Source organism: Streptomyces zaehneri, assembly GCF_032248645.1.
Classification (GTDB): domain Bacteria; phylum Actinomycetota; class Actinomycetes; order Streptomycetales; family Streptomycetaceae; genus Streptomyces; species Streptomyces coriariae.
In genome coordinates this window covers 1-56,174 of record NZ_JASTTJ010000006.1, presented here as the reverse complement: position 1 = coordinate 56,174, position 56,174 = coordinate 1, and the positions used below count along the sequence as shown (strand labels likewise).

Genomic DNA, 56,174 nt, shown 5'->3' with positions numbered 1-56,174 from the left:
CGCCGTGACCCGCGCACCGGAGAACGTCTCGGCGAACAGACAGGAGACGACCCCGGGGCCACTGCCCACGTCCACGATCAGCCCCGGTTCGGTCACCTCCCTCCCGAGCCAGGACAGGGCCCGCTCGTAAAGGGGCGCGAACAGTTCGGCCTGGGCTTCGAGATGCGGGGCCATCTCGGCCCAGTCGATGCCGGTGTCATGGCCGGTGCCATGGCCGTGACCGGAACCGGAACCGGAACCGGAACCGTGGCCGTGCGTAGGGCCGGGGGCCTGGCCGCGGCCCGGGGTGTGCCGGTCGCCCTGGGGCTCGTGTGGGTGGTGCGCCATGGTGTCAGCCTCTCGTCCGGTGTGCCGTCAGCGTGCGCCGACGCACCGGTCCGGGGCCACCTTTGTTGCCGGTGCGGCAACAAGGAAGATGCCGACAGCAAACCGGATCGCATCTGTCCGGCCGCTCCCGACGAGCTGGAGCGACCGGACAGGAACTGCTCACCGGTGGAGTTCGCGACCGACGGGGCCGGTCGGCACGGGCGGGCTGCCCACCGACCCCGACGGATCACCGTCGTCTCACTTCACCGTCGTCTCACCGCGCCGTCGTCTCACCTCGCTGACGTGCGGAGCGACTCGCGTATCGGCCACCGGCCTACAGCGGCGGGTACGCGTTCTGCATCAGCTGCTGGAACTGGGCCGAGAACCAGTGTCCGGACAGCGGCGCGTTCGGCAGCGCGCCCGACATGTTGTTGTTGTTGCGGGGGTTGCCCGTGTACGTCGGGTCGCACATCCGGTCGAAGCCCTTGCCCTCGTCGTTCGCGATGGCGGAGCTGGCACCGTCGGACTCCCCCGGCGGCTTAATCCACACGTACGCGTCGATCCCGGCGGCCGGAGCCGCCTTGGGACGCTCACCGAGGCCGGCGCCGGACTGGTTGCACCAGTTGCCGGTGTTGAAGCGGCGGTCGTAGCGGCCGCCGTCGACGTAGGTGTCCACGCTGGTCGTGGCACCCGGGCCGGTGGGCCGGGCGGTGCCGCCCCAGCCGTTGCGGGAGGTGTCGATCAGCATGCCGATGTCCGACTTGAAGCCGGTGGTCACCAGCTGGTTGCGGAAGGCCTGGGCGTACGACTGCTCGTCGACGTACCGGTTCCAGTCCACCCACTTGGACTCGCGGACCGACTTGCCGGCCACGGAGTCGTTGATGGTGAAGTTGTTCTCCTTCAGGGCGCTGTAGTTCGCCGTGTTGGTGATGAAGCCGTGTACGTCGTCGACGGTCGCGCCCTCGGCGGTGGCCGCCTGGTAGAAGAGCTGGGCGGAAGGGGCGAAGTTGTCGTCCCAGCCGAGCCAGCCGTGGTGACCGGCGTCGATGTAGTTGTAGACGTTGGGTATCGCGCCGAGCTTGTTCAGCGCGTAGCCGACGCCCTTCACGTAGTTGCCGTTGGCCTTCATGGTGTCGCAGGCCGCGGTGGCGGTGGGCCGGCTGCCGGTGTTGGTGACCAGGTTGGGCAGCGAGTCGATCTCGATGGTGGTGACGATCCGCAGGCCGGCGTACTTGCTGTCGGCGAGGATCGTCGCGATCGGGTCGATGAACTGCGTCTTGTACTTGTCGATCTCCGTCGGGCCGAGTTCGCCGTTGGAGGCGAGGGCGGCGCAGTCACGTCCGGGAAGGTCGTAGACGACCAGCTGGACGACTTCCTCACCGCTGCCCTTCTGGGCGAGGGCCGCGTCGAGGTGGGCGCGCAGACCCATGCCGCCGTTCACTCCGTTGATGGCGGCGATACGGTCGAGCCAGACGCCGGTCGGCTGGTTGGAGATGCGGCTGCCGCCCGTCTCCGCGGCGGCCTTCGCCGACCATTCGGGGTTCACGTACACCTTGGCGCCGACGTAGGGGTTGTCGACCTTGGTGGACGGGGTGCCGGGGTCCGTCGGGGTGCCGGGGTCGGTCGGGGTCCCGGGGTCGGTCGGGGTCCCGGTACCGTTGTCGACGTTGCAGGTCACGCCGTCGAGGGTGAACGTGGTCGGGATCGCGTTGGTGCCGCTGTATGTGCCCTGGAATCCGAAGCTGACCGAACCGCCGGTCGCCAGCGTCCCGTTGTAGGTCTCGTTGTTGGCGGTGACCGCCGTACCGGCTTGGGTGATCTTCGCGTTCCACCCGTTGGTGACCTTCTGGGTGCCGGCGTACGCCCACTTCACCGACCAACTCGACTTCGCGGCAGAGTTGTTGGTGACGGTGACGGCGGCGGTGAAGCCGCTGCCCCAGTCGTTCTGCACTTTGTAGTCGACGCTGCACGGGATGGCGGCGATGCCCGGATCGCCGGGGACGACGGCGAGCGCCGTCCCGGATGCGCCGGCGACCAGCGCCAGCGCGGCGAGTACCGCTGTTCTGCTACGGCTCATGAGTGCGGGTTCCTTCTCGGTTGCGGGTGGTGTCCGTTTCTTCGGTGGTTCCGATCGGCCGTCGATCGTTTTCGAACAGACCGGTTTCGGCCCGGCTTGATCGACCCGGACGACCGGCCAGAGCCGATCGGTCCGGCTGATCGGTCTGCCGATCGGTTTGGTGGCGCCTATCCGTCGAGTGCGCGCAGATGGTCGCGCAGGCCGGCCCCGTACGCCGTGGGCGTCCCGTCGTAGCCGGAGATCAGGGACGGACCGGTGGAGCAGTCCCAGGTGTTCCAGGTCCAGCCCAGGTACGACAGGCCACGGTCGTCGAACCACTTCATGACCTGATCGACGAAACCGTGCGAGCAGGTGTTCTCCCCGATCTCACCTGCCACGAGCGGCACTTGGGCCGAGACGGGGGCGAGGGTGGAGTTCCAGCAGCTCTCGTTCGCGCAGGTGTTGAAGTTGTAGACGTGGTATGCGGCGGCGAGATTGCCGGTCGGGTCGGTGGGCTTGTACGTCAGCCACTGACTCAGGTCGTTGGAGTACGCGAGCCCGCCGGCCAGGATCACGTTCCTGGCTCCGGTCGCCCGTATGGAGTCGACGAGATCCTGCATACCGGCGACCTCGTACCCGATGCCGGGACAGGTGCCGCCGTCCCGCCAGCACTGCCACGCCTGGGCGGTCGTGGAGGTGGCACGGTCCGGGTAGGGCTCGTTGAACAGGTCGAACACGACGGCCTGGTCGTTCTTGAAGGTGTTGGCCACCGAGGTCCAGAACGACGGGGTGTACTGCATGTCGGGCATCGGCTTCTGGCAGCTGGCGTGCACATCCGAGCAGCCGGCCGAATTACCCGTGTACTGACCGTAGTTCCAGTGCAGTTCGACGATCGGCGTCATGCCGTGCGCCTCGACGCGGGTCACCAGCTCCTTGACGGCGTTGACGTAGTTGGTGCCGCCGTACGCGGAGTTGATGTTCGAAAGGCCCAGCCAGCACTCCTCGTTGAGCGGGATGCGCACCGTGTCGACGTTCCAGTCGGCGATCGCCTCGACAGAGGTGTCGTCGACCGGTCCGTCCCAGATGCCGCGCCCCTGTACGCACATGAACTCGCCGCCGGAACGGTTCACGCCGAGCAGACGGCGGGTGTTTCCGCCGGCGTCCACGAGCTTGTTTCCAGAAACGTGCAGTGCGGGGGGCTCGTCACCGGCGTCCGGCGGATCCGTCGTGGGTGGTGTGGTGGGGGTGGGCGTGGGGGTCGGGTCGGAGTCGGCATTGCAGGTCGTGCCGTTGAGCTTGAACGTCGTCGGTGCCGCGTTCGTCTTCGAGGTGGAGGCGATGAAGCCCGCGCTGACGCTTGCGCCGGTGCCCAGGGAGCCGTTCCAGCTCTCGTTCGCGGCGGTGACGGTGGTGCCGGACTGGGACCACCTGGCGCTCCAGCCCTCGGTGACCTTCTGGCCGTCCGCGTAGTCGAAGGTGAGGTTCCAACCGCTCAGGGCTGCCGCATTGTTGGTGATCCTCACGGCGCCCTGGAAGCCGGTGTCCCACTGGCCGGTGACCGAGTATTCGACCGTGCACGCGGGCACGGCTCCCTGCGCCGTGACGACCGGCAACAGGGCGCCCGCAACGAGGGCGACCGCGCCGGCCACGGCTAAAAGTACTGAACGCGGGGGGTGTCGCATGAGCGACTCCTTGCAGCTCAGGCGCGTCGTGAACAGACGCGTCGACTGATGGAACCGCTCCCACTGGTGTCTCGAAGCTAGCGCCAAGTGTCGGCAAAGAACAGAGGCGTCACTGACTTTCCCTCAACGTCCCTCGTCGAATCTTTTCGACTCTTCAAGCATCTTGACCGCTCCCACCCCCATCCCCACTATGGGAGCGCTCCCACTGGTTCAAGGCTTGTTGCTCCTCCCCCACTTCTCCGAGCCGCAAGGAGGAACCAGCACCATGGATCCCTCACGCAGACGCCGCGGGGCGCGGCGCCTGTGGACCGCCGCGCTGGCGGCCCTCGCGCTTCCCCTCGCCATGCTGAGCACGAGCACGACTCCCGCCCAGGCGGCGGCACTTCAGTGCAGCGTGGACTACAAGACCAACGACTGGGGTTCCGGCTTCACCGCGGACCTCACCCTCACCAACCGGGGCACCGACCCGATCAGCGGCTGGGCCCTGACGTACTCCTACGCGGGCAACCAGAAGCTGACGAACGGATGGAACGGCAGCTGGTCGCAGTCCGGTCAGCAGATCACGGTGAACAACGCCTCCTACAACGGGACGATCGCCGCCGGAGCCGCCGTCAGCACGGGTGGGCAGTTCACCTACAGCGGGACGAACGCCGCTCCCGCGAGCTTCGCGGTCAACGGCACCACGTGCGCCGGCGCGCACCAGCCGCCGGTCACCGTGCTGACCAGCCCGACCGCCGGCGCGGTCTACACGCAGGGGGACGCGGTGCCGCTCGCGGCGACCGCCGCGGCCGCCGACAGTGCGACCATCAGCAAGATCGAGTTCTACGACGACACGACCCTGCTGGGCACGGACACCAGCTCGCCGTACACCCTGTCCGCCTCCGGGTTGTCCGTGGGCAGCCATTCCCTGGTCGCCAAGGCGTACGACAGCCTGGGCGCTTCGGCGTCGTCGACGCCGGTCGGCATCACGGTCGCCTCGGGGCCGGCCGTGGTCGCCTCGACCAATCAACTCGCCGTACAACAGGGCAAGACGGGCACCTACTCGCTGAAGCTGTCGACCCAGCCGTCGGCCAACGTGACCGTCACGACCGCTCGCACCACCGGCAACACGGGCCTGACGGTGACGGGCGGCGCGAGCCTGACCTTCACGCCGTCCAACTGGAACGCCGCCCAGAACGTGACCATCACGGCCAACGCCTCGGGCACGGGCGCCGCGACCTTCGAGTCGACGGCCACCGGGCACGCGAAGGCCTCGGTCACGGCCACCGAGATCGCCGGCACCAAGGCGTACGACGCCCGGTTCCTCGACCTCTACGGCAAGATCACCAACCCGGCAAACGGTTACTTCTCCCCCGAGGGCATCCCGTACCACTCGGTCGAGACACTGATCGTCGAGGCCCCGGACCAGGGGCACGAGACCACCTCCGAGGCCTACAGCTACCTTCTCTGGCTGCAGGCGATGTACGGGAAGATCACCGGCGACTGGACCAAGTTCAACGGCGCCTGGGACATCATGGAGAAGTACATGATCCCCACCCACGCCGACCAGCCGACCAACTCGTTCTACAACGCCTCCAAGCCGGCGACGTACGCGCCCGAGCTGGACACTCCGAACGAGTATCCGGCGAAGCTGGACACCGGTGTGTCCGTGGGATCGGATCCCATAGCCGGCGAGCTGAAGACCGCATACGGTACGGACGACGTCTACGGTATGCACTGGCTTCAGGACGTCGACAACACCTACGGCTACGGCAACGCGCCCGGTAAGTGCGAGGCCGGCCCGACCGACACCGGACCGTCGTACATCAACACCTTCCAGCGCGGCTCGCAGGAGTCGGTGTGGGAGACGGTGCCGCAGCCGACCTGTGACGCCTTCAAGTACGGCGGCACGAACGGGTATCTGGACCTGTTCACCGGCGACGCCTCGTACGCCAAGCAGTGGAAGTTCACCAACGCCCCCGACGCCGACGCGCGGGCCGTGCAGGCCGCGTACTGGGCGGACGTCTGGGCCGGGGCGCAGGGCAAGGGCAGTGACGTCTCCGCGACCGTCGGCAAGGCCGCGAAGATGGGCGACTACCTGCGCTACTCGATGTACGACAAGTACTTCAAGAAGATCGGCAACTGCGTCGGACCGACCGCCTGCGCGGCCGGCACCGGCAAGGACGCCTCGCACTACCTGATGTCCTGGTACTACGCCTGGGGCGGCGCCACGGACACCAGCGCCGGCTGGGCCTGGCGCATCGGGTCCAGTCACACCCACGGCGGCTACCAGAACCCGCTGGCCGCCTACGCGCTGAGCAGTTACGCCGACCTGAAGCCCAAGTCGGCCACGGGCCAGGCGGACTGGGCGAAGTCGTTGTCCCGGCAGCTGGAGTTCTACCGCTGGCTGCAGTCCAGCGAAGGCGCCATCGCGGGCGGGGCGACGAACAGCTGGGCGGGCCGCTACGCGGCTCCCCCGACCGGCACGTCGACCTTCTACGGCATGTACTACGACCAGCAGCCCGTGTACCACGACCCGCCGTCCAACCAGTGGTTCGGCTTCCAGGCGTGGTCCATGGAGCGGGTCGCCGAGTACTACCAGCAGACGGGGAACGCGAGCGCCAAGGCGGTCCTCGACAAGTGGGTCGACTGGGCGCTGTCCAAGACCACGATCAACCCGGACGGCAGCTTCCTGATCCCCTCCACGCTCCAGTGGTCGGGCCAGCCCGACACCTGGAACGCGTCAAGTCCCGGCGCCAACACGGGACTTCACGTCACCGTCGCCGACTACACCAACGACGTCGGCGTGGCCGCCGCGTACGCCAAGACCCTGACGTACTACGCCGCCAAGTCCGGTGACACGGAGGCGAAGACGACCGCGAAGGCCCTCCTGGACGGTATGTGGGCCAACAACCAGGACGCCCTCGGCGTCGCGGTGCCGGAGACCCGCGCCGACTACAACCGCTTCGACGACGGCGTGTACGTCCCGAGCACCTTCAGCGGCAAGATGCCCAACGGCGACGCGATCAACTCCTCCTCGACCTTCGCCTCGCTGCGGTCCTTCTACAAGAACGACCCTGCCTGGTCGAAGATCGAGAGCTATCTCGCGGGCGGAGCCGCGCCCGTGTTCACGTACCACCGCTTCTGGGCCCAGGCGGACATCGCCCTGGCCATGGGCTCGTACGCGGAGCTTCTCGAATAGTCCCCCGCTGAGCGCGCCGCGGGTCGGACGGTGTTCGTCCGCGGGCCGGATGTGGCCGGTCACGCGGCTCTCCGCGCCCCCTGGTCGCCCCTTCGGGGCCAAGGGGCGCGGGGTGGCACCGCCCGTCGGCGCGGTCGCTCGAGGTTTCGCGTACGTGGCCCCGCCACCTGACGGCGGGGCCCAGGCCGGGCGGCCTCCCACCGCACAGGGGGCCGCCCGGCAGTCGCACGTCCCCCATCCCCCGCACACATGGCTTCGCGAGGAAGGACCCCACCGTGCGAAGAACCGGCATCCTGATGGCCGTGTCGGCGCTCGCCGCCGGCCTGATCGCGGGCAGTCCGCCCGTACTGGCCGCGGACGGCAGCCCGCAGACGACACTGGCCGCAGAGTCGTACACGTGGAAGAACGCCCCGATCGACGGCGGCGGCTTCGTGCCCGGCATCGTCTTCAACCGCAAGGAGAAGAACCTCGCCTACGCCCGCACCGACATCGGCGGCGCGTACCGCTGGCAGGAGTCGGGCAAGACCTGGACGCCGCTGCTGGACTCGGTCGGCTGGGCGGACTGGGGACACACGGGCGTGGTGAGCCTGGCCTCCGACTCCGTCGACCCCGACAAGGTGTACGCGGCGGTCGGCACCTACACCAACAGCTGGGATCCGGGCAACGGGGCCGTGCTGCGCTCCGCCGACCGGGGCGCGAGCTGGCAGAAGACGGACCTGCCCTACAAGCTGGGCGGCAACATGCCCGGCCGCGGCATGGGCGAGCGCCTGGCGGTCGACCCGAACAAGAACAGCGTGCTGTATCTGGGCGCGCCGAGCGGTAAGGGCCTGTGGCGGTCGACGGACTCGGGAGTCACCTGGTCGCAGGTGACGAACTTCCCCAATGTCGGCAACTACCAGCAGGATCCGACCGACACCAGCGGGTACGCCTCCGACAACCAGGGCATCGTCTGGGTCACCTTCGACGAGTCCACGGGGACGTCCGGCACCGCGACGAAGACGATCTACGTCGGCGTGGCGGACAAGGACAACGCCGTGTACCGGTCGACGGACGCGGGCGCGACCTGGACACGACTGGCCGGACAGCCGACGGGATACCTGGCACACAAGGGTGTACTGGATACCGTCAACGGCTATCTGTATATCGCATACAGCGACAAGGGCGGGCCGTACGACGGCGGCAAGGGCCGGCTGTGGAGATACGCGACGGCGACCGGGACCTGGACGGACATCAGTCCGGTGGCCGAGGCCGACACGTACTACGGCTTCAGCGGGCTGACGATCGACCGGCAGAAGCCCGGCACCGTCATGGCCACCGCCTACAGTTCCTGGTGGCCGGACACCCAGATCTTCCGCTCTACGGACAGCGGTGGCACCTGGACGAAGGCGTGGGACTACACGTCGTATCCCAACCGTGCGAACCGGTACACGATGGATGTCTCGTCGTCGCCGTGGCTGACCTGGGGCGCCAACCCGTCGCCGCCGGAGCAGACGCCCAAACTAGGCTGGATGACCGAGGCGCTGGAGATCGACCCGTTCAACTCCAACCGCATGATGTACGGCACGGGGGCGACGGTCTACGGCACGGAGAACCTGGCCAACTGGGACAGCGGGGGCCAGTTCACCATCAGGCCGATGGTGCAGGGGCTGGAGGAGACGGCGGTCCTGGACATCGCCTCGCCGCCGTCCGGCGCTCCGCTGCTCAGCGCGCTGGGCGACATCGGCGGCTTCCGCCACACGGACCTGACGAAGGTGCCGTCGATGATGTTCACCTCCCCGAACTTCACGTCCACGACGAGCCTGGACTACGCCGAGACGAACCCGAACACCGTGGTGCGCGTCGGTAACCTGGACTCGGGTCCGCACGTGGCGTTCTCGACGGACAACGGCGCCAACTGGTTCGCGGGGACGGACCCTTCGGGGGTCAGCGGTGGCGGAACGGTCGCCGCGGCGGCGGACGGCAGCCGCTTCGTCTGGAGTCCGGCGGGCGCAGGTGTGCAGTACACCGCCGGTTTCGGCACTTCGTGGCAGGCGTCGAGCGGGATCCCGGCCGACGCGATCGTGGAGTCCGACCGGGTCGACCCCAAGACCTTCTACGGATTCAAATCGGGCAAGTTCTACGTGAGTTCGGACGGCGGAGCGACCTTCACCGGGTCCGCGGCGACCGGTCTGCCCAGTGGGGACAGCGTGCGGTTCAAGGCGCTGCCGGGTACGAAGGGCGATGTCTGGCTGGCGGGCGGGGCGAGCGACGGAGCGTACGGGCTGTGGCACTCCACGGACTCCGGCGCGACCTTCACCAAGCTGCCGGGTGTCGAGCAGGCCGACACGATCGGGTTCGGCAAGGCGGCGACGGGCGCGTCGTACCAGACCCTCTACACCAGCGCGAAGATCGCCGGAGTGCGTGGCATCTTCCGCTCGACGGACAAGGGCGTGACCTGGACCCGCGTCAACGACGACGCCCACCAGTGGGGCTGGACGGGCGGGGCGATCACGGGTGACCCGAGGGTGTACGGGCGGGTCTACGTCTCGACCAACGGCCGGGGTGTCGTCTACGGCGACACCTCCGACACCGGCGGGGGTACGGATCCCACGGACCCGACAGATCCCACCGACCCCCCACCGACCGGCGCCTGCGCGGTGACGTACACCATCACCAACCAGTGGTCGGGGGGCTTCCAGGCGGATGTCAAGCTCGCCAACACGGGCACGAGCGCCTGGTCCGGCTGGAGCCTCGACTGGGCTTTCCCCAACGGCCAGACCGTCTCACAACTGTGGAACGCCGACTACACGCAGTCGGGTTCGACGGTGACGGCGAGGAACGTCGGCTGGAACGCCAACGTGGCTGCGGGCTCGTCCGTCGGCTTCGGCTTCACGGGCAGTTGGTCGGGATCGAACACGAAGCCGACCGCGTTCAAGCTGGGGGATCAGAGCTGCGCGGTGGTGTGAGCCGGCGGACGTCAACCGGATGATCTCGTTCAGCACCACGGCCCGGGTTCTCGCTCATACGATCGATCCTGCCTCCGCCCGGGAGGCAGGAGAGTTGGGGGAGACATGGGAGTGTCCAGACGTGCCCTGCTGGGCTGTTCGGGCTCGGCGGCGGCAGGCACGGTCCTCGCTTCCGCCGGTTCGGTCCAGGCGGAGGAGACCCGAGCCGCCGAACAGACCTCCGAGTCGTCCCCGGCGTGGATCACCGACACGCCGTTCCGTGGTGTCACCCCGCCGGGCCCCGAAGAGGGGACCGTCACCGTGACCTTCACCATCGACGTGATGTCCTCGCCGACGGCGCAGAACGTTACGCCGCTGGACGTCGCCAACGCCATCAACGAGCTGCTCACCTCTCGTGGATGGCCCGCCATGCAGTTCCACGGGGCAGTGCACACGGCCCTGAACTGACCGGCCCACGAACGCGAGGAGGCCCCGCCCACCAGGGCGGGGCCTCCTCGCGTTCGGATCAGGGGTTGTACACAGCCGGCCTGGGTGCGGTCGCCATCCCGTCGCCGAGGAAGTAGCTCGGGTGCGGGGGTTGGTTGTAGGCGGTGTTCTGCCAGGCCAGGCCGGTGCGGTACATCGTGTCGTGGAGCAGGGTCGTGATGCGTGTCGTCGTCTCGTACGGCGTCGAGTAGATACGCAGGGCCGTGTTGTCGCTGGTCGGCCAGACGACCTCCTCGCGCCAGTCGCCGAGGATGTCGCCGGACAGCGACGGGGTCGCCTTGGTGCTGTTGTTGGAGTGGACGCCCGAGCCGGTCAGCAGGCGGGTGTCCGAGGACGTGCCGTACTTGTCGATGTGGGTGCCGTCGAGGAGTTCGCGGACGGGGTCGGCGTCCCACCAGGAGAGGAAGTTCACGGAGGACGGTTCCCGGCCCTTGGTCGCGCCCGCCTCGTCACGGATCGAGGTGTCGGAGGCCGACCAGACCTCGGCACCGTCGTTGCCCGCCCAGATGTCACCGGCGACTCCGCGGCCGTTGTCGCAGCAGGCGGCCAGCTTCCAGTCGACGGTGCCGTTCGCCGGGTTGATGTACAGCTCGGCGGGCTGGCCGGTCGACTCCGAGACCTTGAAGTACTCGAGGCCGGCGTGCGAGGGGTCGAGGTCGCCGAGGTGCTGGGCGTCGCCGTGGCCCGTCTTCGTGGTCCACAGACCGTTTCCGTTGTCGTCGACCGCCATCGCGCCGTAGACGATCTCGTCCTTGCCGTCGCCGTCGACGTCCCCGACGGAGAGGCTGTGCGAGCCCTGGCCGTCGTAGCCCTTGCCGGTGTTGGTGGAGGAACTGCTGTCGAAGGTCCAGCGACGGGTGAAGGCGCCGTTCCGCCAGTCCCAGGCGGCGATCACGGTACGCGTGTAGTAACCGCGTGCCATGATCAGCGAGGGGCGGGAACCGTCCAGGTAAGCGGTTCCCGCGAGAAAGCGGTCGACGCGGTTGCCGTACGAGTCGCCCCAGGACGAGACCGTGCCGCGGGCCGGGACGTAGTCGACGGAACTCATCGCCCTGCCGGTCTGGCCGTTGAACATGGTCAGGTACTCGGGACCGGACAGCACATAGCCGCTGGAGTTGCGGTAGTCGGCGGAGGAACTGCCGATCACCACGCCCGTGCCGTCCACCGTCGCGTCGGCGGTCTTCATGGCGATCTCGGCCTTGCCGTCGCCGTCGTAGTCGTACACCTGGAACTGTGTGTAGTGCGCGCCGGAACGGATGTTGCGGCCGAGGTCGACGCGCCACAGGCGGGTGCCGTCGAGCTTGACGCCGTCGACGATCGTGTTGCCGGTGTAGCCCGACTGGGAGTTGTCCTTCGCGTTGGTCGGCTGCCACTTCAGGACGATGTCCAGGGCGCCGTCGCCGTCCAGGTCGCCGATGGACGCGTCGTTGGCCTCGTAGGTGTAGGCGACGCCGTCGGGGGTCGTGCCGCCGGCCGGCGGGGTGATGGGGACGTCCTTGTAGCCGGTGCGGAACTGGATCGCGTGGACGGAGTCGGCCTGTTCGACGCCGTTCACGATCGCGCGGACCGTGTAGTCGGCCTGCGACGGGGCGCCGGAGTGGAAGTAGTTCGTGGAGCCGGTGACCGGGGTCGAGTTGACCTTGGCGCCGGCCCGGTAGACGTTGAAGGAGACGCTGTCGGGGTCGGTGCCGAGCCAGCGCCAGCTGACCAGGTTGCCGCTGTCGGTGTGCACGCTGACGACGCCCCGGTCGAGTGCCTCCACCTGGCGGGCCGTGGCGGCCTCGGCCGTGCCGGCGCCGAGTGTGGTCAGTCCGGCGCCGACCAGGGCCGTGGTGGGGACCAGTGCGGACAGGACGACCCTTCGTCTGCGGCGCCTGCGCACAGGGGGATCCACGGGCGGACGGGGCTCCGGGTGCGGAGAGGAAGACGGGTGCGGATGCGGGTGCTGCACGAGACGTACCTCCAGGGAGGGACGGATGGGTTCCGTCTCTCAGTTGCCGCCGTCCACAGGCGAGTTGCCGTACATCGCGGCCAGTTCTGCCACCGTCCGGGCGATCCGCTCACGTAGTTCCGTCGGCTGGAGCACCTCGATGTCCGCGCCCAGCCGCAGGAATTCGTCGTGGGCGTGCTCGACGGACTCGATCGGGACCCTGGCCACCGTCCAGCCGTCCGCCCCGGCGGGTGCGTCGAGCCGCGCCGCACGGGCGAGGGCCACGCCCGGGGCCAGTCGCACCACCGCCTCCGCCCCGTCCCGGTACAACCGCTCGTGGAAGCCCTGCTGGTACGCCGTCCAGTGGGCGGCCAGGTCGAAGCCGTCCGGACGGGTGAACACCTCTTCGGAGACGGTGAGTTCGAGGATCTGGTCGACGCGGAAGGTGCGCGGTCCCGGGCCGGCGACGACGTACCAGCGTCCCGCCTTCAGGACCAGGCCGTAGGGCTCGAGCCGGCGCTCGACATCGGTGGGCTCACGCCAGCGGCGGTATACGGTATGCAGGATCCTGCTGTTCCATACCGCGTCGGCGACCGCCGCCAGATACGGCGTCTCGTCCGCCCCCGCGTCCGGGTACCAGCCGGGAGCGTCCAGGTGGAAACGGCCGCTGATCCGGTCCGCGTGCGCCCGCAGTTGCGGCGGCAGCGCGGCGCGGACCTTCAGCTGCGCGGCGGCCAGGACCGGACCGAGGCCCAGCTGGGCGGCGGGACCGGGGACACCGGCCAGGAAGAGGGCCTCCGCCTCGTCGGCGGTCAGTCCCGTCAGACGGGTGCGGTAGCCGTCGAGCAGGCGGTAGCCGCCGGCATGCCCGGCGTCGCCGTACAGCGGGACACCCGCCGCGCCCAGTGCCTCCACATCCCGGTAGACGGTACGCACCGACACCTCCAGCTCCTGCGCGAGCTGGGCGGCGGTCATCCGGCCCCGGGTCTGGAGCAGCAGCAGGATCGCCACGAGTCGGCTGGACTTCACTGACACATGGTGTCAGTGAAGCGGTCCTAGCGTGCTGCCCATGACCTCCGTTTCCCATGTTTCCCGCGATTCCCGTCCCCTCGCCCCCGCGCCATCCCCATCCCCCTCCCCCACCCCTCCCTTCGCGGAGAAGCTGCTCACGGTGCCGCCGCCGATCGAGGTGGCGGGGCGGTGGATCAAGCGTTACCACGTCACCTCCGACCCGGCGGGCATCGCGCCCGAGGTGGAGAGCGCCGCCTACGCGATCCTTCCCGAGCTGCTCCCGGCGCCGGACGGGACGCCGCCCGCCACCTTCGTCGTACTGCACCGGGGCGGCGACGACGGCGCCTACCTCAACGTCTACAGCTGGGTGTGGGACAACGTCCTGCACTTCCGGGGCGCGGCCGCGGGCCAGCCGGTGCTCGGTTGCCCGGACGACGACCCGGCCCACTTCGTGACGACCGACCGGCCCTGGATCGGCTGCGTCTGGGAACTGCCGCCGATCCTGCACGAGCGGGACGCGTGGGTACGGCACGTGCTTGACCGCCGCACACCCGAAGTCCCCGACCTCGACGCCTACTTGACCGATTCCCTGCCCGAGGGAACGACGGGGGACCGCGCATGAGCGGCCCGCACGACTTCGACTTCCTCCACGGCGCGTGGGAGGTCCGCCACCGTCGGCGCACCGAGTTCCTCGACCCCGGCAGCGACTGGGAGGAGTTCTCGTCCACGGCCCACTGCCGGCCGCTGTTCGACGGGGCCGCGAACATCGACGAGATCGACATGCCGCACCTCGGAGCGAAGGGGCTGACGCTGAGGCTCTTCGACCGGGTGAGCGGCCGGTGGTCGCTGAACTGGTCGTCCAGCCGGAGCGGCAGGCTGTTCCCGCCGATGATCGGCGGCTTCGGCGACGCCGGCGAACACCGCGGCGGCCGTCGCGACCGAGGTGAGTTCTACGGCGACGACACGCACGACGGCAAGGACGTGCGGGCCCGGTTCGTCTGGTCCGGGGTGTGCGACAGGTCCGCCCGCTGGGAGCAGGCCTTCTCGCTGGACGGCGGGGTGACCTGGCTGACCAACTGGGTCATGGACTTCAGCCGTCCGGAAGCGGACCGGGAACCGGTTTCCGAAACGCCCTCAGCGTGAACGCGGGGTCCGGGCGGGGCCGGTCCTGGTCGGGCAGGGCCGCGAGGCGGGCGGCGAACCCGTCGGCCAGGGGGTGACCGGGCGGCAGGGTGACGAACCAGCCGCGGCGCAGGTCCGCGATGGCCCGGCGCGGGCTGCGGCCCTGACCCCGCCCGGCGAAACGGGCCTGCCCGGCCGGGACCAGGCCGGCTTCGACGGCGTAGGACGCCACCTGCGCCGTGGTGTCGGAGGCCGGGCGGTGCGGGCGCGAGGACAGCACGACATCGATGTCGCTGCCCACGTTGTGGGAGGTGCCCTTGTCGACGGTGGTGACGTACACCCCGCCGGGCCGCAGCACCCGGGCGCACTCGGCGACGATCCGCCGCGCGTCCGTGGCATCCTCGACGAGGTGCAGCAGCCACACGCTGCTCACGGCGTCGAACTCCCCGTCCCGGAAGGGGAGTCGGCGGCCGTCGGCGAGGACGACCGCTCCGGGCAACCGGGCGGCGGCGTGGCCGACCATGGCCGGCGCCCGGTCCAGGCCCGTCACCCGCAGGCCGGGGCGCCCGGCCGCGAGGCGCCGGGTGACGATGCCCGTGCCGCAGGCCACGTCCAGCAGGCTGCGCGCGCCGGCCGGTACGAGGCCGAGGACGCCCTCCGCGGCGGCCGCCGCTCTGGGCTCGCCGCCGCGCCAGGCGTCGTAGCGTTCGGCTTCCTCGTCGTAGTCCAGCACCCGCGCTCCCCGTTCCGTGACCACCGACCACCGCGCCCCTGCTCGTACGGTCCCGCGCCGCCCGCCACGCCCGCATCGTCCCGTCCGTCGCACGGGTCAACGCGGGTCGGCGCGGTCGGCGCGGGTCAGCGCGCTCCGTGCGCGGGGGCCACGGCCTCCACCCGGCGGGCGAGTTCGACGTCGAGGTCGGTGACGGAGCCGCCCGCGCTGTGGGTGTTCACGGCGAGGGACACCGTGTTGTAGCCGAGGGTGAGCTCCGAGTGGTGGCCGAGCTCGTCCTGGATCCGCGCGACATGGAGGACCAGGGCGGCCGCGGCGAAATGGGAGTCGAGCCGGTAGGCGCGGGTGAGGCGGTCGCCGTCCAGGGACCAGCCGGGCAGCTCGGACAGCCGGTCCTCGATCTCCTTCTGCGACAGCGGTTCGACGGCCATGGCACGGCTCCCTTGATGTCGCGTACCTGTCCAGCGTGCCACAGGAAGGCCGTGACGGCCCTGGTCACAGGAGCGGCTCTCGGCTCAGTCGCGCAGGCATTCGGCCGCCAGGTCGTCCGCCAGCGCGGCGATCACGGCCCGGCCCTCCACCTGTTCCAGCCACTCGTGCGGCAGCCCGGCGTCGCCGTGCCGCGCGCCGAGGATGTTGCCGCAGATCGACCCCGTGGAATCGCTGTCGCCGGAGTGGTTCACGGACAGCAGCAGGGCGTCCTCCACCCCGTGCGTGACCAGCGCCGCGTAGACCCCGATGGCGAGGGCCTCCTCGGCGACCCAGCCGGCGCCGAGCCGCTCGACCTTCTCGGGGCTCGGATCGCCCTCGGCGGCCAGGTCGAGGGCCTGGTTCAGGGCGGCCGAGGTCTCCTCGTGGCCGCGGTGGCGGCCGAGGAGGCGCAGGGCGCGCAGCGTGGCGCCCTCGACGGACTCCCCCCGCGTCAGGTACGCCACGATCGCGGCCAGGGCTCCGGCGGCGTAGTAGCCGGTCGGGTGGCCGTGGGTCGTCTGGGCGCAGCGGGCGGCCATGCCGAAGGCGAGGTCGGCAAAGGGGTGGGCCAGACCGAACGGCGCCGAGCGCATCACGGTGCCGCAGCCCTTGGAGCCGGGGTTGACCGGCCCGGGCGCACCGCTCAGCTCGGCCCACGGGTCGGGAACGTGGCTCTGGGCGAGCCCGGACAGGCAGGCGTTGCCGGGGGCGCGGCGGGCGTACAGCCAGCGCTCGGCGAGGAGGCCGCCGGTGACCCCGTCGGCCGGCCCCGGCCGCTGCTGGGTCTCGAGCCAGCGGTCGTACGCCTGGCGCACCAGGGCGGTCTCCGCCCCGCCGATCCCCTTGAGCCGGGCCCTCCTGGCCGCCGCACGAAGGCCCTCGACGGTGAACAGGGTCATCTGGGTGTCGTCGCTGACGCGGCCGACCACACCCTCGGCGTCGGGCACGAGCCGGGTCAGGCCCCTCGGTCCGTGGGCCGCGCGGATCTGATCGAGGGAGGAGAACTCGACCGTGTAGCCGAGGGCGTCGCCGAGCGCCCCGCCGAGGAGGCAGCCCCGTACCCGTGCGCGGTACACCGCCGTCGACTCCAGGGAAGACTTCCGCCGGTCGTTCATCCAAGCGCTCCTCAACTACGGTCTTGCCTATGACCATTGTCCCGCCCGGTACGCAAGCCGCCTCCGCCGCCCCCGTCGGCCGGGGCGTCGGCCCGCTGCTGCGGGGCTGGCGGGAGCGGCGGCGGATGAGTCAGCTGGAGCTGGCCCTGCGCGCCGGCTCCTCGGCCCGGCACATCAGCTTCGTCGAGACGGGTCGGTCCCGGCCCAGCGAGGAGATGGTGCTGCGGCTCGCCGAGCACCTCGACGTGCCGGTGCGTGAGCGCAACGCGCTGCTTCTGGCGGCCGGTTACGCCCCGCACTATCCGCGGACCCCGCTGGACGACCCGGCGCTGGACGCACTGCGCGCGGGCCTGGAGCGGCTGCTCCAGGGCTACGAGCCGTATCCGGCGCTGGTGATGGACGCGCGGTACGACGTGGTGGCGGCCAACCGCGGGATCACGATGCTGCTGGAGGGCGTCCCGGAGTCGTTGCTGGCGCCGCCGCTCAACGCGATGCGTCTCACCCTCCACCCGCGGGGTCTCGCACCGCGCATCCGTAACCTGCGTGAGTGGCGCGGTCACCTGCTGGCGCAGATGGAGCGGCAGATCGCCCTGTACCGCTCGGCCCCGCTGCGGGAGTTGTACGAGGAGGTCGCCGCGTACCCGGTGGCGAAGGACGGGCCGACGACGACGGCCGGGCCCGTGGGGGAACCCGCCGATCCTGTGCAGTACTTCGCGTTGCCGATGCTGATCGAGCACGAGGGGCGGGTGCTCTCCTTCATCTCGTCCGTCGCCACCTTCAACACCCCGATGGACGTGACGGTCGCCGAGCTGGCCGTCGAGACGTTCCTCCCGGCGGATCCGGCCACGGTCAAGTACCTGCGATCGATCGTCAACTGACGACGGCGCAGACCGGAGTCCAGATGAATGTTCGACTCCGTTCCCGTGAGAGTGACGCCGGAACGTGGCACACTGGCCCGCGTGCCTCGAGGCGTAGGGGAGACGTGGGGTGAGTGAACGACGGCCCGCACCCACGGTGGGCCAGGTGGTACTGGGCAGGCGGCTCCAGGAGTTGCGTGAGGCGGCCGGCCTCGGCCGCGAGGAGGCGGCCCGCGCCCTGCGCGTGGCCCCGGCGACCGTGCGCCGCATGGAGACGGCCGACGTCGCCCTGAAGGTCCCCTATGTACAGGTGCTGCTGGAGGCCTACGGCGTGGGCGACGAGGAGGCCGAGGCCTTCGTCTCGCTCACCGAGGAGGCGAACCGGCCCGGCTGGTGGCAGCGCTACCACGACGTGCTGCCGGAGTGGTTCAGCCTGTACGTGAGCCTGGAGGGCGCGGCCCGGCTGATCCGCTCGTACGAGCCGCACTTCGTGCCCGGGCTGCTCCAGACGGAGGCCTACGCGCGCGCCGTACTGGAGGCCGGGACCGTCGGGCAGACGACCCCGGAGTCGATCGAACGGCATGTGTCGCTGCGCCTCGCCCGCCAGCGACTGCTGGACAGCGGCGATCCGCCCCATCTGTGGGTGGTGATGGACGAGACGGTGCTGCGCCGTCCGGTCAGCGTGGACGCCGCCGTGATGTCCGAACAGCTCGACAGGCTGGTGGAGTTCGCCGAGCGCGACCGGGTCACCCTGCAGGTCTCCGAGTTCGCGGCCGGCCCGCATCCGGGGACGTCGGCGCCCTTCTCGCTGTTCCGTTTCGCCGAGCCCGAACTGCCCGACATGGTCGTCACCGAGTACCTGACCGGCGCGCTGTACCTCGACGATCGCAAGGAGGTCTCCGCGCACCTGGAGGTCCTCGACCACATGACGACGCACGCCGCGTCCGCGCAGCACACCAAGAAGATCCTGCGGGACGCCCGCGAAAACCTCTGAGCACGTACCGACTTCCGACCCCTGGCTCCTGACTCACCTGGAGGCGAGACCCGCATGACCGGATCCGACGCCGAGCAGGCACCCGCCCGCATCGACACCAGCAGGCCGCACCCGGCCCGCGTCTACGACTGGTGGCTTGGCGGCAAGGACAACTACCCCGTCGACGAGGAACTGGCCCGCAGGATCCTCGCCGTGGACGGCACGGTGCTGCGCGGGGCGCGGGCCAACCGACGGTTCATGCAGCGGGCCGTCCGCACGGCAGCCGAGGCCGGGATACGCCAGTTCCTCGACATCGGCACCGGCATCCCCACCCAGCCCAACCTGCACCAGGTGGCGCAGGGCGTGGCCCCGGAGTCCAGGGTCGTCTACGCGGACAACGACCCGATCGTGCTGCGGCACGCGGAGGCCCTGCTGCACGGTTCGGCGGAGGGCTCCACCCGGTATGCGCACGCCGACGTCCGCGACCTCGACACGCTGCTGCACCGGGCCGCCGACACCCTGGACCTCACGCGGCCGGTCGCGCTGTCGCTGGTGGCGCTCACCCACTACCTGAGCGACGACCCCGCGGGTGACGACGTGTACGGCCTGCTGGAGAAGTACGTCGCCGCGCTCGCGCCGGGCAGCTGGCTGATCCTCTCCCAGGTGACCGGGGACCTGAACCCCGCGGCCATCGAGAAGGCCGCGGAGAACTTCCGGCGCAGTGGAACCCCTTTCTACCCGCGTTCCCTGGCGGAGTTCGCCCGCTTCTTCGAGGGCCTGGAACTGCTCGGACCGGGCGTGATCCCGGTGTCCGGCTGGCGTCCGGAGCCAGAGGACGTGGCGGTCCAGGCGGAGGGGATCGTGCCGGTGTACGCGGGGGTCGCCCGCAAGCCCTGAGCCGGTACCGGGGCGTCCGCGGCGAGGAGGAGGCCGGGTGAAGGCCACCGCCCGCGCCCCCGGCGCCGCCGGCCCCTCCGGTAGCATCGGTGACCGGGAGTCGACGATTCGTCACGGACGGGTGCTGCGGGGGACGCGGGCATGGTCAAGAGGTACGTGGTCGCGCCGCACGGGGGCCGTGGCACCCACCCCGACATCGGGTCCGCGCTGCGCGCCGCGACCGCGCGGGGCCGGGCCGCGAGGGTGGAGATCACTCCCGGCCACTACGAGGAACGGCTTTCCGTCCGGGGCGAGATCGAGCTGGCCGCGCTCGGCGACCCCGGCTCCGTGGTGGTGAGCGTTCCCCGGGGCACCGTGCTCGACGTGTCGGGGTCGGTCGTGGTCCGCGGCCTGGCGCTGGCCGGCCGGGACGCCGACGCCGGCGTCGTCGACTGCCAGGCGGGGACCCTCACCCTCGACCGGGTGGCGGTCCGGGCGCACGACGGGGTCTGCGCGCACGCCCGGCCGGGCACCTCCATGACGCTGACGGACAGCGAGTTCCGCTACGGCCGGACCGTGTTCGCCGGTGCCACCGGACAGGTCCAGCGGTGCCGGTTCACCGACGCCGCCGACAACGCGGTCGCGGTGATCGAGAACGCCCGGGTGCTGGTCCGGGACAGCCGGTTCGACGGCAGCCGGATCCACGGCGTACGCGTCAGCGACGCCTGGGCCCACCTCGTCGGGTGCGAGGTCACCGGCGCCGGGCAGGCGGCCGTCATGGCGGACACCCGGGCGGAGCTGACCGTCGAGGGGTGCACGGTCGTCGCCACGCACCTGGCGGGCCTGGCCTTCATCGAGCAGTCCCGGGGCTCCGTGCGCGGCACCCGCGTCACGGACGCCGAGAACGGGATCCTGGTGGCGAGCGGCGCCGACCCGACGGTGCGCGGCTGTGTGTTCGCCGACTGCCGCGACACCGGCATCCACGTCCAGGACTCGGGCCGTGGCACGTTCGAGGACTGCGAGATCACCGGGGCGGGAAACGTCGGGGTGTTGTCGACCCGCGGCGGCGCCCCGCGGGTGACCGGTTGCCGGGTCTCGGCGGGCAATGTCGGCATCGCCGTCACCGAGAAGGCCAGAGGGCACTTCACCCGCGTGGACGTGCGCGACCTGACCGGCGTCGCGCTGCGGGTCTGGGACGAGAGCAAGGCCGAGTTCACGCAGGTCCGCGTCGAGCGCTGCCCGTTCGGCCTGGAGACGCGGGGCAACGGCGGTACGACGGCCGAGCTCGCCGACGCGAGGATCCTCGACTTCGACATGGCCGCCGTGGCCGCCGTCGGCCAGTCCCGGGTGACCCTGAGAAGGGTGTCTGCGGAGCGCGGGCTGCTGGGGTTCGGCGCCGGCGAGGAGGCGCAGCTGCACGTGCACGACAGCGAGGTCTTCGCCGTGAGCACCGGTGGGGCCCTGGCGTTCGGCACGGCGCGGCTCGTCGCGCGGAGCCTCACCGTCATGGGCGCGGAGTCGTACGGCCTGTGCGGCACGGGCTCCGCGTATCTGGACGTCGCCGACAGCCGCTTCGAGGACTGCGCGGCCACCGGAGTGCGCTGCGACGACGCCTGCGGCGGCCGGCTGGCCGGCTGCGCCGTGACCGGGGCGACCGCAGTGGCCGTACAGCACAACGGCCGCGTCAAACTGGTCGGACTCCGCACGTCGCTGCCGGTCACGGAGATCACGGAGCCGCCCGCGCCGCCGACCATCGTCAACCACTACCACGGGCCGGTCTTCGTCGAGGCGGTCCACAGCGCCCAGTTGGCGTGGAACAACACCAACGTCACCCAGCAGCAGACCAGTCAGAGCGACGAAAGCGATCAGGACGGAGCCGGCCGATGAACGACCCGCAGCAGGTGCACCATTACGACGGTCCGGTGTTCAACGGGGGTGTTTCGAACTCCCAGTTCGCCTGGAACAACGAGACGGCGACCCAGAACCAGCAGCTCAACAACACGGTCGCCCCGGGACACGAGGCGCTCGCGACGCTGGTGACCGAGCTGCTCCGGCAGCTGCCCGCGGCCGGGCTCGGCGACCAGGAGCGTGCGGACGCCGAGACCGCGGCCCAGGAGGTCCTCACCGAGATCACCGGCCCGCAGGCGCCCGAACCGGGCAGGCTCCGCCGCTCGGTGACCATGCTCAAGGGAGCCCTGGCACCCGTCGCGACCGGCCTCGCGGCCGGGACGGCGGTCGGGGCGCAGGAGTGGGCGCAGTCCGCGATCAGGGGGCTGACGGGACTCGTCTGAGCCGGGCGACCCTGCCCGGTGAGGGCGAGGAAGGGCCGGACGGCACGACGGGGCGCGGGGGCCTCGTACGGCTCCCGCGCCCCGGACCCGACGCGGCGGCTCAGGCGAGCTTGGCCGACAGGGTGATGGTCGTGCCGGTGAGCGCCTGGCTGACCGGGCAGTTCTTCTTGGCGTCCTCGGCGGCGGCGGCGAACGCGTCGTCGTCGAGGCCGGGGACGGTGCCCTCCACCGTCAGGTGGATGCCGGTGATGCCCTCTCCCGGCTGGAAGGTGACGTCCGCGGAGGTGACGAGCTTGGTGGGCGGGGTACCGGCGCCAGCCAGGCCGTGCGACAGCGCCATGGAGAAGCAGCTGGAGTGGGCGGCGGCGATCAGCTCCTCCGGGCTGGTCTTGCCGTTCGCCTGCTCGGCGCGCGAGGGCCACGACACCGGCTGCTGACCGATGCCGGAGGAGTCGAAGGTCACGACCCCGTTGCCCTCGAGCAGGTTGCCTTCCCAGACCGTGTGTGCGGAGCGCGTGGTTGCCACGACGAATCCTTTCGAACTGTGACTGTGGAGAACAGCGGGCGGTTCCGGTGACGGATGCCTGGCACCCATCCGATCACACCCGGCGTCGATCCACCCACCGGACAGGGCGGCCACCGCCGGGCGCGTCGCCGGGGCTTCGCCCGTTTCGGCCGGATATCACAGCCGGGCATCGCTGCCTTCGGAAGACCTGACGGGCGACCTGGTGAAGCCATACAGTCCATACATGCTCGAACTCTTCCAAGTCCTCGGGGGCATAGCGGGATTTGGCGGCGTCGCGCTCGGTGTGCTGTACCTGCTCTACCGGGACTTCGTGCGCGACATCATCCGCAACAAGATGTTCCGTGCGCTCACCGCGACCCAGGCGACCGCCCTCTTCGGCGCTGTCATCGTGCTCACCTTCACCGTGGCGATCCTCGGTATCTTCGCCACGCTCGCCGAGAGCAAGGGCGTCCAGCAGTTCGTCGTGCTCGTCGGCATGCTCCTGGTGTTCCTGCTGGCCGTGCTGTTCATCGCGGCCCGGGTGGCCACGGGCGGCTCCCGCCGGGCGCCTCGCGCCGCCGGGACGAACGGTGTCGAGCGGTCGCTCACCACCGTGCGCAGGCATGTGGAGCGGGACGAGCCGGAGCCGGCGGAGCGTGCGCTGGAGGCCTCACGTCTGGACCGGGAGTCGGAGGAGTTCTGGTACTGGAAGGCCCGGATCGCCCTCTCCCGCGGAAACCAGCAAGGGGCCTCCCGCTATGCCGACGAGGCACTGGGCCTGGACGCCCGCAGCCCGCACGCGCTCGCCCTGAAGATCATGCTTCTGCTGCTCGGCAACGATCCGGCGCAGCGGGACCAGGCGGTGCGGCTGGCCGAGGCCAGTACCGGGCTGAGCGCCCAACTCGACACATGGCTGCGCCGGTTGCGGGCCGAGAACATGTTCGACGGCGGGCTGCGCACGCGGACCGGTTTCGAGTCGCGCTGTCCGCTTCCCACAAGAACGACGGAGGGTGTGCATGCCGACTGAACCGAGTCCCGCGGCGGGTGCGGAGGCGGTCCTGTATGTGGGGCCGCTCGCCGGTGAGGGCGCCGGTGAGGCGCGGGAGAGGAGGATCCTGCGGCAGTCTCGGCGATCCGGGACTGCGGACGCGGTGATCGCGCGGACGCCCGAGCAGGTCGACGCGTTCGTCGCGGACCGGCCCGGCGCTGTCGTCCTGGTCGATCCCGGCGACGACGTCCCCGTACCGGCGCCGCCGGACGGCGAGATCCTGTGGAACTTCCTGCGGGCCGAGGGCGTGCTGGTGATGTGCGGCGCGGGAGGGACCGGGCCCGTGCCGGGGCCGCCGCTGCCGGACCCGGCGCTGCTGCTCACCCGGTTGCCACTGCCACCGGGGCGCGGATGGTTACCCCGTCACCGCGCGCGGGAGGCGGAGTGCCGGGCGTTCGCGGAAGCCCGCGGTCTGTCGGCCGGCCCCGCCCTGACGGCGACGTTCGACTCATCGAACACGCACCCGGACGGCTTCACCGTCGTGATCCATCCCGACGTCACGACTCCGCCCGCGGGAAGTCCCGACGAACCCCTGTGGCGCTGGTTACGGCAGGGGCTGGTGATCCGGCCGTTGCCCACGGCCTCGGAAGGCTTCTGGCCTTTCGCCGCCGGACGACGACGCGGGTCGCCGCCGCGGCAGAGACTCACGGAAAGGTTGACGAGGTCCCCGCGCGGGGACGAGACGGAGAACCACCGGGCCGCCCAGAGCCCGTCCGGGCAAGCGGCCCAGGACGCCCACTTCGCGCACGGCGAGGACTTCCATGTCCGCCTCGATGACGACAGCGCGCCCAGCTACTACTCCGACTCCTACGGGGCCCACGCCGCGTCCGCCGCGTCCGCCGAGGACGACTACGACGCCCCCGACGCCGAGAGCGGGCCGGCCTACTACTCCGGCTCCTACGGGGCCCCGGCCGCGCCGTCGCCCAGCTACTCCAGCCCGCAGCCCTCCTACGACTCGGCGCCGCTCCCCGACTTCCTCCGGCCGGACGCCGACTTCATGCTGCCGGCCGCCTCGGCGCCCGCTGCCCTCGGGCGGCAGGCCGGTCCCCCCGGCCGGCCCCGCACCTCCCGCGACACCTCCCGCCCCCTCCCCCACGACGGCCTCTACGTGCGCCGCAACAACGCCTTCGGCACCCGTTCCGCACTCGGGGTGAAGGAGCTCATCGAGCAGGGTGTGATCGTCGGGCAGGAACACATCAGGTTCGACGACTTCGTGGTCTCCCGGGACGGGCAGGTTCCCGGACCGCGGAGCGGGGAGGCCATCGCCGTGAGTCATGGACTCACCGCGGTGACGGGTGAGTTCAAGGCGCACGAGGCGACGACCCACTTCGTGGAGATCGCCCTCAAGGCCGGCCCGACGCCCGCGGACCCGGCTCTCGCCTCCGCACCCCTGCCCGTCAACTTCGTCTTCGTCGTGGACACCAGCGGTTCGATGCACGGCGAGAAGCTAGACACCGTCAAATCGTCGCTGCACACGATCTACGGACAACTGCGTCCGACCGACTGCCTGGGCATCATCACGTTCGACCACCGGGTGCGCACCGTCCTGCCCGCGGCCACCAAGGAGGAACTGGAGCGGTCGGGGAACTTCGCGTCGGTCGTCTCCGGGCTGGAGGCGGACGGCGGCACGGACATCAACCTCGGGGTGCAGTACGGCATCGACGAGATCAGCCGTAACGCCGTGAGCGGGCGCACCGTCAACTGCCTGTATCTCCTCTCCGACGGCTCCCCGAACTCCGGCGAACGGGACTGGGTCAACATCCGCAGGAACATCGGGGCCCGGGTGCGCAGCGGCCTCACGGTGTCGTGCTTCGGCTTCGGCTCCGACGCGCGCATGCCCGAACTGTCGGCGCTCGCCGGCGTGGCCGGCGGACACTCGACCTTCGTCACCCGGCCCGAGCAGGTCAAGGCCGATCTGCTGGAGGACCTCGGCCGACGCGACCACCTGGCCGCGGTCGACATCCAGCTCCGGCTGGACATCGACCCGGCGGTGGAGATCCGGCACGTGTACGGGCACGACCCGGTCACCGCCCCGAGAGCCCGGGCGGAGGTGTTCCAGCAGGCCAGGCAGGCCGCCGAGCGAGCCCGCAGCGACTACGGCACCGACGCCCTGCCCGACATCATCACCGCCGAGAAGGGCATGCGGATCTTCGCACCCGACCTCGCCTTCGAGGAGACCTACTGGGTGGTCCTGGAGGTGCGGGTGCCGACCGGCCGGGAGCCGTCCGCGCTGGGCACGGCGACCGTGCAGTACGTGGACACCCTGGCCCGCGACAGCCGTCGCCACGAGTTCGACCTGGCGCGCGACACCTCCCTCTCGGCGGAGACGGTTTTGGTGCACGGCATCGGACTGTGGACGAGCGAGGTGACCTTCCACGCGCTGGACGACCTGTACGAGCGGGACAAGGAAGCGGCCAAGCGCCGTCTGGAACGCCACCTGAAGGCGCTGGAGGCGGCACACGCCCACCATCCGGCCAAGGAGTTCCGCGACGACCGGGTCACCCTCAGCAAGTTCATGTCGCTGACCGACTCCCTGGGCACCGTGGTGTCCTTCACCGACTCCCCGGGGGGCGGCTTCGGCGGCCCCGCGGTCCAGCTGATGAACGACTTCGGGAGGGTCCGCTCCGGACACTGGGCCCACCACTGACGCGCCCGGCACGGCGAGTCGTTCACCGCACCCGGAACACCGGCCCCCGTGCGGTGAACGGCAGTCGACCGCCCTGCGGGATCAGGTACGCGTGTTCCCGCCGTACCCGCAGCACGTCGCACCAGCCGTCGGTGATGACGAGCAGCGGCGCGCCCGGCGGGAAGTCGTCGGCGCGGTGCAGCAGGTCGATGCCGGGCTGCAGGACCGTACCGCCGCGGCCGTGCACCCGGACCCGGCCGGCGATCTCCGTGACCGGCAGATAGCCCGCGTCGTGCGCGGCCGCGTCGCAGAACACGACCCGGGCGGCCGGGACGTCCCGGGCCTCGGCGTACGAGGCGATGGCGCCGAGCGCCTTGCCGAGCAGGGTGCGGTCCATGGAGCCGGAGGTGTCCAGGACGACGCCGAAGGTGCAGCGGGCGATCTCCTCGGGCGGGAACCAGCGGCCGGCGCGCGGAATGTCGGGGGTGGAGGCCTGCCGGCGCGCGGGACGGGCGTAGGTCCGCACCGGCTCGGGGCGCGGCACGAACTCGTCGAACCAGCGGGCCAGTCGGGCGTCCCAGGGCAGCGGCGGGTGGCTGAGGGCGCGGATCTCCTCCACCAACCCGCCGGGCAGGAGGCCGCGTTCCTGCCGCTGGTGCAGCTCGAGGCCCTGGGCGAGGCCGCGCCGGTAGAAGCCGTCGAGGTCGACGTGGTCGCAGGGCGGGCCGATCGGGGCGCCGAGGATGTCGCCGAGGCCCTTGCCCCGCAGGGTGGCCAGCCGCCGCAGCCGGCGCAGGTCCACGGTGATGCGGTCGTAGACCTCCTCGGCGGACAGGCCCGACAACTCGGCGTCGTACAGCAGCCCTTCGGGCATGGTGCCGACCTGCATCTCGCGCAGCCAGCCGTTGACGACGTAGTCACAGGCGACGTTGAAGAGGTAGGGGTCGCGGGTGCTGCAGCGGTCGCCGTGGCGCAGGGCGGCGTGCAGCATCTCGTGGGCGAGGACGAACCGCCACTCCTCGTCCTCGTAGCGGCGCAGCGGGTTGATGTAGATCTCGCCCGCCTCCGCGTTCACGGCGGCGACCGAGATGCCGTGCGCGCGGGCGAGTTCGGCGTCGGCGACGAGCCTGATGCCGGCCGCGAGACCGCCGAGCAGCGGGTAGGACGAGACGAACCAGCTCAGCGCCCGCTCCCACGGACGCAGCGGGGTCACCTGGCCGTGGAGGGAAGAGCGGCGGCCGCCCGCCATGTCCATCGCGGCGGACACGGTCCGGGTCAGGGCGGTGGCGAAGGCCCGCTGCCAGTCAGGCATCCGGCGCCCGGACCAGGTCCACCGCACGAGCACCTGGTCGGCGGCCGTCCCCGCGGTGCCGCAGTGCTCGTAGGCGGCCGGCAGCCCGGTGTGCCGCCAGCGGGCGGCTAGTTGCTCCTCGTCACCGCCCGGGTACGACAGCGGCAGTTCGTCGGGCGCGCGGCCGACCGGAAACGTCAGCAGAAAACGGTTGACGACCATGCAGCGTGCGGCGAGGTCGTACCGGTCGGGCTGGACCCGTTCGCTCGGGGACGCCGGGAGGTGTCCGAAGCCGAGGTGGAGAGCGGCGTGCGCGAGGGACCAGGCCCAGAGGCCGGGTTCGGCGAGCCGGGTCGGGTGGGCGTGCAAAGTGCCGTTGGAGTCGGCGCGGACGAGTCCGTCGCGGGGAGCCAGGGTGCACTCCTCGCGGCGGCAGGTCTCGAAGTCCACGGCGGCGAGCGCCGGGTTGCCGCGCAGCGCCAGCCGCCCGGACTCGAACGCCTCCGCGGCGAGGTCCCGCTTCTTCTTGTCGCGGTCCTCCCGCTTCACCGGCGTGCCTCCACCAGGCGGGGCATGTCCCGGGCCGCCTCGACCAGGAACCAGGCGGGCAGCACCGGGTTGCCGTCGGCGTCGGAGGCGATCACGGTCTGGGCGACCTCGACGGATATCTCGGCGAGCTGCACGAGCAGCGACTTGGCGCGGTACGCGGTCTGCCGGCCCTTCGCCGACATGTGCTCCCGGACGGCGGGGAGTTCCTTGACCAGCCGGCCGCGGAACGAGTCGGCGAGGTAGTAGAGCAGGTCACGGTCCTCGACCCGGCGCGGCCAGGGGGCCTCGCCCTTGAGGATGGCCTCGATGCCGTACCGGCTGCGCACGATCTTGACGTAGCCGCGGAAGGCGGTGGCGTGCGTGGGCGTCAGCGTGCCGTGCGCCAGCACCGTGAGGGTGTCCTCGTCGAGGTCGGGCCCGAAGGAGTGCAGCGCGTCGGAGAGCATGTGCCAGGAACGGGGGGTGGAAAACGGTTCCTCGGTCTTCGGCGGCTTGGACCACAGGTGGTCGGGCCGGTCGGTGAGGTGGTCGAGGACCCACGGGTGGATGTCGTGGTTCGCGGCCCACGTCAGCCAGTCCTTCGCGGACGCCTCGAGGTGGACATGGGTGAGGCGGTTGACGAGCGCGGACGCGATCGGCCGGGCGAGCGCGTTGTCCGTGGCCCGGTTCCCGGCGCCGATGACGATCGAGCCCCCGGGAAGCTCGTAGTTGCCGATCCGCCGGTCGAGGATGAGGGAGTAGAACGCCTTCTGTACATCGGGCGTCGCCGCGTTCAGCTCGTCCAGGAACAGACAGTAGGGCTCGTCGCGGGCGATGGCCTCCGGCGGGCAGAACACGGACCGCCCGTCCCGGATCTGGGGCACGCCGATCAGGTCCTCGGGCGCGAGCTGGGTACCGAGCAGGCTCACGCACTCCAGCCCCAGCGACTCGGCGAAGTCCCTGACCAGGGAGGACTTTCCGATACCGGGGGCGCCCCAGAGGAACACCGGCCGCACGGTGGCGAGGCCGAGGAGCAGTTCGGGGATACGGGAAGGCGTGACAGTGACGGCAGCCTGCAAAGCAGAGGCTCCTCAAGGGATGCGGAAGGGGCGCGAGCGCGCGGGATCCGGACGACCGGACCGGTACGGACAGTGTGTGCGTACGGCTCCTCGGGCGCAGCCCAATTTCAGGCGGCGCGCTCCTCCGGCGCCGTCTCGAGCGGTACCTGGGGCCCGTTGGACTCGCGCAGCCAGCGGCGCAGGACGCGGTGCAGGTGCTCCGCGCCGATCAGCTCCTCGTCGTCCTCGACGGGTGCGGACAGCGCGAGCGGGGACAGCAAGAACGGCCTGGCCTGGGCGCCGCCGAGGCCGCCGTGGGAGCCGATCTGCTCCTCGAAGGCGAGCACCTCGCCGTCGGCCGGGTCGTGGAAGGAGTTGACCATGATGTCGGCGGTGTGCGGGAAGGAGTGTGTGCGGCGCACGGCGTCGGCGGCGCCGGGCCCGAAGGCGGCCAGCGGGCCGGGCGTCCGGTCGAGTCGGTCCAGCGGTATCTCCGTGCCGTGAGCGCCGAGGACGACCCCGCCGTGCTCCTCGCTGCGCACCAGGAGGAAGCCGATGCCGGGGTGGTTGGCGAGGGTGGTCAGCAGCGCGGGGTGGCGGGCGTCGATCTCCTCCTTGCTCATCCGGTGCGGCACGTCCGGGAACGAGATCAGGCCGAGGTTGCCCGAGGCCAGCACGATCGGTTCCGAGCGGCGGCCGGTCGGGCGGTGGCGTTCGCCGCTCTCCTCGACGGGCCGGCGCAGCGCCGCGCGGACGGCGGCCCGGGCCTCGGCGCCGCTGTGGGTGCGTTCGGCCTTGCGCGGCACGGGCAGCCCGCAGCCGGCCCGCACCAGGTCGCCGAGGGTGAGGCCGTAGCGGGCGCGGAACGTCTCGCCGGGGCTCTGGCCGTGGTCGGACAGGACGACGATCCGATAGGGGCGCGGTGCGTGTTCGGCGACGTTCTCGAGCAGCGCGAGCGCCCGGTCGAGGCGGCCGAGGACCTGCTCGGTGTCCCGGCCGAGCGGCCCGGAGTGGTGCGCGACCTCGTCGTACGCCACCAGGTCGGCGTAGACGGCGGTGCGGCCGGCGAGCATGTCGCCCGTCACGGCGGCCACCACGACGTCACGTTCGACGACGGTCGCGAAGGCGCGGACGAGCGGGTAGAGACCACCGCGTCCGACGCGCGGGCGCTCCTTGCGCAGCCGGGCGCGGAGGGACTGGCCGCTCTCGCGGCCGACCTCGGCGACGAACGACAGCGCGGTGCGCACGGCGTTGGCCGGGTCGGAGAAGTAGGCGAAGTAGCCGGACCGGGACCGCGTCTCCCGGCTGCGCCGACGGGCGGCGATGGACAGCACGAGGGCCTGCTCGTCCGCGCCGCCGCTGAAGAGGTTGCCGCGGCTCGCGCCGTCCGCGGACAGCAGTCCGCCGTCACCGGTGCGCTCGACCGCGCGGCGCTGGAGTTCGGCGGCGCTGGTGGGACGGTTGCAGACCATCACCTCCCCGGTGTCCTTCTCGTACCAGCGGAAGGCGGGCACGTCGTGGTTGCTGCCGTGCAGGATGCCCAGCTGGCTGGCGCCGGTCTGGCTGGACCAGTCGGTGTGCCACCGGGTGAGCCGGTGGCTGGGGCGGGAGGCGCCGCCGCCCGCGCCGCCCTGCCCACGGCCCGGTTGCGGGGCGCTGCCCAGCCATCCGGCGACGGTCGGCATCAGCCCCTTGCGCACCGCCGCGGCCAGCACGTCGTGGCCGACGCCGTCGAGTTGCAGGAAGACGGTGCCGGGCGTGGCGGGGCAGGCGGCGCCGCCTCTTCGGCGGCGGTCGGCGAGCCGGTACAGGCGGCGGCGGTAGGCGTCGTCGTCGCGTACGGCCAGGGCGCCGCCCGTCGCGGAGGCGACGGCGGACATCACGGCGGCGACGATCACGGCGGTCTCCGGGGCGGCCTCGCTCTGCCCGGAGGGGTTCAGGCGCAGGGCGAGCAGCAGCAGCGAGCCGTTGAGGAAGAACACCAGCAGGCCGAGGACCAACGCCGGTACGAGCAGCAGCAGGCGCACCAGCAGGGGCCAGGCCAGGGCCGACAGCACACCGAACACCCCGGCGCCGACGGCTGCGGTCATGGCGATGGTGGTGGCGCTGTCGCCGTCGGCGGACTGGAGCCGGAAGTCGGGCAGGATGCCCGCGAGCACCAGCATCGTGAGCGTGGAGACGCCCCACACCGCGATGCTCCGCCCGGCCTGACTGACGGCCCGCCGCCACCGCACCCCACGCACGCCCCGTACACCTCACGTTCCGGCCCCGACGCCCGGGGGCCGCCTCCACCCTGTCATATCGCGGTGACAGGGGCCCCGGGGCTACCGCCCGTCGTAGCCGGCCGTCGGCATCGACAGCCGCCGGTGCACCCGCGCCTTCATCTGCGCGTCGTAGGCGGGCTCGGCGCTGCCGACCGTCTCCACCCGCACGCCGCGCCGCTCGCACTCCGCGGAGAACTCCTCCACGGACGACAGCGCGCTCTCCAGCACCCGGCGGCTGGGCGCGACGAACAGGTCGACGCCGGCCCGGATGCCGTCCCACAGCACGCAGTGGTCGGCGCGCAGCCCGCGGACCAGCAGTTCCCGGCTGACGACGTAGCCGCGCTCGGCGGCCCACCGCGCGCACATCGCGTGCTGGCTGCGGGAGTCCACCAGGAAGGGATCGGCGTCCAGTTCCTCGAGCGGCGTCAGACTCGCGATCGCCGTGACCCGCACCGGTCCCATGGCGTCCCCCTCACCTCCGGGTTTCGCCGCCGACCCTACTCCTGCCCGTAGGCTTCGGGGGAGTCGCGCGAAGGAGGCAAAGAGGTGGCGGTGGAGATCACGTGGTGGGGGCACGCCACCTGCACGGTCGAGGATTCGGACGTACGTGTGCTCACCGACCCCCTGTTCGCGCGCCGCCTCGCGCATCTGCGCCGCCGCCGGGGCGCGCCGCCCCCGCCCGGCGCCTGGCGCGCGGACGTGGCGCTCGTCTCCCACCTGCACGCCGACCATCTGCATGTGCCCTCGCTGGCGCGCCTTGCGCCGGGCACGCGCCTGCTGGTGCCCCGGGGCGCTCCGCGCGCCGTCCCCGGGCTGCGCCGCCTGCGGCATCTGCGGCTGAGCGAGATGGCGCCGGGGGACGAGACCACCCTCGGCGACGTGCGGATACGGGCCGTGCCCGCGCGCCACGACGGGCGGCGGCTGCCGGTCGGACGGCACCACTGCCCCGCGCTCGGGTACGTCGTCGAGGGCGAGGCCCGGACGTACTTCGCCGGGGACACCGGCCTCTTCGACGACATGGCCGAGGAGGTCGGGCCGGTCGACGTGGCGCTGCTCCCGGTGGGCGGCTGGGGGCCGCATCTCGGCGAGGGGCACCTGGACGCGGGGCGCGCGGCCGAGGCCCTGGTCCGGCTGGCGCCGCGCACCGCGGTGCCGGTGCACTACGGCACGTACTGGCCGATCGGCATGGACGCCGTGCGCCCGCATGAATTCCATGCTCCCGGCGAGGAGTTCGTACGGCTCGCGGCGCAACGCGCGCCGGAGGTGGTGGTGCACCGGCTCGAACACGGCGAGAGCGTGCGCCCGGAGGTCTCCCGGTGAAGTGGTGGCTCGCCGCGACCGTGACGGTCGTGCCGACGGAGGCCACGCAGCAGGCCCTCGGCTATCCGTCGTTGTTCCTGCTGGTGCTGATCGGGGCGCTGGTGCCGGTGGTGCCGACGGGGGCGCTGGTGAGCACGGCGGCGGCGGTCGCCGTCCATCAGACGGTGCCGTTCGCGCTGGCGATGGTGTTCCTGACGGCGTCGCTCGCGGCGTTCTGCGGGGACGCGGCGCTGTACTGGCTGGGGCGGCGCGGGATGCGGTCGAAGAACGGCTCGCGCTGGCTGGAGGCGATCCGCTCGCGGGCTCCCGAGGAGCGGCTCGAGCAGGCGCAGGACAAGCTCGCCCACCACGGTACGACCGTACTGGTGCTGTCCCGGCTGGTGCCGGCGGGCCGGATACCGGTGATGCTGGCCTGTCTGATGGCGCAGTGGCCGCTGCGCCGCTTCGCGCGGGGCAATCTCCCGGCGTGCCTGGCCTGGGCGGTGACCTACCAGCTGATCGGGATCCTCGGCGGCTCGCTGTTCCCCGAGCCCTGGGAGGGCGTGGTCGCGGCGGTCGCGCTGACCGTGGTGATCAGCGCGGCCCCGAGCCTGTGGCGCCGGGCCCGGGGAACCAGGGCCGCGTAGTCCGCGAGCCGTGCCGGAGGTGTCACGCCCGTGCCGGCAGGCAGCCGCGATGTGCCGGACCGGTGTCACGCCCGTGCGCAAATGCCACACCCGTACGCGTGCCCCTCCGGCACCCGAGGCGCTCCCGTAGTACCTGCCCCTCCGCCACCCGTACGACTTCGGCACTCGAGCAACCCGGGTACCCGTACGCCTCTGGTACCCGTGCCGCTCCGCTACCCGCATACCCGCATGTACGCCTCTGGTACCCGCACGACTCCGGTACCCGCACCACCCCGGTACCCGTGCGCCTCCGGTACCCGTGTCACTCCAGTACCCGTGCGCCTCCCACCGGCAGGTCCCACAGGTCGTCCCGGTCCAGCCCCGCCTTCTCCCAGGCCGCACGCGCGCGCGTGAGGGGCTCGAGGACGGGCTCGGCGGACAGCACGAACGTGCCCCAGTGCATCGGCGCCATCCGCCGCGCCCCCAGGTCGAGGGTGGCGCGGACCGCCTCCTCCGGGTCGCAGTGGACGTCGCTGAGCCACCATCGGGGGTCGTAGGCGCCGATGGGCATCAGGGCGAGGTCGATGCCCGGGTAGCGCTGCCCGATCCGCGAGAACCAGTGGCCGTAGCCGGTGTCACCGGCGAAGTAGACGCGCAGGCCGTCGGGGGCGGTGAGCACCCAGCCGCCCCAGAGGGAGTGGCAGGTGTCGGTGAGGGACCGCTTGGACCAGTGGTGGGACGGCACGAAGTCGAAGCGGACGCCGCGGAGTTCGGCCGCCTCCCACCAGTCCAGCTCGGTGACCCGGGTGAACCGACGGCGCAGGAACCAGCGTCCGAGCCCGGCCGGCACGAACACGGGTGTGCCGCGCGGGAGCCTGCGCAGCGTGGGGGCGTCGAGATGGTCGTAGTGGTTGTGGCTGATGACGACGGCGTCGACGCGCGGGAGCGTCTCCCAGGGGACGCCGACGGGAGTGATCCGGGCCGGGGTGCCGAGGATACGGCGGGACCAGACCGGGTCGGTCAGGACGGTGAGGCCGCCGACGCTCACCACCCAACTGGCGTGCCCGGCCCAGGAGACGGCGACCGTACGGGCGTCCACCCGGGGCAGCGGGGCGGGTGCGAAGGGCAGCCGGGGAATGTCGGCGAGGCCGTCGCGGCCCGGCCGCACGGAACCCTCGCGGGCGAACCGGGCGAAGGCCTTGAGGTCGGGCAGGGGCGAGGTCAGCCGGTCGTGGAAGGTCCGCGGCCACACCCGCCGCTCTCCCGGGGGGCGGGGCTCGGCGAGCGGCGGGGCGGGGGGCGAGAGCGGGGCCAGGGGGGCCGGGGCGGCGGCGTCCTCGGTGGTCACCGTGCCGGTGGTGGTCGACTCGGACTGCTGCGTCATCGAGGAGGCTCCCATCGCTGAGCGTCGTCACGGAGATCGTCGAAGACCGACCTCAAGAGCATCAACGCGCGTTGCACGTGTGGCAGTTCCAGCGGTGCGGGTGACGTGAGGGATCGCGTGCGCTGCGCGTGCGTACCGTCCAGCAGCATGCCGGTGGACAGCCGGACGCGCAGGGCGCCGAGCTCGTCCCCGAAGCGGTGTCCGCCCGGCGCGGGCATCCCGAGCCGGGCGGCGAGGAAGTCCTCCAGGTCCTGTGCGTCGCCGACGCCGTGCGCGGCGAGCGCGGTGCGCAGCGGGCCGAGATCGACGTACAGGTGACGGCCGGCCCGGGGCGGGAGGGCGAGGCCGCCCGCGGCGACCACCGTGGTGTGCACGGCGTCCGCCACGCGCGCGTGCAGGTGTACGGCGGCGGCGACGCGCGCGGTGACGGGTTCGGGCTCGGCCAGGGCGTACGCGGCCGCGGCGGCGACCGGAGCGGCCACGCGCGCGCCGAGCGCGGTGAGGACGTCGAGCACCCGCGCGTGCAGGTCGTCGCCGACGGCCGAGGCGGGGAACCGGGCGACGGCCGCCGGCCAGCCGGTGGGCAGCAGCGCACCGGCGAGGTCGCTGACGACGGTGACCTGCTCGGGCAGCATCTCGGCGGGGCTGACCAGCACGGTGTCGTGCGGGGCGTGCAGTGTGTCGCGCCAGGTCTCGTCGCTGACCAGGTGCAGGCCCTCTCCCGCGGCGGCCTCCACCGCCTCGTGCAGCACCTCGGGCGGCGCCACGGTCCCGGTGGGGTCGTCGGCGACGGACAGCACCAGCAGCCGCGGGTCGCCGCCCTCGGCACGCACCCGGCGCACGGTCTCCAGCAGGGCGTAGGGGTCCGGGACGCCGCCGCACTCGGCCGGTGTCGCCACATGGAAGACGGGTCTCCCCAGCAGGCGGGCGTACGGCGCCCACCAGGCCGCACACGGCCGGGGCACCAGGACGTCGCCGCCCAGGGCGGCGGTCAGCGCGAGCAGCAGGGCCGGGGCGCCGGGCCCGGCCACGATGCGGCCCGGCTCGGCGGGGGTCCCGCGCCGCTCCCAGTAGCCGTGGGCGGCGTCGAGCAGGGCGGGGCCGCCGCCGACCGGCTCGGCGTCGGCGCGGCCGGCGGCCCGGGCGAGCACCGAGACGAGTTCCGGCAGCACCGGCAGGCCGTCCACGGGCAGTGGCGGGCCGTAGCGGACGGGCCCGTGGTCCTCCACTGCCGTCCGCCGCATGCCGTCCTCCGCGCAGTCGGTCCCTGATGCCCTGCCTGGTACTGGTACTGGTGTCCTGCCTGGTACTGGTGCCGTGCCGGTGGTGCCGCGCCCGGTGTGGCGCCTGTGGCGCTGTGCCGTACCCGGCCACCGGACGTCGTCGCGGGCCGGGCGGGGCGTCGCGTCCCGTGCGGGGTCCGGCGGTGCCGCGGGGCCGGGCGCCCGTACGGGGCCGGTCGTGCCCGTGGGCTCTGAGTACCCCGTGGGACGGCATCCCATGGCCGCCGGGCACGTTGCGCCGGTCACAGCGCGGGCCGGGACGGCTCCCCGGCGGGTCAGACGCCGCCCTCGGGGTCCCGGCGGCGCAGCCGGTGCACGGCCAGGCCGAGCGCGCCGGCGATCAGCAGGCCACCGGCGGCGAGCGCGGGGACGGAGTCGGTGAAGGCGCCGCCCTCGCCGGCCTGCACACCGTGCCCGACGGTGGCGGGGGCGCAGTCGGCCTCCTGGGACGCGGCGGCACGGGGCTGGGGCTCGGGCGGGGCGCACGGCTCCACGGTGCGACAGGTGTCGGTGTCCCCCGGGGAGGTGTCCCGCGCCGGCGGACACGGCCGGCCGGTGACGCAGGACGGGGCGGACGCCGACCCGCACGGCTGCGGGGCGCCACGGGCGACGTCCAGCGTCGCGGTCCACGGCTTGCCCTGTCCGCCGGGCGCCGCCGGACAACTGCCGTCGACGGTCCAGGCGGCGTCGGGTCCGACCGCCTGCGGGCTCACCTCGAGATCGGCGGCGGGCGCGATGCGGGCGGTGCCCCGGTAGGCGGGCCCGGACTGCGCGCCGTCGGCGCCGGGGACCTTGCTCAGTTTGACGGTGCCCTCGGCGAAGGCCTGCGAGGTGGCGTCGAGGCTCTCGGGCGCGGTGGCGCCGAGGGGGCCGCAGGAGACGGACACGGTGACGCTGCCGCCCGGGGCGACGCTGCCCGGGCTGACCTCCGCCGCCGGGTCCGCGAACGCCGCCGGACCGACGGCCACCAGGACGGCGCCGGCCACGGCGAGGGTGGACAGGAGGTGAGCGGTGCGACGCATGGGACGGTTCCTTCGGCCGACGGCTGCGGGCGGGGCGTTGCCGCCCCACAGCCATCAGAGCCCGAGGAGCCGCCGGCCGCGCGCGGCCGGACGCCATTGGCGGGACACGGACCACCAACCGGGTGACCGCCGACGCCCCCGCACCTCGCGGATTCCTGCTACGCCGCGTCGTTCAGGACCTGTTCCCGCAACCGGTTGCAGCACCGGTTGATCAGCCGCGACACATGCATCTGCGAGATGCCCAGCCGCTCCGCGATCCGACTCTGCGTCATGTCCTCGAAGAACCGCATGTACAAGATCGCCCGCTCCCGCTCGGGAAGCGCGGCGAGCCGTGTCCTGACCGACTCCCGGTCGACGACCGTGCCCAGCGCCGGGTCCGCCGCCCCCAGCACGTCACCGAGCGAGTAGCCGTCCTCGCCGCCCGACAGCTCCGCGTCCAGCGACAGCGCGGTGAAGCTCTCCAGCGCCCCCATCCCGGTGCGCACGTCCTCCTCGCTGAGCTGTGCGCGCTCGGCGATCTCGGCGACGGTGGGCCGGCGCCCGGAGACGGTCTGGGCCAGTTCCTGGTCGGCGAAGCGCACCCGGTTGCGCAGTTCCTGGACCCGGCGCGGCACGTGCAGGGTCCACATGTGGTCGCGGAAGTGCCGCTTGATCTCGCCGGTGACGGTGGGGACGGCGTAGCTCTCGAAAGCGTTTCCGAGTTCGGGGTCGTAGCGGTCGACGGCCTTGACCAGGCCGAGGGCGGCGACCTGACGCAGGTCGTCGAAGGCCTCGCCGCGGCTGCGGAAGCGCCCGGCGAGACGGTCCGCCATGGGCAGCCAGGCCTCGACGATCTGGGAGCGGAGCGTGTCGCGCTGGGGCCCCGGAGGCAGGGCGGCGAGCCTGCGGAAGGCGTCGGCGGTGTCGGGGGCGTCGTCGTGCGGATGGCGCTTCGCGTTCGCTCTGTTCGGCATGGGGTGTGGCAACTCCCTTGGAAGTGCTCTGGGTTGGCCGGTCACCGGGGAAGCGCGACAGCGGCCCGACCGGGCCGCCGCGGGGCGCGGAGTCGCTGCCTCCCACGGACGTGCCTCCGGTCCGAAGCACTGTGGCGCGCCTGCCCCGGACTACCCCCGCCAAACACCCGCCCAGGTTTTCCGGCGGCCCCAGGGGTCACACGGAACGGGACGCGACCTTCACCTCGTGTCCACGTCCCCGGCCCAGGAGGTCACTTCCATGAGCGTCAAGGTCGCCGACCACGTCCTTCAACGGCTGCGGGAATGGGGGGTGGAGCAGGTCTTCGGCTATCCGGGCGACGGCATCAACGGCCTGCTCGCCGCCTGGGGCCGGGCCGGGGACGAGCCGCGTTTCGTGCAGTCGCGGCACGAGGAGATGTCCGCGTTCGAGGCGGTCGGCTACGCCAAGTTCAGCGGCCGCCTCGGGGTGTGCGTGGCGACCTCGGGGCCGGGTGCGATCCACCTGCTCAACGGCCTGTACGACGCGAAACTCGACCATGTGCCGGTGCTCGCGATCGTCGGCCAGACGCATCGCTCGGCGATGGGCGGCTCGTACCAGCAGGAGGTGGACCTGCACACACTGTTCAAGGACGTCGCCTCGGAGTTCGTGGAGACGGTGACGGTCCCCGAGCAGTTGCCGAACGTCCTGGACCGGGCGATCCGTACCGCCTGCGCCCGCCGCTGCCCGACCGCGGTGATCATCCCCGGCGACGTGCAGGAGCTGGCCTACGAGGCGCCCACCAACGAGTTCAGGATGGTGCCGTCCGGTCTCGGCCTGAGCGGTGGGACGACGATCCCCTCGCGGGAGTCCCTGCGCGCGGCCGCCGACATCCTCAACTCCGGTGACAAGGTGGCGATCCTGATCGGACAGGGCGCCGCCGGGGCCCGGACCGAGGTCGAGCGGATCGCCGAACTGCTCGGCGCCGGCGTCGCGAAGGCGCTGCTCGGCAAGGACGCGCTGAGCGACGGACTTCCCTACGTCACCGGCTCGATCGGCCTGCTCGGGACCCGGCCGTCCTACGAGCTGATGCGCGACTGCGACACCCTGCTGACGATCGGCTCGTCCTTCCCGTACCCGCAGTTCCTGCCGGAGTTCGGCAAGGCGCGGGGGGTGCAGATCGACATCGATCCGCACATGATCGGGATGCGCTACCCGTACGAGGTGAACCTCGTCGGCGACGCGCGGGAGACCCTGCTGCGGCTGATCCCGATGATCAGAGGCGAGGAACGCGGCCGGGAGTGGTTCGAAACCGTCTGTGACAACGTACGGCGCTGGGACGACGTGCTGGACCGGCGGGCGCGGCTGTCGGCCGACCCGATCAACCCGGAGTACGTGGCCCGCACGCTGTCCCCGCTGCTCCCGCCGGACGCGATCGTCACCTCGGACTCGGGCTCGGTGGCGAACTGGTACGCCCGCCATCTCACGCTGCGCCCCGGCATGCGCGGCTCCCTCTCCGGCACGCTGGCGACCATGGGCTGCGGCGTGCCGTACGCGATCGGCGCGAAGTTCGCTCATCCGGACCGGCCGGTGATCGCGCTGGTCGGGGACGGGGCGATGCAGATGAACGGTCTCGCGGAGCTGATCACGGCCGCCAAGTACCAGGACCGCTGGCCGGACCCGCGGCTGGTCGTCGCGGTGTGGAACAACCGTGACCTGAACCAGGTGACGTGGGAGATGCGCGCCATGGGCGGCGCCCCGTCGTTCCTGCCCTCACAGGAGCTGCCGGACGTGCCGTACGCGGCGTTCGCCCGGTCCCTGGGGCTGACCGGGGTGCGGGTGGAGAGGCCGCAGGACGTGGAGCCGGCCTGGCGGACGGCCCTGGAGGCGGACGGTCCCGCGGTCGTCGAGTTCCTCACCGACCCGGCCGTGCCTGCGGTCCCGCCGCACGCCACCTGGGAGCAGATCGAGGCCACGGTCGCCTCGGCCCTCAAGGGCGACGCCGACCGGGGATCCATGATCAAACAGGGTTTCAGGGCGAAGGTGCAGGAGTTCCTTCCGGGGCGGCAGGAGATGTAGCACGGCGACCCCGTGTCGGCTCCCCGTCCTCGGGTACGCGGTGGCCACCGACACCGACGAAGACCCGGAGGGAGAGACATGCAGCGAGGCAGCGACCGGCTGAGCGTGCACCGGGACGACGAGATGAAGCACGAATTGCAGGGTCTGCTGAGGTCCGGACACCCCACGCGGGTGGAGGAGTGGCACGACCCCGAACCGTCCGCCGAGGACGACCCCGAGATCTGGGGCGGGCCGGTGGTGCCCGGGAGCTCCCGGGCGACGCTGGAGACCGTGCGGCTGGAGCTGGCACGGACCCTGGGACGGAGTTCCTTCCCGGCCGGCGCGGGCGCGCTGGCCGGGGGCCTGCGCCGCAAGAACGCGCCGGACGCGCTGGTGGACGCGGTCCGGCAGCTGCCGGGCAAGGACCGTTACACCAATGTCCAGGAGCTGGCCGAGGCGCTGGTCGGGAGCGGCCGGTGACGGCGCGGCACCCGGCCGGCGGGACCGGGCCCACGGACGTAAGGGCCGCAAGGACACGGAAAGGACGTTGACCCTCATGCGCATCGCGTTTCTGACGGCACCCGAAGGCGTCGAGCAGGTCGAGCTCACCGATCCCTGGCAGGCGGCGGTGGACGCGGGCCACGAGCCCGTCCTGGTGTCGACCGAATCCGGCGAGATCCAGGCGTTCCACCATCTCGACAAGGCGGACACGTTCCGGGTGGACGAGGTCGTCGGTGAGGCGTCCGCGGAGTCCTTCGGCGGGCTGGTCCTGCCGGGCGGCGTCGCGAACCCCGACTTCCTGCGCACCGACGGCAAGGCCGTGGCCTTCGTCAAGGACTTCTTCGAGCAGGGCCGCCCGGTCGCCGCGATCTGCCACGCCCCGTGGATCCTCGTCGAGGCGGACGTCGTGCGGGGCCGGGTCCTGACCTCGTGGCCGAGCCTCGCGACGGATCTGCGCAACGCGGGCGCCACCTGGGTCGACGAGCAGGTGAAGATCTGCGACCACGGCCCCGGCAAGCTCGTCACCAGCCGCAAGCCGGACGACCTGAAGGCCTTCTGCGAGACGTTCCTGGACGTGTTCGCACAGGAAGCGCGCTGACCGACCAACGGTCGACAGTCGACGACCGATCGTCTGCGGTCTGCGGTCTGCGGTCTGCGGTCTGCGGTCTGCGGTCTGCGGTCTGCGGTCTGCGGTAAACTGTATACGGTATGCGATCGACCGGACACGCACAGTTCTCCGGCCACGCAACCGCGAAAGACCCGAGAGACCGCAAGCGGTCGGGCGGCTCCGGTGGGCTCAGGCCCCGCCGGGGCCGCCCGTCGTTCCCGGGCCTCCCGGACCCCACTTGCCGACCGGGGTGCCCGCCGGGCCGCGGCCCTCCCCGGACGCCCGGCTCCCGGCCGGAGCCCGGCGCGAGCGGACCTCGTCGACTCCGACGGCCCGTTCCCTCGCCCCGTCCCGGGTGCGGCCCGGGGAGACGAAGCGGCGCGGGTTGCGCCGCAGGTACTCGCCCTCCAGCTGGGCCATGCGGCCGTTGTGGGCGCGCAGAGCGTCGTTCGAGCCGTACAGCAGGGTGTCGTGGCGCGTGCGGTGGATCGTTTCCAGCTCTTTCATCAGCTGCTGGTCGTCCAGCCGGTCCGGGTCGACTCCGGTCATGGTCATGCCCCGCTCGTCGTGTTCGTCATGCGGTCATGCGCTTCGGGTACCCCACCCGGGAGCACGTCTGCGCCTCCACTGTACGAACATTTGGGCCCCCGGGCCCTCCGTGCGGGCCGGCTGCCTACCTGGCCCGCTCCACGCGCCGCTCGTCCCACACCGGCTCCGGGGTCTCCCGGACCCGGCCGTCGCTGCCGAAGACCAGGTAGCGGTCGAAGGAACGGGCGAACCAACGGTCGTGGGTGACGGCGAGGACCGTGCCGTCGAAGGCCTCGAGGCCCTCCTGGAGGGCCTCGGCGGACTCCAGGTCGAGGTTGTCGGTCGGCTCGTCGAGGAGCAGGGCCGTGACGCCCTGCAGTTCCAGCAGCAGGATCTGGAAGCGGGCCTGCTGGCCGCCGGAGAGCCGGTCGAAGCTCTGTTCGGCCTGCTGGGTCAGCTCGTAGCGGCGCAGCCGGGACATGGCCGCGCCCCGGTCCTGGGAGTGTTCGCTCCACAGGATGTCCAGGAGGGTGCGACCCAGGAGCTCGGGGTGGGCGTGGGTCTGGGCGAAGTGCCCGGGCACCACCCGCGCGCCGAGCTTCCACTCCCCCGTGTGCGTCACGGTGTCGCCGGCCAGCAGCCGCAGGAAGTGCGACTTGCCCGAGCCGTTGGAGCCGAGGACGGCGACCCGCTCGCCGTAGAAGACCTCCAGGTCGAAGGGCTTCATCAGACCGGTGAGCTCGAGTCCCTTGCAGGTGACCGCCCTGACTCCGGTGCGGCCGCCCTTGAGGCGCATCGTGATGTCCTGCTCGCGGGGCGGCTCCGGCGGCGGGCCGGCCTCCTCGAACTTGCGCAGCCGGGTCTGGGCCGCGGCGTAGCGGGAGGCCAACTCGTGGCTGATGGAGGCGGCCTGACGGAGACTCAGGACGAGCTTCTTCAGCTGGGCGTGCTTCTCGTCCCAGCGGCGGCGCAGCTCCTCGAAGCGGGCGAAGCGTTCGCGGCGGGCCTCGTGGTAGGTGGCGAAACCGCCGCCGTGCACCCAGGCGTCGGCGCCGGCCGGGCCGGGCTCGACGGAGACGATCTTCTCGGCGGCGCGGGAGAGGAGTTCGCGGTCGTGGGAGACGAAGAGGACCGTCTTGCGGGTCTCCTTCAGCCGTTCCTCCAGCCACCGCTTGCCGGGCACGTCGAGGTAGTTGTCCGGCTCGTCGAGCAGCAGCACCTCGTCGGTGCCGCGCAGCAGCGCCTCCAGCACGAGCCGCTTCTGCTCGCCGCCGGAGAGCGTGCGCACGAGGCGGAACTGGGCCTTGTCGTAGGGGACGCCGAGCGCGGCCGTGGTGCACATGTCCCAGAGCGTCTCGGCCTCGTACCCGCGCACCTCGGCCCAGTCGGAGAGGGCCTGCGCGTACTGGAGCTGCGCGGCCTCGTCGTCGACGGTCATGATCGCGTGCTCGGCCTTGTCGACGGCGCGGGCGACCTCACGGATACGGGGCGAGGCCACGGACACCAGCAGGTCGCGGACGGTCGTCTCGTCCCGCACGGAGCCAACGAACTGGCGCATCACGCCGAGGCCGCCGGACACGGTGACGGTCCCGCCGTGCGGTTTCAGCTCGGCCGAGATCAGCCGCAGCAGGGTCGTCTTGCCGGCGCCGTTGGGTCCGACCAGCGCCACCACGGCCCCTTCACCCACCCGGAAGGACACGTCGCCGAGCAACGCCCTCCCGTCGGGGAGGTAGTACTCGAGGTGCGCGGCTTCCAGGTGTCCCATGGGGCGCATTCTGCGGTCCGCCCACGGGATGCGGCAAACCGTTATGCGTGGCGGGCCGGGAGGGCGCGCCGCCGCCCGTCACCCGCCGGCGCCCGCCATCGGCTGCCCCGCCGGGCCGCCCTCGCCTGCGGGCGCGACCGTCGCCCCCGCCCAGGACAGGGCCTTCCAGCCGTCGCCCGGAGAGCCCTCGAGGACGACGGTGCCGGTGTTGGCGAGCCGGTTGGCCGCGGCGAAGGGAACGTCGACGTTGTCGGCACGGGTGGCCGCCCAGGCGCGGATCGCGGCGCCGTGGCTGACCATCGCCACGGTGCCCGCGCCGCTCGCCGCGGCCTCGGCGACCACGGCGTCGTACCGCGCCAGGAACTCGCTGCCGCTCTCGCCGCCCGGCATGCGCAGCCCGACGTCGCCCGCCGCCCAGGCGAACACCGTGCGCATGTAGATCTCGCCGTGCTCCGAGTTGCCGGACGCCATCTCCAGATCGCCCGCGGAGATCTCCCGGATGCCGTCGCGGACCAGGACGCCGAGACCGCGGGCGGCGGCCAGCGGGGCGGCGGTCAGCCGGGTGCGCACGAGGGTGGAGGCGTAGAGGAACTCGATGTCCTCGTCGGCGAGGGCCTGCGGCAGGGCGGCGGCCTGCCGCGCGCCGAGTTCGGTGAGGCCGGGGCCGGGGACGGCGGTGTCGAGCAGGTAGTCCACGTTCGTGGGGGTCTGACCGTGGCGGACGAGCAGCAGTCGCATGCAGTGACCCTCCGATGCCGAAGGCCGCCTCCACACAAGAAACGGCCACTTCAGGGTACCCGCAGCGCATGATGCCCGACGTCGATCTCACCGCCTTGAAGCCCGGCCGGCACGGCCTGCGCGATCTGTTTCTCGCCCTCGACGACCAGGTGTTCGCGTTCGCCGCCGAGCGGCACTGGCCGGCCGCCGAACCGATCCTGCCGCGACTGAGCCGCAGCGCGAACCACGGCGTGATCTGGTTCGCGACGGCGGCGGCCCTCGCCGTGTCCGGCACGCCCCGGGCCCGCCGCGCCGCCGCGCGCGGGCTGACCTCCCTCGGCCTGGCGTCCCTCGCCATCAACACCCTCGGCAAGCGCTCGGTGCGCCGGTCCCGGCCCGAACTGGACGCCGTGCCGCTGGGGCGGCGGCTGAAGCGGCAGCCGATCACCACCTCCTTCCCGTCCGGTCACTCCGCGTCGGCGGCGGCCTTCGCGGCCTCGATCGCCCTGGAGTCGCCGCTCTGGGGCGCGCTGGTGGCGCCGGTCGCGTTCTCGGTGGCGATGTCCCGGGTGTACACCGGCGTCCACTTCCCGAGCGACGTGGTCGCGGGCACGGCGCTGGGCGTCGGCGCCGCGTTCGCCGTCCGGCACGCTGCGCGCCTCCGTCGGCGAAGTCAGCCGGACACCGAGGAGGAATGACGAACCGTCAGCCCATATTGCAAGACAATCGGTCTCACCATCCGAGCATCGGCGTACCGTGAGGGAACCGGGGACCCGGTTCGTCGAGAAGGGGTAGAGCCATGCCGAAAGCACAGGAGACGGCCGTCTACACGCACGGACACCACGAGTCGGTGCTGCGTTCGCACACCTGGCGGACCGCCGCCAACTCCGCGGCCTACCTGCTCGGTTCACTGAAGCCCCACATGAAGATCCTGGACATCGGCTGCGGCCCCGGCACCATCACCGCCGACCTGGCCACCCTGGTCCCCGACGGGCACGTCACCGGCGTCGATCATGCGCCGGGGATCCTGGAGCAGGCGCGGGCCACGGCCGCCGAGCGGGGCCTGGCCAACATCGACTTCGCGGTCGCCGACGTGCACGCCCTGGCCTACCCGGACGACACCTTCTGCGTCGTCCACGCCCACCAGGTGCTCCAGCACGTGGGCGACCCGGTGCAGGCGCTGCGCGAGATGCTGCGGGTGACGAAGCCGGGCGGGTACGTCGCCGTCCGCGACTCGGACTACGCGGCGATGACCTGGTACCCCGCCTCGTCCGGGATGGACGACTGGCTGGACCTGTACCGCCGGGTGGCCCGGGCCAACGGCGGCGAACCGGACGCCGGGCGCCGGCTGAGGTCCTGGGCGCTGGCCGCGGGGTTCACCGACATCACGGCCACCTCCGCCACCTGGACCTTCAGCACCGCCGAGGAGCGGGCCTGGTGGAGCGGCCTGTGGGCCGACCGCACCGTGGCCTCGGCGTACGCCGAGCGCGCCATCCGGGGCGGACACGCCACGGCGGAGGAACTGCACGCCGTGTCGGAGGCCTGGCGGGAGTGGGGACGGCGGGAGGACGGCTGGTTCAGCGTCCTGCACGCGGAGATCCTGGGCCGAAAGGCCCGCTGACCCGCGGAGCGAGCACAAGGATTCACGCGAGAATCACGCGCGAACGACACACGAATCCCGCACACGGCACGCAGACATCACGGATTCGCGTATGCATCATGGATTCGCGCAGGCATCACGGATTCGCGCAGACATCACGGATTCGCGCAGGGATCGCGGAAGATCCGCGGACCACTGGCGGACGAGTCGTGGACCATTCGTAAATGACGCGCGAATGATTTCCGGAATCCGGGAAACCCGCAGTGCAGGAGGTTGACACTATGGTTCCCGTTCTGCTGGTTCTGCTGCTGGTGCTGATTCTCTTCGGCGCCGGATTCGCGGTGAAGTTGCTCTGGTGGATCGCACTCGCGGTCCTGGTCCTCTGGCTGCTCGGCTTCCTGGCTCGCGGAACCACCTCCGCAGGGGGCAGGGGTCGCTGGTACAGGTGGTGAACCGAGGCGCCGAAGCAACAGGAGAACAGGCAACACCCGCTTCCCCGGGCGTGAGCGACTCACTCCCGGGGAAGCAGCGGTCCCAGCGGCCCGAGGTCCAGGTTGAGGTCCTCGGGCCGCAGTCCGTACCGTTCGCGCAGTTCGGTCATGCGGTCGTCGAGCAGCATCAGGGTGAGCCCGATCCGCTCCTCCTGCTCCTCGTTCAGGTCGCCCGTGTCGAAGCGGCGCAGCGCCTGACGTTCCATCAACTGGCGCAGCAACTCCACGACGGTCAGCACGAGTTTCACCAGATCGCGCTCGACGGTGTCGGGTTCGAGGTCGAGATGGTTGCGGCGTTCGGTCACGGCGACTCCCCCCATGGCGAAGGTACTTGCTCATTGACGGAGCTGATCAGCGCGTTGAGGTCGATGCGGACGAGGTCGACGTCCGCGATGCGCAGCGTGATGTCCCCGGTGATGACCACCCCACCGGCCAGCAGCCGGTCGAGCAGGTCGACGAGGGCGACCTCACGGCGCTCCACCACGGTCATGCGCCCTCCCCCGGCTCACCGGCGGACTCCACGAAGGAATAGGCCGCCCACGGCCCCGTGAGTTCGACACGCATTCCGGATTCCTCCCCCTTGGTGCGGTCCACCATTTCCACGAATTCCTCGGACTTCGCGCGCGGGACGAGATAGGCGGCGTTCAGTACATTCTGTCCGGACGCCTTGGAAAGGGCGGAGTTCTGCGGCGGGTGGAGGCGGGCGTCCTCGGCGTGCGCGGACAGGGTCTCGTGGAGACTTCCGGCGAACCGTTCGGCACGCTGCCAGGTGTCGTCGTGGGCCCGGGCCTTCGAGCGCCGCTGCATCAGGTAGTCCCGGCCCGAAGCCGGCTTCGTCACGGCCTGCTCGGCCTCCTGCGCCTCGGGCTCGACATACACCTTCACCCCCCATTCGACCCGCCCCGCGAGCCGGTCCAGGACGCGCCGGAAATCCTCCTCGCGCTCCTCCATCATCACGCGGACGCCGCTGTCGTCCCGGAACACCGTGGCGAGCCGGAGCGGCAGCGGGGTGGTGACGGCCGTGAGGGAGTCGATCACCTGCTGATGGGCGCGGGCGGTCGCCGTGAGCCAGTCCAGGTCCTCCAGACGGCGGCGGAGCGGCTCCTCGGCGAAGTCCCGCTCCGGCACATGGCTGACCACGGCGATCAGGCCGCGGTGGGCGAGCAGCCGCGGCGGATCGCCCGCCACCCCCGGCAGGTCGGCCTGGAGGGGCGCGCCGAGGGGGTGGCAGACGGCGTACACGTACCGCAGTCCGGTCATGGTGTCTCCTCTCGGTCGTCCTCAGGTGCGCGGCTCTCCCTCGGAGCACGGCCCTGTCTCGGAGCACGGCCGGCCTTCGGGGCGGCACGGCGCTCTCGCGGGGCGCCGCCCTCTTTCAGGGCACGGCCCTCCTTCGGGGCGCGGCTCAGCTCCAGTTCCTCCAGCCGCGCCAGTCGCTCCCGCAACTCGGCGTTCTCACGTGACAGTTCGTTGCGGCGGGCACCGGAGGAAAGGGCCGGGTCGTCCTCCCACCAGTCGATGCCCATCTCCTTGGCCTTGTCCACGGAGGCGACGATGAGGCGGAGCTTGATGGTGAGCAGTTCGATGTCGAGCAGGTTGATCCGGATGTCGCCCGCGATGACGATGCCCTTGTCGAGGACGCGTTCCAGGATGTCCGCGAGGTTGGCTCCGCCACCCTGGCCGTACGGCTCCGGCATCCGGCTCGGCATGCTCATCGCCGGGTCCTGGACTTCTCACGGGTGTCCTCGGCCCGGGGCTCGTCCTCGGGCTCGTCCTCCGGCTCCTCCTCGTCGTACTCCTCGTACTCGTCCTCGGCGGCCTCCGGCTCGCCCTCCTCGGCCTCGTCCTCCTCCTCGTACTCGCCCTCGGGCTCCGCTTCCTCGTCCTCGGCGTACGGGCCCTCGTCCTCGTCCTCGTACTCCTCATCGTCCTGCGGGGCGGCGTCCTCGGCATCCCGCGCCTCGGCACCCTCCTCGGGCTCGCCGTTCTCCTCGTTGTCCTCGTTCTCCTGGTCCTCCTGGGCGACCGCGTCCTCATGGGAGGTGACGACCTCGCCGTCGCGGATCTCACCGCGCCAGCTGTCCTCGGCCTCCCCCTTGATGGTGATGAAGCGGGCGAAGTTCTTCAGGTCGAGACGGGCACGCCGGCCCTGGGCGCGCCAGATGTTGCCGGTCTTCTCGAACAGACCCGTCGGGTAGTACTCGATGACCAGCAGGATCCGGGTGAGGTTCTCGGCGAGTTCGTGGAAGGAGACGACGCCCTTCGTCGTGCCCTTGGCACCCTCCGACGTCCAGGCGATCCGGTCGTCCGGCACCTGTTCGGTGGTCTTCGCCTTCCAGCTGCGGTTGGACCAGAAGACCTTCGCCTGCCAGTCGCTGGTGGTGTCGTCGGCGCGGTTCGCGCTCTTGACGCCCTTGGCGAAGGTGCTGAAGTCCTGGTACTGCGTCCACTGGTCGTAGGCGGTGCGCAGCGGCACGCCGACGTCGATCGTCTCCATGATCACGGTCGGCTTCTTGCCCGCGCTCTTCTTGCCCTTGCCGCCCTTGCCACCGAGGTTCTTGAACGCGCCGGTCACCTTGTCCTTCGCCCGCGAGGCGCCGAGCTCCAGCGCGGTGCGCAGCGGTCCCTTGCCCTCGGCGACCTTGCGGCCGCCTTCGAGGGCGAGCTTGGCGAAGCCCGGACTGTTGCCCTCGGCGATGTCGTTGAGCTTGCCCGTGGTCTCCCCGAGCTTGTGACCGACACCGGTCAGCAGGCGTGTGGCCTGCGCGGCGAGGTACTCCTGCACCTCTTCCTTGAGCCGGTCGGCGGCTTCGCTGTGGGCCACTCCGGAGAGCGGGTTGCCGCCCGCCGCCTTGCCGGCCGCGGAGGTCGCGGACTTGGCGGATCCGAGGGTCTCGGTCATCGGTCACCGCCTCCCTTCGGCCGCCGGGCCCGGGAACCGGTACCGGAGGCGGCCCTCGATGCGGTCCTCGCGCCCGTCCTGCCGGCCGACGCGGTCTTCTTCGCGGCCGTGGCACGGGCCGGAGCCTTCTTGGCCGGCGCCTTCTTCGCGGGGGCCTTCTTGGCCGTCTTCTTCGCGGGCGCCTTCTTCGCCGTCTTCCTCGGCGGTTCCTCGTCCTCGCCCTCGTCGTCCTCCTCGGAGGCGTCCTGAGGCTCCTCGTCCTCTTCGGCGTCCTCGGCGTCCTCGGCGTCCTCGGCGTCCTCGGCGTCCTGAGGCTCGTCGTACTCCTCGTCCGCCTCGTCCTCCCGGTCGTCCGCGTCCTGCCCGGGCACGACGCCCTCGAGCTGGTCGCGCACCTCGGCGGTGCGGCCGTGCAGCCGGTCCGCGAGCGCGTCGATCTGCCGCTCGACCATGGCGCCGGAGGCGGCCTTGCCGACCCCGCGCAGGTCCTGACGCAGCTGGTCCCCTATCTCCTTGAACTGCGGGTTGTCCCGCAGTTGCTGGGAGACGAGGTCCGCGATGCCCTTGGGGGTCAGGTTCAGTCGCTTGCCGGCCACCAAGGAGCCTACGGCGAAGGCCAGTTTCAGCTTCTTGGTACGTCCGAGGAAATACCCGGCCCCGACCGCGAGACCCAATGCCGTTCGATTCATCCTGTCCACCCGTCGTCCGTCCCCGCGCTTCTGCGCGTCGCGCTCTCCAGCCGGTCGAGGAGCTCGTCCTCCTGCCGGTCGAACTCCTCCTCGGTGATCTCGTCGGCGTCCAACTGCTCTTCCAAGCGGGCGAGTTCGGCCCGGACCGTGGCGGGGTCGTAGTAGATCCGCTCGGCCTCCTTGACCACCTGTTCGATCACCCAGCCGCTGCCGCGCACCGGGGCGAACGGCAACAGCAGCACCTCCGAGATGAGTCCCATGGCGCACCTACTCCGTACTGGTGCCCGCCGGTTCGGCCGGGCCGGGTTCGACGAAGCTGTACGGCGGCAGCGGCCCGTTGACGCGCAGTTCGAGGTGCGGACGGCCCTTGCGGAGCTCCTCCGCGGCCTCCAGGAACCGGGCCGCCGAGTCGCGGTCCACCAGGAACGAGACGTTGACCAGCCAGCCGGTGGACTCGGGGCCCACGCTCGTGGCCGCGGCCAGCGGCTCGAGGTTGTGCTGCACGTCGGCCGCGTCCTCGGCCTCCTTGGCCTTCACCGCGGCGGCCACCATCTCGCCGAGCTGGATCTTCTGGTCGTAACTTCCGCCGCCCGACTGCCGGTTGGCCTCCGCGAGGCCCCGCAGTTCGGGACTCTCGGCCATCACCTGGTGCAGGACGGCCTCCTCGACGTGCGAAGCCTTGATGTTGTACTCGACCCTGCCCTCGAGGGCCCGCAGGCGCTCCTCGTAGTGCTCGGTGCGTTCGGCGAGGACCCCGGTGACGGAACTGTCGTCGGGGGCGACACTGCCGAACCGCATGGGCAGCACGCAGCCCTCGGCACCTGCCTCGGCGAGCACGGTCTGGTGGGCGAGCAGCTCCCTGCGTTTGGGCCGCAGCCCCTCGGGGGCGTCGCTGACGACCGCCGCCAGTGTGCCCTCCTTCAGGACGCGCACCGGCAGAGCCGGGTCGCCGACACCGGCCAGGCCGTCCGGAAGGTCGGGGTGCGAGGCGGCGACGATGCCGTACACGTAGGTGCTCACTCCTGCTCCTCCTTCCTGCGCGCGGTCGTGCTCTTGCGGGCTCGCGGCCTGGAGGTCCGCTCCTCCTGCTCGGAGCCCTCGTCACGGGCCTGCTTGAAGGCGCCGGAGATGGTCTCCGCGGCGCCGGACAGCGCGCCCTTGGACTTGCCGCGCGCGCCGGACTCGGTGATCTCGCCGACCAGGTCGGGCAGGCCCGGGTCCTTGCGCGGCCCCGCCTCCAGGTCCAGCCGGTTGCACGCCTCGGCGAAGCGCAGGTAGGTGTCGACGCTGGCCACCACGACCCGTACGTCGATCTTGAGGATCTCGATACCGACCAGGGAGACCCGTATGAACGCGTCGATGACCAGACCCCTGTCGAGGACGAGCTCCAGCACGTCGTAAAGACCGCTCGAGCCGCCTCCGCCACCGGACTGCTGTGCCGGGACTACGGTCATGCCGACCGCACCTCCTTGCCTCGTGAATGTTGTCGGGACGTTCCTTCGCCGAGCGGCCTACCGGCCGCCGGCCCTTTGCGAATCGGCCCGTCCGCGCTCGTAGCGACGAACGCGCCGGTAGCCGGTGAGCTGGCCCTCCGCGTCGAGCTCCACCTGGTAGGTCGCCATCAGGCTCATCGTGTCGGGCACCCTCGCGAGCTCCATGACCTCGACCTCCAGCTGCCAGCCGCCCTCCGTCTGCGCGAAGGACGAGGCGCCCTCGACCGCCATACCGGTCAGCTCTCCGAGCTGGGCGCAGGCGTGGCGCAGCACCTCCATGGGGCTCGGCCGGTCGTCCGCCACGTCGTCCTTCCCTTCCCTGCTCGTCGAGGTCCGCGCACTCTCGGGACGCTGCGACCCCTCTGATCTGCGAGGTCTCTGTGATCTCTGTGATCTCTGTGATCTCTGCGGTCTCGAACTCTGCGGGGTTCGTGAAGTCCCCGAAGCCTCCGGAGTCCGTGAACTTTGTGAATTGTGTGATTCAGGTGATTCATGCGCTTTACGTGCATTGCGTGAAGCATGTGGCTGCTCTGTGCTTTTCGTGTTCACCATGGCCACCTCTTCTTCCGGGTGGCCCAAAGGCTCTTGGCCAAACCTTCACGTGGCACGGAGTGCGTCGAACCGGCGCCGGGCCGGCCCCAGGGCGCGCCCTGGGCCGGTCAGCACGGACCAGGGAAGGGCGTGGGCCTGCTCGGGCGGCGTCGGCGATGGTCCAGCGGCGCGGGCCGAGCTCCGGATCGTGCGGCTGCTCCCGGGTGAGGGGCGTGGCGACGGGGCCCCGGGCGGCGCGCGCACCGTGAAGGGGGGCGACGGCGGTCGGGGCCCGTCGATCCCGTGCCGGGGGCCGTTCCAGCATCGACGGACGGCAGCGCAGCCGCGCGACCATGAACGCGGCGACCGACCGGTGGTACGCGACCAGGTCGCCCTTCGTGTACCGCTTCGCCTGCGCGCCGCCCGGGAAGAGCACCTTCTCCGGCCGGTGGCCCTCGACGCCGCGGCGGCCGCCCGCACCTACCGCACGGCGTCACCGCTCACGGCGCGATCGCCTGCTCCACCAGCAGCCGGGCGGACGCGGCGATCGACTCGGCGTCGATGCCCGCGGCGTGCAGCTGCTCGGCCGGGCTCGCCGAGCCGGGCATCGTCCGGACGGCCAGCCGCACCAGCCGGGGCACCGGCCGCCCGTCGAGGAAGGCGTCGAGGACCGCGTCCCCGAGGCCGCCCTGCTCGTGGTGGTCCTCCACGCTCAGCAGCAGGCCGGTCTCCTCGGCGGCCCGGCGCAGCGTGGCCCGGTCGACGGGCTTGACCGAGTACAGGTCGATCACCCGGGCGGCGATGCCCTCGCCGTCCAGCGCCTCGGCCGCCCTCAGCGCCTCGTGCACGGTGACGCCGGCCGCGACGATCGTCAGCCGGTCCCGGTCGGAGGAGCGCAGCACCTTGCTGCCGCCGACGGGGAACTCCTCGTCCGGCCCGTAGAGGACCGGGTAGGCGCCGCGCGAGGTGCGCAGATAGCGGACGCCGTCCAGGCCCGCCATGGCGGCGACCAGCCGGGCCGTCTGGTGGGGGTCGCACGGGTACAGCACGGTCGAGCCGTGCACGGCCCGGAACATCGCCAGGTCCTCCAGGCCCATCTGCGAGGGCCCGTCCTGTCCGATGGCGACCCCCGCGTGCGAGCCGACGAGGTTGATGCCGGCCCCACTGACCGCGGCCATCCGGACGAAGTCGTGGGCCCGGGTCAGGAAGGCCGCGAACGTCGAGGCGTAAGGGACCCAGCCGCGCGTCGCGAGGCCGACCGCGGCGGCGACGAGCTGCTGTTCGGCGATGTAGCACTCGAAGAAGCGGTCCGGGTACTCCTTGGCGAAGGTCTCGGCGCGGGTGGAGTCGCTCACCTCGCCGTCGAGGGCGACGATGTCCTCGCGGGCGGCGCCGAGCGCGGCCAGGGCCTTGCCGTAGGCGTCACGGGTCGCCACGCCCTTCTCCCGGTCCTCCCCCTCCCAGCGGGGCAGTACGAGGGGCCCGGTCGGGACCGAGTGCAGCATGCGGGCGTCGGCCGGCTCGCGTACGCGGACCCGCAGGTCACGGATGCCGCCCAGCTCCTCGATCGCCTCGTCGGCGTCGGGCAGCGGCTTGCCGTGCAGGCCCTCGCGGTCCTCGACGGACCGGACGCCCTTGCCCTTGAGGGTGCGGGCGAGGATCGCGGTGGGCTGCCCCGAGGTGGAAGCCGCCTCGCCGTAGGCGCGGTCGACGGCGTCCACGTCGTGTCCGTCGATCTCGATCGTGTGCCAGCCGAAGGCCTGGAAGCGGCGGGCGTAGGCGCCGAGGTCGTGGCCGTGCCGGGTGGGGCCGCGCTGGCCCAGCCGGTTGACGTCGACGATCACCGTGAGGTTGTCGAGGTGCTCGTGGCCCGCGTGCTCGGCGGCCTCCCACACCGAGCCCTCGGCGAGCTCGCTGTCCCCGCACACCACCCACACGCGGTAGCCGAGGCGGTCCAGCCGCTTCCCGGCCAGCGCGATGCCGACGCCCACCGGCAGCCCCTGGCCGAGCGAGCCGGTGGCCGTCTCGACCCACGGCAGCCGCTGCGGGGTCGGGTGTCCCTCGAGCCGGCTGCCGAGTTCGCGGAAGGTCAGCAGCTCCTCGTCGTCGATGGCCCCGGCGGCCTTGTAGGCCGAGTACAGCAGGGGGGAGGCATGGCCCTTCGAGAGGACGAAGCGGTCGTTGCCCGGGTGCGCCGGGCGGTCGAAGTCGTAGCGGAAGTGGTTGGCGAGGAGTACGGCCATCAGGTCCGCGGCCGACATCGAGGACGTCGGATGCCCGGACCCCGCGGCGGCGGAGGCACGCACACTGTCGACCCGCAACTGCTGTCCGAGTTCGGTGAGTTCGGCGGTGTCCATCTGGCTACCGGTCTCCCTTCGCGTCGCGGGCGTCGTCGCGCTCGACGGGGCCGGGGCCGGGGCCGGGGTCGGCCGTCCCCCGACCGGGCTGCTTCGAACTGTGCCGCCCCACCTCGGGCGTCGGCGAGTCGATCGACTGGGAGCCCTCCTCGGGCGACGCCTGGCCCGCACGGGAGCCGCTCTCACCGCCCGAATGCCGTCCCACCTCGGGTGTCGGCGAGGTGATCGACTGGGAGCCGTCCTCCGGGGAGGGGTGCTGCTCGCCGGACCCGTCGGTCGCCTTGTTCACGTCGTTCACGTCGTTCACGTCGTTCACGTCGTTCCCCTCATTCCTGTCGTCCGTGTTCCTGCGTGTTCCTGTCGTACGGGTTCTTGCCGTCCGGGCCGTCGGCTTCGTTCCCTGCGTTCCCTGCGTTCCCGGTGTTCCCGGTGTTCCCGGTGTTCCCTGCGTTCCCGGTGTTCCCGGTGTTCCCGGTGTTCCCTGCGTTCCCGGTGTTCCCGGCGGTCCCGGCGGTCCCGGCGGTCCCGGCGGTCCCGGCGGTCCCGGTGTTCCCGGTGTTCCCGGTGTTCACGTCCTCCTCGGTGGCCGCGCCGGGACCGGAGGCCGCGGGCCCGTGACGGTGGCCGCCGGGTACCCGCGCCAGTTCCGGCGACGCGGTGTCCAGTGGTACCGACCAGGACCGGACCAGGCCCAACTGGACTTCCTGACGCGGGAGTACGGCATCCAGCAGCCAGTCGGCCGCGACGCGCACCCGGTTGCCGGGCATGGCGGCGAGATGGTAGCCACGGGCGACGGCACCGGCCGCGGGGCCGGACAGGTGGACGCCGAGCGGATTGGCGGCGGCCTGCGCCCCGCCCAGGTCCACGACGAATCCCAGGTCCTTGTGCCGGTAGGGCCGCAGACCGGCCGCACCGCCGCCCTCGACGAGCGAGGCGGCGACGTTCCGCCCGGCCGCCTTGCCCTGCCGCCAGGCGTGCTGCGCGGTCATCGGCGTGTACTCCCCGGGCCTCTCCAGATCCGGTACCGCGGCCGCGTCACCGCACGCGAACACCTCGGGCCTGCCCGGCACCTGGAGCGTAGGCTCGACGAGCAACCGCCCGCGTTCCATGGGCAGCCCGAGCGACTCCGCGAGGGGATCGGGCCGTACGCCCACGCACCACGCCAGGGTGCGGGTGTCGACGAACTCGCCGTCGGTCAGCAGGACCCCGTCGCGGGTGGCCTCCTTGACGGAGGTGCCCATGCGCACCTCGACGCCCCGTTCTCGCAGCACCCGGTCGGCGGTGCGGGAGAGCCGTTCGTCCAGTTCGGGCAGGACACGCGACGCGAGGTCGAGCAGCAGCCAGCGCGGCCGTATGCCCCGCCGCAGGGGGTGGGCGCGGACCAGGGCGTCGGTGAACAGCTGGCCCTGCGCGGCGACTTCGGTACCGGTGTAGCCCGCGCCGACCACGACGAACGTGCAACGCGCCGTGCATTCGTCGGCGTTCACGCCACAGGCCGCCAACTCCACCTGCCGGGTGAGGTGATCGCGCAGGTAGAGGGCTTCGGGCAGACCGCGGAACCCGTGCGCGTGCTCGGCGACCCCGGGGATGGGCAGCAGCTTGTTGACGCTGCCGGCGGCCAGCACGAGCCGGTCGTAACCGAGCGTGCCCTCGTCCCCTTCGGGATCGGTGTAGTGGACGGTGCGCGCGTCGAGGTCCACGTGCTCGGCCTCGCCCAGCACCGGCCGCACCTCGCGCAGGGTCCCCGACAGGGAGACGGTGACCCGGCGCGGCTCGAGGACGCCCGCCGCCACCTGGGGCAGCAGGGGCAGGTACAGGAAGTAGTCGGTCGGGTTGAGCAGCGTGATGTCGGCCCGGCCCCTGGTCGCCCGCGCCAGGGTCCGGGCCGTCCGGTACCCGGCGAAGCCGGCTCCGACGATCACGATGCGGGGACGCCTCACGGTGGGCCTCCGAAGGGGTTCGGACGGTTGTCGTACGAAGGTTTCCGCGTCCCCCTGGCAGGAGCCGCCAAACGTCGCCGGTGTCCCCGCCGGGCG

51 protein-coding genes and 3 pseudogenes (1 of these 54 running past the window's edge) are annotated in these 56,174 nt (G+C 71.8%); 20 read left to right on the top strand and 34 right to left on the bottom strand.

From position 1 onward, the window contains the following. The 3 genes from QQM72_RS12145 to QQM72_RS12135 all read right to left on the bottom strand — a co-directional run. Window positions 1–327, bottom strand: partial view of a class I SAM-dependent methyltransferase gene (locus tag QQM72_RS12145; RefSeq protein ID WP_314220860.1) — the 5' end (the start) only. It extends 651 nt beyond the left edge of the window; only the first 327 of its 978 coding nucleotides appear in the window; the start codon lies at window positions 325–327; its stop codon lies beyond the left edge, outside the window. Between the two features lie 313 nt (window positions 328–640). Continuing rightward, on the bottom strand, window positions 641–2,383 hold the full coding sequence (locus tag QQM72_RS12140) for a glycoside hydrolase family 6 protein (protein WP_314220859.1): 1,743 nt from the start codon (window positions 2,381–2,383) through the stop codon (window positions 641–643). Between the two features lie 167 nt (window positions 2,384–2,550). After that, window positions 2,551–4,044 carry a cellulase family glycosylhydrolase gene (locus QQM72_RS12135; RefSeq protein WP_314220858.1) on the bottom strand — a complete coding sequence of 498 codons (1,494 nt, stop codon included), beginning with the start codon at window positions 4,042–4,044 and terminating at the stop codon, window positions 2,551–2,553. 265 nt (window positions 4,045–4,309) lie between these two features. On the opposite strand from QQM72_RS12135, the gene QQM72_RS12130 reads away from it, so the two are divergent. The 3 genes from QQM72_RS12130 to QQM72_RS12120 all read left to right on the top strand — a co-directional run bounded on the left by QQM72_RS12130 (window position 4,310) and on the right by QQM72_RS12120 (window position 10,617). Further along, window positions 4,310–7,225, top strand: a complete 2,916-nt coding sequence (locus tag QQM72_RS12130) for a glycoside hydrolase family 48 protein (RefSeq protein WP_314220857.1) — start codon at window positions 4,310–4,312, stop codon at window positions 7,223–7,225. 275 nt (window positions 7,226–7,500) lie between these two features. Next, complete coding sequence (locus QQM72_RS12125; protein WP_314220856.1) at window positions 7,501–10,170, top strand: cellulose binding domain-containing protein; 2,670 nt, start codon at window positions 7,501–7,503, stop codon at window positions 10,168–10,170. 111 nt (window positions 10,171–10,281) lie between these two features. Continuing rightward, the gene (locus QQM72_RS12120; RefSeq protein ID WP_314220855.1) at window positions 10,282–10,617 is read left to right on the top strand and encodes a hypothetical protein; all 336 of its coding nucleotides are present in this window, start codon (window positions 10,282–10,284) and stop codon (window positions 10,615–10,617) included. Between the two features lie 58 nt (window positions 10,618–10,675). Here QQM72_RS12120 and QQM72_RS12115 read toward each other — a convergent pair whose 3' ends face one another. Further along, window positions 10,676–12,607: a rhamnogalacturonan lyase gene (locus tag QQM72_RS12115; protein ID WP_399076906.1), complete on the bottom strand. Its 1,932-nt coding sequence runs from the start codon at window positions 12,605–12,607 to the stop codon at window positions 10,676–10,678. 39 nt (window positions 12,608–12,646) lie between these two features. Further along, entirely contained in the window at window positions 12,647–13,615 is a 969-nt protein-coding gene (locus QQM72_RS12110; RefSeq protein WP_314220853.1) for a helix-turn-helix transcriptional regulator, read from the bottom strand. Between the two features lie 142 nt (window positions 13,616–13,757). Between QQM72_RS12110 and QQM72_RS12105 the strand changes: the two genes are divergently transcribed. Together QQM72_RS12105 and QQM72_RS12100 are read left to right on the top strand one after the other, a co-directional pair. Continuing rightward, window positions 13,758–14,219 carry a hypothetical protein gene (locus tag QQM72_RS12105; protein ID WP_314221083.1) on the top strand — a complete coding sequence of 154 codons (462 nt, stop codon included), beginning with the start codon at window positions 13,758–13,760 and terminating at the stop codon, window positions 14,217–14,219. Beyond that, a complete protein-coding gene (locus QQM72_RS12100) occupies window positions 14,216–14,740 on the top strand; it encodes a hypothetical protein (protein ID WP_314220852.1) in 525 nt (174 codons plus the stop codon). Before QQM72_RS12105 ends, QQM72_RS12100 begins: the two co-directional genes overlap by 4 nt. Here the strand turns inward: QQM72_RS12100 and QQM72_RS12095 are convergent. From QQM72_RS12095 to QQM72_RS12085, 3 genes are all read right to left on the bottom strand, one after another. Continuing rightward, entirely contained in the window at window positions 14,688–15,452 is a 765-nt protein-coding gene (locus QQM72_RS12095; protein ID WP_314220851.1) for a class I SAM-dependent methyltransferase, read from the bottom strand. The two genes, QQM72_RS12100 and QQM72_RS12095, sit on opposite strands and share 53 nt — an antisense overlap. 125 nt (window positions 15,453–15,577) lie before the next feature. Continuing rightward, entirely contained in the window at window positions 15,578–15,883 is a 306-nt protein-coding gene (locus tag QQM72_RS12090) for a 4a-hydroxytetrahydrobiopterin dehydratase (protein ID WP_314220850.1), read from the bottom strand. Between the two features lie 84 nt (window positions 15,884–15,967). After that, window positions 15,968–17,038, bottom strand: coding sequence for an ADP-ribosylglycohydrolase family protein (locus QQM72_RS12085; protein ID WP_314220849.1), 1,071 nt, complete (start codon window positions 17,036–17,038; stop codon window positions 15,968–15,970). Between the two features lie 29 nt (window positions 17,039–17,067). Between QQM72_RS12085 and QQM72_RS12080 the strand changes: the two genes are divergently transcribed. From QQM72_RS12080 to QQM72_RS12060, 5 genes are all read left to right on the top strand, one after another. Next, window positions 17,068–17,916, top strand: coding sequence for a helix-turn-helix domain-containing protein (locus QQM72_RS12080; protein ID WP_314220848.1), 849 nt, complete (start codon window positions 17,068–17,070; stop codon window positions 17,914–17,916). A 109-nt stretch (window positions 17,917–18,025) separates the two neighbouring features. Continuing rightward, window positions 18,026–18,889, top strand: coding sequence for a helix-turn-helix domain-containing protein (locus QQM72_RS12075; RefSeq protein WP_028806129.1), 864 nt, complete (start codon window positions 18,026–18,028; stop codon window positions 18,887–18,889). A 54-nt stretch (window positions 18,890–18,943) separates the two neighbouring features. After that, entirely contained in the window at window positions 18,944–19,765 is an 822-nt protein-coding gene (locus tag QQM72_RS12070) for an SAM-dependent methyltransferase (RefSeq protein ID WP_314220847.1), read from the top strand. 141 nt (window positions 19,766–19,906) lie between these two features. Further along, window positions 19,907–21,631: a right-handed parallel beta-helix repeat-containing protein gene (locus tag QQM72_RS12065; protein WP_314220846.1), complete on the top strand. Its 1,725-nt coding sequence runs from the start codon at window positions 19,907–19,909 to the stop codon at window positions 21,629–21,631. Further along, a complete protein-coding gene (locus QQM72_RS12060) occupies window positions 21,628–22,035 on the top strand; it encodes a hypothetical protein (protein WP_314220845.1) in 408 nt (135 codons plus the stop codon). The genes QQM72_RS12065 and QQM72_RS12060 overlap by 4 nt, the downstream gene beginning before the upstream one ends. Window positions 22,036–22,135: 100 nt before the next feature. Here QQM72_RS12060 and QQM72_RS12055 read toward each other — a convergent pair whose 3' ends face one another. Next, window positions 22,136–22,561: an OsmC family peroxiredoxin gene (locus QQM72_RS12055; protein ID WP_020125610.1), complete on the bottom strand. Its 426-nt coding sequence runs from the start codon at window positions 22,559–22,561 to the stop codon at window positions 22,136–22,138. A gap of 223 nt (window positions 22,562–22,784) precedes the next feature. Here QQM72_RS12055 and QQM72_RS12050 point away from each other — a divergent pair, with 223 nt between their 5' ends. Both QQM72_RS12050 and QQM72_RS12045 read left to right on the top strand, forming a co-directional pair. Then, window positions 22,785–23,567, top strand: coding sequence for a hypothetical protein (locus QQM72_RS12050; protein ID WP_314220844.1), 783 nt, complete (start codon window positions 22,785–22,787; stop codon window positions 23,565–23,567). Continuing rightward, window positions 23,557–26,235: a VWA domain-containing protein gene (locus tag QQM72_RS12045; RefSeq protein ID WP_314220843.1), complete on the top strand. Its 2,679-nt coding sequence runs from the start codon at window positions 23,557–23,559 to the stop codon at window positions 26,233–26,235. The genes QQM72_RS12050 and QQM72_RS12045 overlap by 11 nt, the downstream gene beginning before the upstream one ends. Before the next feature lie 22 nt (window positions 26,236–26,257). Here QQM72_RS12045 and QQM72_RS12040 read toward each other — a convergent pair whose 3' ends face one another. The 4 genes from QQM72_RS12040 to QQM72_RS12025 all read right to left on the bottom strand — a co-directional run bounded on the left by QQM72_RS12040 (window position 26,258) and on the right by QQM72_RS12025 (window position 31,817). Further along, window positions 26,258–28,054, bottom strand: a complete 1,797-nt coding sequence (locus tag QQM72_RS12040) for a vWA domain-containing protein (RefSeq protein ID WP_314220842.1) — start codon at window positions 28,052–28,054, stop codon at window positions 26,258–26,260. Continuing rightward, window positions 28,051–29,112 carry an ATP-binding protein gene (locus tag QQM72_RS12035; protein WP_314220841.1) on the bottom strand — a complete coding sequence of 354 codons (1,062 nt, stop codon included), beginning with the start codon at window positions 29,110–29,112 and terminating at the stop codon, window positions 28,051–28,053. Before QQM72_RS12035 ends, QQM72_RS12040 begins: the two co-directional genes overlap by 4 nt. A 107-nt stretch (window positions 29,113–29,219) precedes the next feature. Continuing rightward, window positions 29,220–31,334 (bottom strand): phage holin family protein, encoded by a 2,115-nt coding sequence (locus QQM72_RS12030; RefSeq protein ID WP_314220840.1) that lies wholly within the window; start codon window positions 31,332–31,334, stop codon window positions 29,220–29,222. Between the two features lie 81 nt (window positions 31,335–31,415). Then, complete coding sequence (locus QQM72_RS12025; RefSeq protein WP_314220839.1) at window positions 31,416–31,817, bottom strand: hypothetical protein; 402 nt, start codon at window positions 31,815–31,817, stop codon at window positions 31,416–31,418. 84 nt (window positions 31,818–31,901) lie between these two features. On the opposite strand from QQM72_RS12025, the gene QQM72_RS12020 reads away from it, so the two are divergent. Together QQM72_RS12020 and QQM72_RS12015 are read left to right on the top strand one after the other, a co-directional pair. Then, window positions 31,902–32,675 carry an MBL fold metallo-hydrolase gene (locus QQM72_RS12020; RefSeq protein ID WP_314220838.1) on the top strand — a complete coding sequence of 258 codons (774 nt, stop codon included), beginning with the start codon at window positions 31,902–31,904 and terminating at the stop codon, window positions 32,673–32,675. Beyond that, window positions 32,672–33,301 carry a DedA family protein gene (locus QQM72_RS12015; RefSeq protein WP_314220837.1) on the top strand — a complete coding sequence of 210 codons (630 nt, stop codon included), beginning with the start codon at window positions 32,672–32,674 and terminating at the stop codon, window positions 33,299–33,301. Before QQM72_RS12020 ends, QQM72_RS12015 begins: the two co-directional genes overlap by 4 nt. Before the next feature lie 301 nt (window positions 33,302–33,602). Here QQM72_RS12015 and QQM72_RS12010 read toward each other — a convergent pair whose 3' ends face one another. The 4 genes from QQM72_RS12010 to QQM72_RS11995 form a co-directional block, all read right to left on the bottom strand. Further along, the gene (locus QQM72_RS12010; RefSeq protein WP_314220836.1) at window positions 33,603–34,664 is read right to left on the bottom strand and encodes an MBL fold metallo-hydrolase; all 1,062 of its coding nucleotides are present in this window, start codon (window positions 34,662–34,664) and stop codon (window positions 33,603–33,605) included. Beyond that, window positions 34,661–35,908 carry an aminotransferase class I/II-fold pyridoxal phosphate-dependent enzyme gene (locus QQM72_RS12005; protein WP_314220835.1) on the bottom strand — a complete coding sequence of 416 codons (1,248 nt, stop codon included), beginning with the start codon at window positions 35,906–35,908 and terminating at the stop codon, window positions 34,661–34,663. The genes QQM72_RS12010 and QQM72_RS12005 overlap by 4 nt, the downstream gene beginning before the upstream one ends. A gap of 314 nt (window positions 35,909–36,222) precedes the next feature. Beyond that, complete coding sequence (locus QQM72_RS12000; protein ID WP_314220834.1) at window positions 36,223–36,969, bottom strand: hypothetical protein; 747 nt, start codon at window positions 36,967–36,969, stop codon at window positions 36,223–36,225. Window positions 36,970–37,127: 158 nt separating this feature from the next. Then, a complete protein-coding gene (locus tag QQM72_RS11995; protein ID WP_314220833.1) occupies window positions 37,128–37,922 on the bottom strand; it encodes an RNA polymerase sigma factor SigF in 795 nt (264 codons plus the stop codon). 259 nt (window positions 37,923–38,181) lie between these two features. Between QQM72_RS11995 and QQM72_RS11990 the strand changes: the two genes are divergently transcribed. From QQM72_RS11990 to QQM72_RS11980, 3 genes are all read left to right on the top strand, one after another. Beyond that, a complete protein-coding gene (locus tag QQM72_RS11990) occupies window positions 38,182–39,978 on the top strand; it encodes a thiamine pyrophosphate-requiring protein (protein ID WP_314220832.1) in 1,797 nt (598 codons plus the stop codon). A gap of 78 nt (window positions 39,979–40,056) precedes the next feature. Continuing rightward, complete coding sequence (locus QQM72_RS11985; RefSeq protein WP_314220831.1) at window positions 40,057–40,437, top strand: DUF2795 domain-containing protein; 381 nt, start codon at window positions 40,057–40,059, stop codon at window positions 40,435–40,437. Window positions 40,438–40,513: 76 nt separating this feature from the next. Next, entirely contained in the window at window positions 40,514–41,056 is a 543-nt protein-coding gene (locus QQM72_RS11980; RefSeq protein WP_314220830.1) for a type 1 glutamine amidotransferase domain-containing protein, read from the top strand. A 333-nt stretch (window positions 41,057–41,389) separates the two neighbouring features. On the opposite strand, the pseudogene QQM72_RS11975 reads toward QQM72_RS11980, so the two are convergent. The 3 genes and pseudogenes from QQM72_RS11975 to QQM72_RS11965 form a co-directional block, all read right to left on the bottom strand. Then, window positions 41,390–41,620: pseudogene (locus tag QQM72_RS11975) on the bottom strand (DUF6158 family protein); the annotation flags it as partial. A gap of 118 nt (window positions 41,621–41,738) precedes the next feature. Beyond that, the gene (locus tag QQM72_RS11970; RefSeq protein WP_314220829.1) at window positions 41,739–43,358 is read right to left on the bottom strand and encodes an ABC-F family ATP-binding cassette domain-containing protein; all 1,620 of its coding nucleotides are present in this window, start codon (window positions 43,356–43,358) and stop codon (window positions 41,739–41,741) included. A 78-nt stretch (window positions 43,359–43,436) separates the two neighbouring features. Continuing rightward, a complete protein-coding gene (locus tag QQM72_RS11965) occupies window positions 43,437–44,096 on the bottom strand; it encodes a histidine phosphatase family protein (RefSeq protein ID WP_314220828.1) in 660 nt (219 codons plus the stop codon). Window positions 44,097–44,164: 68 nt separating this feature from the next. Between QQM72_RS11965 and QQM72_RS11960 the strand changes: the two are divergent. From QQM72_RS11960 to QQM72_RS11950, 3 genes and pseudogenes are all read left to right on the top strand, one after another. Further along, window positions 44,165–44,755 (top strand): annotated as a pseudogene (locus QQM72_RS11960) (phosphatase PAP2 family protein); the annotation flags it as partial. 119 nt (window positions 44,756–44,874) lie between these two features. Next, window positions 44,875–45,696 carry a class I SAM-dependent methyltransferase gene (locus QQM72_RS11955; RefSeq protein ID WP_314220827.1) on the top strand — a complete coding sequence of 274 codons (822 nt, stop codon included), beginning with the start codon at window positions 44,875–44,877 and terminating at the stop codon, window positions 45,694–45,696. Between the two features lie 260 nt (window positions 45,697–45,956). After that, on the top strand, window positions 45,957–46,127 hold the full coding sequence (locus QQM72_RS11950; RefSeq protein WP_057602533.1) for a hypothetical protein: 171 nt from the start codon (window positions 45,957–45,959) through the stop codon (window positions 46,125–46,127). A 59-nt stretch (window positions 46,128–46,186) separates the two neighbouring features. On the opposite strand, the gene QQM72_RS11945 is transcribed toward QQM72_RS11950, so the two are convergent. The 14 genes and pseudogenes from QQM72_RS11945 to QQM72_RS11885 all read right to left on the bottom strand — a co-directional run bounded on the left by QQM72_RS11945 (window position 46,187) and on the right by QQM72_RS11885 (window position 56,078). Continuing rightward, window positions 46,187–46,471 carry a gas vesicle protein K gene (locus tag QQM72_RS11945; protein WP_020125588.1) on the bottom strand — a complete coding sequence of 95 codons (285 nt, stop codon included), beginning with the start codon at window positions 46,469–46,471 and terminating at the stop codon, window positions 46,187–46,189. Continuing rightward, the gene (locus QQM72_RS11940; RefSeq protein ID WP_054241593.1) at window positions 46,468–46,656 is read right to left on the bottom strand and encodes a gas vesicle protein; all 189 of its coding nucleotides are present in this window, start codon (window positions 46,654–46,656) and stop codon (window positions 46,468–46,470) included. Before QQM72_RS11940 ends, QQM72_RS11945 begins: the two co-directional genes overlap by 4 nt. Continuing rightward, the gene (locus QQM72_RS11935) at window positions 46,653–47,426 is read right to left on the bottom strand and encodes a GvpL/GvpF family gas vesicle protein (protein WP_314220826.1); all 774 of its coding nucleotides are present in this window, start codon (window positions 47,424–47,426) and stop codon (window positions 46,653–46,655) included. Before QQM72_RS11935 ends, QQM72_RS11940 begins: the two co-directional genes overlap by 4 nt. Next, complete coding sequence (locus tag QQM72_RS11930) at window positions 47,423–47,881, bottom strand: gas vesicle protein (RefSeq protein WP_314220825.1); 459 nt, start codon at window positions 47,879–47,881, stop codon at window positions 47,423–47,425. The genes QQM72_RS11935 and QQM72_RS11930 overlap by 4 nt, the downstream gene beginning before the upstream one ends. Next, window positions 47,878–49,068 (bottom strand): SRPBCC family protein, encoded by a 1,191-nt coding sequence (locus QQM72_RS11925; RefSeq protein ID WP_314220824.1) that lies wholly within the window; start codon window positions 49,066–49,068, stop codon window positions 47,878–47,880. Before QQM72_RS11925 ends, QQM72_RS11930 begins: the two co-directional genes overlap by 4 nt. Beyond that, window positions 49,065–49,757: a DNA primase gene (locus QQM72_RS11920; protein ID WP_314220823.1), complete on the bottom strand. Its 693-nt coding sequence runs from the start codon at window positions 49,755–49,757 to the stop codon at window positions 49,065–49,067. Before QQM72_RS11920 ends, QQM72_RS11925 begins: the two co-directional genes overlap by 4 nt. Beyond that, entirely contained in the window at window positions 49,754–50,017 is a 264-nt protein-coding gene (locus QQM72_RS11915; RefSeq protein ID WP_314220822.1) for a gas vesicle protein GvpG, read from the bottom strand. The genes QQM72_RS11920 and QQM72_RS11915 overlap by 4 nt, the downstream gene beginning before the upstream one ends. A 7-nt stretch (window positions 50,018–50,024) precedes the next feature. Continuing rightward, entirely contained in the window at window positions 50,025–50,777 is a 753-nt protein-coding gene (locus QQM72_RS11910) for a GvpL/GvpF family gas vesicle protein (protein ID WP_314220821.1), read from the bottom strand. Then, a complete protein-coding gene (locus tag QQM72_RS11905; protein ID WP_314220820.1) occupies window positions 50,774–51,211 on the bottom strand; it encodes a gas vesicle structural protein GvpA in 438 nt (145 codons plus the stop codon). Before QQM72_RS11905 ends, QQM72_RS11910 begins: the two co-directional genes overlap by 4 nt. A 57-nt stretch (window positions 51,212–51,268) precedes the next feature. Further along, on the bottom strand, window positions 51,269–51,553 hold the full coding sequence (locus QQM72_RS11900; protein WP_314220819.1) for a gas vesicle protein GvpO: 285 nt from the start codon (window positions 51,551–51,553) through the stop codon (window positions 51,269–51,271). Window positions 51,554–51,847: 294 nt separating this feature from the next. Then, window positions 51,848–52,217: pseudogene (locus QQM72_RS40875) on the bottom strand (hypothetical protein). Window positions 52,218–52,281: 64 nt separating this feature from the next. Further along, window positions 52,282–54,138, bottom strand: coding sequence for a transketolase (locus QQM72_RS11895; RefSeq protein ID WP_314220818.1), 1,857 nt, complete (start codon window positions 54,136–54,138; stop codon window positions 52,282–52,284). A 4-nt stretch (window positions 54,139–54,142) separates the two neighbouring features. Then, a complete protein-coding gene (locus QQM72_RS11890) occupies window positions 54,143–54,454 on the bottom strand; it encodes a hypothetical protein (RefSeq protein ID WP_314220817.1) in 312 nt (103 codons plus the stop codon). Between the two features lie 10 nt (window positions 54,455–54,464). Beyond that, the gene (locus QQM72_RS11885) at window positions 54,465–56,078 is read right to left on the bottom strand and encodes an NAD(P)/FAD-dependent oxidoreductase (RefSeq protein WP_314220816.1); all 1,614 of its coding nucleotides are present in this window, start codon (window positions 56,076–56,078) and stop codon (window positions 54,465–54,467) included. Window positions 56,079–56,174: the final 96 nt, after the last annotated feature.

What these genes read in the sequence shown, in the direction of transcription:
- QQM72_RS11965 (WP_314220828.1), bottom strand. Translation starts at nt 44,096, where the DNA reads ATGCGACTGCTGCTCGTCCGCCACGGTCAGACCCCCACGAACGTGGAC.
- QQM72_RS11915 (WP_314220822.1), bottom strand. Translation starts at nt 50,017, where the DNA reads ATGGGACTCATCTCGGAGGTGCTGCTGTTGCCGTTCGCCCCGGTGCGC.
- QQM72_RS11995 (WP_314220833.1), bottom strand. Translation starts at nt 37,922, where the DNA reads ATGCCGAACAGAGCGAACGCGAAGCGCCATCCGCACGACGACGCCCCC.
- QQM72_RS11920 (WP_314220823.1), bottom strand. Translation starts at nt 49,757, where the DNA reads ATGAATCGAACGGCATTGGGTCTCGCGGTCGGGGCCGGGTATTTCCTC.
- QQM72_RS12130 (WP_314220857.1), top strand. Translation starts at nt 4,310, where the DNA reads ATGGATCCCTCACGCAGACGCCGCGGGGCGCGGCGCCTGTGGACCGCC.
- QQM72_RS12050 (WP_314220844.1), top strand. Translation starts at nt 22,785, where the DNA reads ATGCTCGAACTCTTCCAAGTCCTCGGGGGCATAGCGGGATTTGGCGGC.
- QQM72_RS12080 (WP_314220848.1), top strand. Translation starts at nt 17,068, where the DNA reads ATGACCATTGTCCCGCCCGGTACGCAAGCCGCCTCCGCCGCCCCCGTC.
- QQM72_RS11895 (WP_314220818.1), bottom strand. Translation starts at nt 54,138, where the DNA reads ATGGACACCGCCGAACTCACCGAACTCGGACAGCAGTTGCGGGTCGAC.
- QQM72_RS12025 (WP_314220839.1), bottom strand. Translation starts at nt 31,817, where the DNA reads ATGGGACCGGTGCGGGTCACGGCGATCGCGAGTCTGACGCCGCTCGAG.
- QQM72_RS11985 (WP_314220831.1), top strand. Translation starts at nt 40,057, where the DNA reads ATGCAGCGAGGCAGCGACCGGCTGAGCGTGCACCGGGACGACGAGATG.
- QQM72_RS11990 (WP_314220832.1), top strand. Translation starts at nt 38,182, where the DNA reads ATGAGCGTCAAGGTCGCCGACCACGTCCTTCAACGGCTGCGGGAATGG.
- QQM72_RS11950 (WP_057602533.1), top strand. Translation starts at nt 45,957, where the DNA reads ATGGTTCCCGTTCTGCTGGTTCTGCTGCTGGTGCTGATTCTCTTCGGC.
- QQM72_RS11955 (WP_314220827.1), top strand. Translation starts at nt 44,875, where the DNA reads ATGCCGAAAGCACAGGAGACGGCCGTCTACACGCACGGACACCACGAG.
- QQM72_RS12085 (WP_314220849.1), bottom strand. Translation starts at nt 17,038, where the DNA reads ATGAACGACCGGCGGAAGTCTTCCCTGGAGTCGACGGCGGTGTACCGC.
- QQM72_RS12065 (WP_314220846.1), top strand. Translation starts at nt 19,907, where the DNA reads ATGGTCAAGAGGTACGTGGTCGCGCCGCACGGGGGCCGTGGCACCCAC.
- QQM72_RS12090 (WP_314220850.1), bottom strand. Translation starts at nt 15,883, where the DNA reads ATGGCCGTCGAACCGCTGTCGCAGAAGGAGATCGAGGACCGGCTGTCC.
- QQM72_RS11935 (WP_314220826.1), bottom strand. Translation starts at nt 47,426, where the DNA reads ATGACCGGACTGCGGTACGTGTACGCCGTCTGCCACCCCCTCGGCGCG.
- QQM72_RS11940 (WP_054241593.1), bottom strand. Translation starts at nt 46,656, where the DNA reads ATGACCGTGGTGGAGCGCCGTGAGGTCGCCCTCGTCGACCTGCTCGAC.
- QQM72_RS12045 (WP_314220843.1), top strand. Translation starts at nt 23,557, where the DNA reads ATGCCGACTGAACCGAGTCCCGCGGCGGGTGCGGAGGCGGTCCTGTAT.
- QQM72_RS12135 (WP_314220858.1), bottom strand. Translation starts at nt 4,044, where the DNA reads ATGCGACACCCCCCGCGTTCAGTACTTTTAGCCGTGGCCGGCGCGGTC.
- QQM72_RS11925 (WP_314220824.1), bottom strand. Translation starts at nt 49,068, where the DNA reads ATGACCGAGACCCTCGGATCCGCCAAGTCCGCGACCTCCGCGGCCGGC.
- QQM72_RS11970 (WP_314220829.1), bottom strand. Translation starts at nt 43,358, where the DNA reads ATGGGACACCTGGAAGCCGCGCACCTCGAGTACTACCTCCCCGACGGG.
- QQM72_RS11980 (WP_314220830.1), top strand. Translation starts at nt 40,514, where the DNA reads ATGCGCATCGCGTTTCTGACGGCACCCGAAGGCGTCGAGCAGGTCGAG.
- QQM72_RS12070 (WP_314220847.1), top strand. Translation starts at nt 18,944, where the DNA reads ATGACCGGATCCGACGCCGAGCAGGCACCCGCCCGCATCGACACCAGC.
- QQM72_RS12000 (WP_314220834.1), bottom strand. Translation starts at nt 36,969, where the DNA reads ATGCGTCGCACCGCTCACCTCCTGTCCACCCTCGCCGTGGCCGGCGCC.
- QQM72_RS12010 (WP_314220836.1), bottom strand. Translation starts at nt 34,664, where the DNA reads ATGACGCAGCAGTCCGAGTCGACCACCACCGGCACGGTGACCACCGAG.
- QQM72_RS12100 (WP_314220852.1), top strand. Translation starts at nt 14,216, where the DNA reads ATGAGCGGCCCGCACGACTTCGACTTCCTCCACGGCGCGTGGGAGGTC.
- QQM72_RS12005 (WP_314220835.1), bottom strand. Translation starts at nt 35,908, where the DNA reads ATGCGGCGGACGGCAGTGGAGGACCACGGGCCCGTCCGCTACGGCCCG.
- QQM72_RS11930 (WP_314220825.1), bottom strand. Translation starts at nt 47,881, where the DNA reads ATGAGCATGCCGAGCCGGATGCCGGAGCCGTACGGCCAGGGTGGCGGA.
- QQM72_RS12060 (WP_314220845.1), top strand. Translation starts at nt 21,628, where the DNA reads ATGAACGACCCGCAGCAGGTGCACCATTACGACGGTCCGGTGTTCAAC.
- QQM72_RS11905 (WP_314220820.1), bottom strand. Translation starts at nt 51,211, where the DNA reads ATGACCGTAGTCCCGGCACAGCAGTCCGGTGGCGGAGGCGGCTCGAGC.
- QQM72_RS12140 (WP_314220859.1), bottom strand. Translation starts at nt 2,383, where the DNA reads ATGAGCCGTAGCAGAACAGCGGTACTCGCCGCGCTGGCGCTGGTCGCC.